The 57,671-nt window shown below is 57.7% G+C and carries 44 protein-coding genes (1 of these 44 running past the window's edge); 5 read left to right on the top strand and 39 right to left on the bottom strand.

Annotated features, from left to right (window positions below; all coding sequences use genetic code 11):
- Window positions 1–6 precede the first annotated feature (6 nt).
- From QD228_RS16235 to QD228_RS16270, 8 genes are all read right to left on the bottom strand, one after another.
- The gene (locus tag QD228_RS16235; protein WP_279876062.1) at window positions 7–345 is read right to left on the bottom strand and encodes a hypothetical protein; all 339 of its coding nucleotides are present in this window, start codon (window positions 343–345) and stop codon (window positions 7–9) included.
- A gap of 66 nt (window positions 346–411) precedes the next feature.
- Window positions 412–750, bottom strand: coding sequence for a hypothetical protein (locus QD228_RS16240; protein ID WP_279876063.1), 339 nt, complete (start codon window positions 748–750; stop codon window positions 412–414).
- A gap of 67 nt (window positions 751–817) precedes the next feature.
- Window positions 818–1,162, bottom strand: a complete 345-nt coding sequence (locus QD228_RS16245) for a hypothetical protein (RefSeq protein ID WP_084208860.1) — start codon at window positions 1,160–1,162, stop codon at window positions 818–820.
- An 836-nt stretch (window positions 1,163–1,998) separates the two neighbouring features.
- Complete coding sequence (locus QD228_RS16250; protein WP_279876064.1) at window positions 1,999–3,093, bottom strand: ADP-ribosylglycohydrolase family protein; 1,095 nt, start codon at window positions 3,091–3,093, stop codon at window positions 1,999–2,001.
- Window positions 3,094–3,406: 313 nt separating this feature from the next.
- The gene (locus tag QD228_RS16255) at window positions 3,407–4,447 is read right to left on the bottom strand and encodes an Ldh family oxidoreductase (protein ID WP_279876065.1); all 1,041 of its coding nucleotides are present in this window, start codon (window positions 4,445–4,447) and stop codon (window positions 3,407–3,409) included.
- Window positions 4,448–4,478: 31 nt separating this feature from the next.
- Window positions 4,479–5,807, bottom strand: a complete 1,329-nt coding sequence (locus QD228_RS16260; RefSeq protein WP_084208862.1) for a TRAP transporter large permease subunit — start codon at window positions 5,805–5,807, stop codon at window positions 4,479–4,481.
- Window positions 5,804–6,319: a TRAP transporter small permease subunit gene (locus tag QD228_RS16265; protein ID WP_084208863.1), complete on the bottom strand. Its 516-nt coding sequence runs from the start codon at window positions 6,317–6,319 to the stop codon at window positions 5,804–5,806. The genes QD228_RS16260 and QD228_RS16265 overlap by 4 nt, the downstream gene beginning before the upstream one ends.
- Window positions 6,320–6,398: 79 nt before the next feature.
- Window positions 6,399–7,427: a C4-dicarboxylate ABC transporter substrate-binding protein gene (locus tag QD228_RS16270; RefSeq protein ID WP_279876066.1), complete on the bottom strand. Its 1,029-nt coding sequence runs from the start codon at window positions 7,425–7,427 to the stop codon at window positions 6,399–6,401.
- A gap of 431 nt (window positions 7,428–7,858) precedes the next feature.
- On the opposite strand from QD228_RS16270, the gene QD228_RS16275 reads away from it, so the two are divergent.
- The gene (locus QD228_RS16275; RefSeq protein ID WP_164850339.1) at window positions 7,859–8,467 is read left to right on the top strand and encodes an XRE family transcriptional regulator; all 609 of its coding nucleotides are present in this window, start codon (window positions 7,859–7,861) and stop codon (window positions 8,465–8,467) included.
- Between the two features lie 94 nt (window positions 8,468–8,561).
- On the opposite strand, the gene QD228_RS16280 is transcribed toward QD228_RS16275, so the two are convergent.
- Complete coding sequence (locus QD228_RS16280; protein WP_176502570.1) at window positions 8,562–8,942, bottom strand: RcnB family protein; 381 nt, start codon at window positions 8,940–8,942, stop codon at window positions 8,562–8,564.
- Between the two features lie 755 nt (window positions 8,943–9,697).
- Between QD228_RS16280 and QD228_RS16285 the strand changes: the two genes are divergently transcribed.
- Both QD228_RS16285 and QD228_RS16290 read left to right on the top strand, forming a co-directional pair.
- Window positions 9,698–11,458 carry a hypothetical protein gene (locus tag QD228_RS16285; RefSeq protein WP_279876067.1) on the top strand — a complete coding sequence of 587 codons (1,761 nt, stop codon included), beginning with the start codon at window positions 9,698–9,700 and terminating at the stop codon, window positions 11,456–11,458.
- Window positions 11,459–11,605: 147 nt separating this feature from the next.
- Window positions 11,606–13,087, top strand: coding sequence for a mannitol dehydrogenase family protein (locus tag QD228_RS16290; protein WP_279876068.1), 1,482 nt, complete (start codon window positions 11,606–11,608; stop codon window positions 13,085–13,087).
- 132 nt (window positions 13,088–13,219) lie between these two features.
- On the opposite strand, the gene QD228_RS16295 is transcribed toward QD228_RS16290, so the two are convergent.
- A complete protein-coding gene (locus QD228_RS16295; protein ID WP_279876069.1) occupies window positions 13,220–14,116 on the bottom strand; it encodes a drug/metabolite transporter in 897 nt (298 codons plus the stop codon).
- A gap of 493 nt (window positions 14,117–14,609) precedes the next feature.
- Here QD228_RS16295 and QD228_RS16300 point away from each other — a divergent pair, with 493 nt between their 5' ends.
- On the top strand, window positions 14,610–15,374 hold the full coding sequence (locus QD228_RS16300) for an SDR family NAD(P)-dependent oxidoreductase (protein ID WP_279876070.1): 765 nt from the start codon (window positions 14,610–14,612) through the stop codon (window positions 15,372–15,374).
- Window positions 15,375–15,480: 106 nt separating this feature from the next.
- Here QD228_RS16300 and QD228_RS16305 read toward each other — a convergent pair whose 3' ends face one another.
- The 5 genes from QD228_RS16305 to QD228_RS16325 form a co-directional block, all read right to left on the bottom strand.
- Window positions 15,481–16,113: an antibiotic biosynthesis monooxygenase gene (locus tag QD228_RS16305; RefSeq protein ID WP_279876071.1), complete on the bottom strand. Its 633-nt coding sequence runs from the start codon at window positions 16,111–16,113 to the stop codon at window positions 15,481–15,483.
- A gap of 297 nt (window positions 16,114–16,410) precedes the next feature.
- The gene (locus QD228_RS16310) at window positions 16,411–16,689 is read right to left on the bottom strand and encodes a PAAR domain-containing protein (protein ID WP_077377206.1); all 279 of its coding nucleotides are present in this window, start codon (window positions 16,687–16,689) and stop codon (window positions 16,411–16,413) included.
- 66 nt (window positions 16,690–16,755) lie between these two features.
- On the bottom strand, window positions 16,756–17,637 hold the full coding sequence (locus tag QD228_RS16315) for a DUF6708 domain-containing protein (RefSeq protein WP_279876072.1): 882 nt from the start codon (window positions 17,635–17,637) through the stop codon (window positions 16,756–16,758).
- A gap of 147 nt (window positions 17,638–17,784) precedes the next feature.
- A complete protein-coding gene (locus QD228_RS16320) occupies window positions 17,785–18,738 on the bottom strand; it encodes a hypothetical protein (protein ID WP_279876073.1) in 954 nt (317 codons plus the stop codon).
- Between the two features lie 155 nt (window positions 18,739–18,893).
- On the bottom strand, window positions 18,894–19,172 hold the full coding sequence (locus QD228_RS16325; protein ID WP_279876074.1) for a PAAR domain-containing protein: 279 nt from the start codon (window positions 19,170–19,172) through the stop codon (window positions 18,894–18,896).
- Between the two features lie 209 nt (window positions 19,173–19,381).
- Here QD228_RS16325 and QD228_RS16330 point away from each other — a divergent pair, with 209 nt between their 5' ends.
- Entirely contained in the window at window positions 19,382–20,299 is a 918-nt protein-coding gene (locus QD228_RS16330) for an SUMF1/EgtB/PvdO family nonheme iron enzyme (protein ID WP_136937992.1), read from the top strand.
- 18 nt (window positions 20,300–20,317) lie between these two features.
- On the opposite strand, the gene QD228_RS16335 is transcribed toward QD228_RS16330, so the two are convergent.
- From QD228_RS16335 to QD228_RS16450, 24 genes are all read right to left on the bottom strand, one after another.
- A complete protein-coding gene (locus QD228_RS16335) occupies window positions 20,318–22,558 on the bottom strand; it encodes a PCRF domain-containing protein (protein WP_136937993.1) in 2,241 nt (746 codons plus the stop codon).
- A 34-nt stretch (window positions 22,559–22,592) separates the two neighbouring features.
- The gene (gene tssI / locus QD228_RS16340) at window positions 22,593–25,334 is read right to left on the bottom strand and encodes a type VI secretion system tip protein TssI/VgrG (RefSeq protein ID WP_279876075.1); all 2,742 of its coding nucleotides are present in this window, start codon (window positions 25,332–25,334) and stop codon (window positions 22,593–22,595) included.
- A 166-nt stretch (window positions 25,335–25,500) separates the two neighbouring features.
- Complete coding sequence (locus tag QD228_RS16345) at window positions 25,501–26,658, bottom strand: hypothetical protein (protein ID WP_279876076.1); 1,158 nt, start codon at window positions 26,656–26,658, stop codon at window positions 25,501–25,503.
- Window positions 26,658–27,770: a type VI secretion system protein TssA gene (gene tssA, locus QD228_RS16350; protein WP_279876077.1), complete on the bottom strand. Its 1,113-nt coding sequence runs from the start codon at window positions 27,768–27,770 to the stop codon at window positions 26,658–26,660. Before tssA ends, QD228_RS16345 begins: the two co-directional genes overlap by 1 nt.
- A gap of 374 nt (window positions 27,771–28,144) precedes the next feature.
- Window positions 28,145–28,690 (bottom strand): type VI secretion system tube protein Hcp, encoded by a 546-nt coding sequence (locus QD228_RS16355; RefSeq protein WP_084208878.1) that lies wholly within the window; start codon window positions 28,688–28,690, stop codon window positions 28,145–28,147.
- A gap of 275 nt (window positions 28,691–28,965) precedes the next feature.
- The gene (gene tssM, locus QD228_RS16360; RefSeq protein WP_279876078.1) at window positions 28,966–31,458 is read right to left on the bottom strand and encodes a type VI secretion system membrane subunit TssM; all 2,493 of its coding nucleotides are present in this window, start codon (window positions 31,456–31,458) and stop codon (window positions 28,966–28,968) included.
- Window positions 31,455–32,474, bottom strand: a complete 1,020-nt coding sequence (gene tagF, locus QD228_RS16365; RefSeq protein WP_279876079.1) for a type VI secretion system-associated protein TagF — start codon at window positions 32,472–32,474, stop codon at window positions 31,455–31,457. Before tagF ends, tssM begins: the two co-directional genes overlap by 4 nt.
- Window positions 32,475–32,478: 4 nt before the next feature.
- Window positions 32,479–36,507, bottom strand: a complete 4,029-nt coding sequence (locus QD228_RS16370) for a type VI secretion protein IcmF/TssM N-terminal domain-containing protein (protein WP_279876080.1) — start codon at window positions 36,505–36,507, stop codon at window positions 32,479–32,481.
- Window positions 36,508–36,518: 11 nt separating this feature from the next.
- Window positions 36,519–37,301 carry a type IVB secretion system protein IcmH/DotU gene (icmH, locus tag QD228_RS16375; protein WP_136938000.1) on the bottom strand — a complete coding sequence of 261 codons (783 nt, stop codon included), beginning with the start codon at window positions 37,299–37,301 and terminating at the stop codon, window positions 36,519–36,521.
- Entirely contained in the window at window positions 37,298–38,641 is a 1,344-nt protein-coding gene (gene tssK / locus QD228_RS16380) for a type VI secretion system baseplate subunit TssK (RefSeq protein WP_136938001.1), read from the bottom strand. Before tssK ends, icmH begins: the two co-directional genes overlap by 4 nt.
- Before the next feature lie 72 nt (window positions 38,642–38,713).
- Window positions 38,714–39,322, bottom strand: a complete 609-nt coding sequence (gene tssJ / locus QD228_RS16385; RefSeq protein WP_279876081.1) for a type VI secretion system lipoprotein TssJ — start codon at window positions 39,320–39,322, stop codon at window positions 38,714–38,716.
- Window positions 39,323–39,332: 10 nt separating this feature from the next.
- On the bottom strand, window positions 39,333–42,029 hold the full coding sequence (gene tssH / locus QD228_RS16390; protein WP_279876082.1) for a type VI secretion system ATPase TssH: 2,697 nt from the start codon (window positions 42,027–42,029) through the stop codon (window positions 39,333–39,335).
- The gene (gene tssG / locus QD228_RS16395; RefSeq protein ID WP_279876083.1) at window positions 42,026–43,153 is read right to left on the bottom strand and encodes a type VI secretion system baseplate subunit TssG; all 1,128 of its coding nucleotides are present in this window, start codon (window positions 43,151–43,153) and stop codon (window positions 42,026–42,028) included. Before tssG ends, tssH begins: the two co-directional genes overlap by 4 nt.
- A complete protein-coding gene (gene tssF / locus QD228_RS16400; RefSeq protein ID WP_084208887.1) occupies window positions 43,117–44,952 on the bottom strand; it encodes a type VI secretion system baseplate subunit TssF in 1,836 nt (611 codons plus the stop codon). The genes tssG and tssF overlap by 37 nt, the downstream gene beginning before the upstream one ends.
- Complete coding sequence (gene tssE / locus QD228_RS16405; protein WP_233593521.1) at window positions 44,952–45,440, bottom strand: type VI secretion system baseplate subunit TssE; 489 nt, start codon at window positions 45,438–45,440, stop codon at window positions 44,952–44,954. Before tssE ends, tssF begins: the two co-directional genes overlap by 1 nt.
- A gap of 116 nt (window positions 45,441–45,556) precedes the next feature.
- The gene (gene tssC / locus QD228_RS16410) at window positions 45,557–47,056 is read right to left on the bottom strand and encodes a type VI secretion system contractile sheath large subunit (protein ID WP_077377255.1); all 1,500 of its coding nucleotides are present in this window, start codon (window positions 47,054–47,056) and stop codon (window positions 45,557–45,559) included.
- A 15-nt stretch (window positions 47,057–47,071) separates the two neighbouring features.
- A complete protein-coding gene (tssB, locus tag QD228_RS16415; protein ID WP_077377258.1) occupies window positions 47,072–47,599 on the bottom strand; it encodes a type VI secretion system contractile sheath small subunit in 528 nt (175 codons plus the stop codon).
- Window positions 47,600–47,692: 93 nt separating this feature from the next.
- Window positions 47,693–48,442 carry a hypothetical protein gene (locus QD228_RS16420; protein ID WP_084208888.1) on the bottom strand — a complete coding sequence of 250 codons (750 nt, stop codon included), beginning with the start codon at window positions 48,440–48,442 and terminating at the stop codon, window positions 47,693–47,695.
- A 46-nt stretch (window positions 48,443–48,488) separates the two neighbouring features.
- Window positions 48,489–48,923 carry a copper resistance protein NlpE N-terminal domain-containing protein gene (locus QD228_RS16425; RefSeq protein WP_279876084.1) on the bottom strand — a complete coding sequence of 145 codons (435 nt, stop codon included), beginning with the start codon at window positions 48,921–48,923 and terminating at the stop codon, window positions 48,489–48,491.
- A gap of 978 nt (window positions 48,924–49,901) precedes the next feature.
- Complete coding sequence (locus QD228_RS16430) at window positions 49,902–50,780, bottom strand: tetratricopeptide repeat protein (protein WP_279876085.1); 879 nt, start codon at window positions 50,778–50,780, stop codon at window positions 49,902–49,904.
- 581 nt (window positions 50,781–51,361) lie between these two features.
- Window positions 51,362–52,240 carry a tetratricopeptide repeat protein gene (locus QD228_RS16435; protein WP_279876086.1) on the bottom strand — a complete coding sequence of 293 codons (879 nt, stop codon included), beginning with the start codon at window positions 52,238–52,240 and terminating at the stop codon, window positions 51,362–51,364.
- Between the two features lie 445 nt (window positions 52,241–52,685).
- Window positions 52,686–53,564, bottom strand: a complete 879-nt coding sequence (locus tag QD228_RS16440) for a tetratricopeptide repeat protein (protein WP_279876087.1) — start codon at window positions 53,562–53,564, stop codon at window positions 52,686–52,688.
- Window positions 53,565–56,891: a T6SS effector BTH_I2691 family protein gene (locus QD228_RS16445; protein WP_279876088.1), complete on the bottom strand. Its 3,327-nt coding sequence runs from the start codon at window positions 56,889–56,891 to the stop codon at window positions 53,565–53,567.
- A gap of 4 nt (window positions 56,892–56,895) precedes the next feature.
- On the bottom strand, window positions 56,896–57,671 hold the 3' portion of the coding sequence (locus QD228_RS16450; RefSeq protein WP_279876089.1) for a DUF4123 domain-containing protein. Its footprint extends 118 nt past the window's final position; only the last 776 of its 894 coding nucleotides appear in the window; its start codon lies off the right edge, out of view — the gene reads right to left on this strand; the stop codon is at window positions 56,896–56,898.

Genomic DNA, 57,671 nt, shown 5'->3' on the forward strand with positions numbered 1-57,671 from the left:
GGTCAATCAGACGTTGCTGTCGCTCAGGGCGTGCTGAACGCGGGTAGCGGCGACACTCTTGCCAGCGTCATTGTCGAAGGCCTGTTCACGGCTGGCGGTAGCGCTGCCTTGCCCTTCAATGGAGGACTGGGTCAGGGCGGTCTCGACACGACCTGCCGCGACGCTCTTGCCGGTTTCCGCGAAGGTGGCCTGAGCCGTCGGGGCCTGCTGGGCGATGCCGACGACGACGTCCTGGCTGACGGACTGCTGGACACGCTGGGCGGCCGGGCTGTCATCCGCCGCGTAGGTGGCGGTGCTGACGGTGGCGAGAGCGGCAGCGGCGATCAGGGTCTTGATAGTGTTCATGATGGTTTCCTCGATGAAGATGAAGTGATGATCAGACCTGGAATGCAGGTCAGGGATGATGGTCAATCAGACGTTGCTGTCGCTCAGGGCGTGCTGAACGCGGGTAGCGGCGACACTCTTGCCAGCGTCATTGTCGAAGGCCTGTTCACGGCTGGCGGTAGCGCTGCCTTGCCCTTCAATGGAGGACTGGGTCAGGGCGGTCTCGACACGACCTGCCGCGACGCTCTTGCCGGTTTCCGCGAAGGTGGCCTGAGCCGTCGGGGCCTGCTGGGCGGTGCCGACGACGAGGTCCTGGCTGACGGACTGCTGGACACGCTGGGCGGCCGGGCTGTCATCCGCCGCGAAGGTGGCGGTGCTGACGGTGGCGAGTGCGGCGGCGGCGATCAGGGTCTTGATGGTGTTCATGATGATTTCCTCAATGAAGATGAAGTGATGATCAGACCTGGAAATGCAGGTCAGGGATGATGGTCAATCAGACGTTGCTGTCGCTCAGGGCGTGCTGAACGCGGGTCGCGGCGACGCTCTTGCCAGCGTCATTGTCGAAGGCCTGTTCACGACTGGCGGTAGCGCTGCCTTGCCCTTCAATGGAGGACTGGGTCAGGGCGGTCTCGACACGACCTGCCGCGACGCTCTTGCCGGTTTCCGCGAAGGTGGCCTGTGCCGTCGGGGCCTGCTGGGCGGTGCCGACGACGACGTCCTGGCTGACGGACTGCTGGACACGCTGGGCGGCCGGGCTGTCATCCGCCGCGAAGGTGGCGGTGCTGACGGTGGCGAGAGCGGCGGCGGCGATCAGAGTCTTGAGATTCAGAGTTTTCATTGGGTTTTCCTTTCTATGTCCTGGGCAATATTGCCCTTGTGATGTCGTATGCAGTCTTGGCTGCATCCGTCTAGCTTGTTAACAGACTAATGATTATTGCGCTATCACACTAGCCGTGCTGCTGGCAGCTCACTGTTTCCATCAAAGAACCAGATTGCGTTGCCTGGGCATTGCCCTGCTCCTGAGGAGTGTTGGTGAACCTCAAAAGGTACAACCTTCAACCCTCTTCTGCATCACTTCTGTACAACCTTGAAGGTGCGGACATCCCATGATCGAGAGCGGATCAGATGCTTGGCACTGTCCAGGACACTGCCGTATGACGTTTAAACTTTGGTCGCAATCATCAGAAAGGCATTCATCAGCAACTTGTCCTCTTACCCTGCTGAAACCCTCACCGTTGTGCTTGATGAGTATTACGCTTGAGCAAACGGGTTGGATGCATGCCATCTTCAAAAAAGTCGCAGGCGTCTTGACAGGTGCCTGCCGTCGACCAGATCCAGACTGCCGTTTCGTGCAATGTGGAGTGAGCGCATTGTGGACGAATCCCGCATCGGCACATATCCCCCCACTGGAACAGCATTGATTCCACTAGCGAACCAATAAAAGCCTGTATTGAACGTCTGGTCAGGCAGCAGTCTACGATTTTGGTAATAACCGCAGCGTTATCAATCGCTTACGAAACCCTCTGATGTTGTCCTCGGATCGCCCACTTGAGGCATGCCCTCACCTTTGCGCTACCGACGTTTCGTGACAGCCGGCAAAAAGGCATCGTCAGACACGAAAACGCGGGGCAATCCAAGGATTGCCCCGCGTTCAGTCAGCTAGCGTTGCGCGTATCAATAGCCCGGGTATTTCTCCCAGACCCACCGCTCGTCCTTGCCACCCCCGTCGGTATAGAGCTCCCAGCGAGCGCAATCGTGCAGGTCCTGGGCCACCTCGCCGATGACCTCTCGCAGCTCAAGCGGCTCCAGCCAATCAGCGGGTATCGCCTCTTCTCCCCATTGCGCCCCGAGCAGGTTGCCCGTGATGGCCCCCGTGGAATCCGAATCCCCATCATGATTGACCGCGATCTGGATCGCGGAGCGGAAATCCCGCGCGGTGAGTGCGCAATACACGGACATCGCCAGGGCCTCTTCCGCGATCCAGCCCAACCCCAGCATCACGACAGCCACCTGCGGCGCAGTGTCGGACTCGGCAAGCTCGCAGGCTTGCTTCAGGGCCTGCATGGTCTCTTCGCAGCCTGATTTGCGCTCGAGAATGCGCATGGCGTGCGCAAGTGCCCGTGCCATCGAGTCACCCGCCACCAGGCATTGGGTCATCACCGCCAGCACGCCGCCCGTCAGCTGACCGGTCACGTGGCCATGGGTCAGCGCGCAGACCTCTTCCCCGAGCGCGAAGCACATCTCATGGGAGGCCCCCATCACATGCGCGAACAAGCCGACGGGTGCCACGCGCATCACACCCCCACAGCCCTTGCTGTCGTTCTGCGCGGTGTCACTGTAGGTGCGCACCTGCTTGAGCGCGGACAGACACGTCATGCCCGGGGCGCGGCGCGAATGCAGTGCCGGCTGCTTGATCAACCAGCCACTGTCCAGCCATTCCTGTTCCGTTGCCTTTTGCGTGCGTTCCCCTTGGGTGTACAGCCAACGTTCATAGGCACTGTTGACCAGGCTACCTTGCGTCGTGATGCCTCTCAGACAGCCGCGCACGTGGCTACGCAACAGACCCTCGGCGGTAAACAGTGTCATCTGCGTATCATCGGTAATCCGCCCCAGCCCGCCATAGGCCGGTGCGTAATCGCGTATTCCTTCACTTCCGAAGCGCGCCTGGATCTCCTCGTGCGACAGGAACTCCACTGCCGCCCCCAGCGCATCTCCCACCGCACCACCCAACAGGCAACCCCGAAACCGCGATGTCGTCTCAAGCGTCATGTCCCTTTCCCCTTCAATGGCCATCAAGATGGCATCAACGACCCTCAACACGGCTTACGCTAGCAGCAACGGCACCTTTGCGGAAAAACGCCCACATCCGGTGGTGCACATAATCAGGCAGAACTGGATGGGCGCCCAGTATCGGTGAGCACTGAGGATGACAGCGACGACGATGGCCACCTTATATAGAAGAACGGCCGCCCAGGGGCGGCCGTTCTTCTTGCTGCAGTCATGACCTCATGCCGTCATGCCCTCATGACGTCCTGCCGCGTGCCTGTCAGCGATGACTCGGCTGCTCGGCGCAGGCAAATTCTCAGGAGGCAAGCTCGAGAATGTCGTCATACAGCGCCCGGGAGAGTGTGACGCCCTCCTCCAGATGCTTCTGGCGAGCCTGATAGCGACGCTCGGAGGAAAGACGCGCGCCCTGCTGCTTGACCAGGTCGAACAGCCGTTCAGAGCGCAGCATGTGCTGCTGGGGGCTGCCCCCCGTGAGACGCGCCGGGTCCATCGCGATGATCATCTCCCCATGATACGGCAGGCTGCCCTTGCCTTGATCATGCTCGCTGGATTCGATACTGAGCATGTCACCGATCAGCGGCCCTGCGATCAACTCGATCATGATCGCCAGCGCAGAGCCCTTGTGCTCACCGAACGGCAGCATCGCGCCATGATCCAGCACTTCGGCCGGGTCCTGTGACGGCGCGCCCTTTCGATCGACTCCCCAGCCCAGCGGGATCTCGTCCCCCTGACGACGATGCAGCTCGATATCGCCACGTGCGATGGCACTGGTCGCAAAGTCGAACACGTAGGGATTGCCATCCCCGCGCGGCCAGCCGAAGGCAATGGGGTTGGTGCCCAGCAGGGGCTGGCTGCCGCCATGAGGCGCCATGTACGACTGGGTCGGGTTGCAGGCGATGGCTACCAGCCCTTCCCGCGTCAGCCGCTCGATCTCGACCCACAATGCCGTGCCATGCACGCAATGGTTGATGGCCAGAATGGCAATCCCATTGGCTCTCGCCTTGCTGAGCAACTCAGGCACGCCCTGCTGGAAGGCCAGCGACGAGAAGCCACCCTTGGCATCCACCTTGACGACGGAGGGCGCCGTATCCTCGACCACCGGCACGGCGTCCGGCACCACTCCTCCATTGTTCAGCGTGGCCACGAACCCCATCAGGCGATAGAGCCCATGGGAGCGACAGCCATCCATCTCGGCCTCGACCAGCGCATCACTCATGGCCTCGACATTCGATTCGCTGAAGCCATGGCGTGCCAGCACCTTGTGGCATAGCGAGGTGAGCGCCTCTCGATCGAGATTGATGTCCATTTCAGTATCTTCGTGCTTTGCATCACTCATGCGAACGCGCTCCTTTTCGATAAGGCGACCATCATTTCCAGGACGGCCCGCTGATGGCATCAGGCAACCACAGCGCAAGCCCCGGGAATGTGAGAATCAACGCCAGTACCACCAGCTGCAGGACGATGAAAGGCACGACCCCCTTGTACATGTGCTTGAGCGTCACTTCGGCAGGCGTGATGGCGCGTAGATAGAAGATGGAGGGGGCAAGCGGCGGGGTCAGATAGCTCGTCTGCATCACGATGAGGAAGGCCACGCAGAACCAGATCTCATCAAACCCGAGCAGACCGATGACCGGCATGGCCACGGGGATGACGATCAGCACCACCGAGATCATGTCGAGCACGAAACCGGCCAGGAAGGCGATCAGCAGGATGGCACCGAGAATGAACCATGGGCTCATGCCGGTATCCAGCAGCAGCGACTGAACGGTCGCCATGCCACCGGAGGCGAAGAAGACACCGGCGAACATGTTGCCACCCAGCACGATCAGCAGAATCATGGCGGTGATGTTGAGCGTGCGTATCGCGGCATTCCACAGGATGGACAGCGTGAGATTGCGATAGCCCAGTGCCAGCAAGACGGAGCCTAGCGCACCACAGGCTGCCGCTTCCGTCGGCGTGGCGATGCCCATCAGAATCGTGCCCAACACCACCATGATCAGACTCATGGTCGGCAGCAACGCACTCAGGGTGATGGTGAGCAGCTTGCCCCAGCCCGGATGTTGCTCATCTTCTTTCAGTCGCGGCGCAAGTGCAGGCTTCAGCGCACAGACCACGACGATGTAGACGAGGAACAACAGCGCCATCAGAAGCCCCGGAATCAGCAGACCACTGAACAGTGACCCGACGGAGACACCCGCGACAGGCCCGAGAATGACGACGGTGATGGAAGGCGGAATCGCCGTGCCCAATGAGCCACTGGCGCAGATGGTGCCGGAGATGAGTGACTTGTCATACTGATGCTTGAGCATGACCGGCACTGCCAGCATGCCGATCACTGCCTCGGTCGCACCCACCACGCCACTGGCAGCCGCGAAGATGGTCCCCATGATGACCGCGCCGACGCCCAGCCCACCCGGCAACCGGCGCGTCCACAGATGGATGGCACCGAACAGCCGCTCGGCGATGCCGGAATTCTCGAGCATCGCGCCCATGAAGATGAACAGCGGCACGGCCGCCAGAATGGAGTTGGACGCCGTGTCTTCGATCTTGGTCAACAACTGATAGGCAGCGGCATCACCGAACTGGGCGACGCCGAAGACCGTCGCGACGACGATCATCGAGAAGGCGATCGGGAAGCCGAGCACGATCAGCGCGATGAGGGCCGGGAACATGATCAGGGCAAGGAAATCGCTCATGAGGACACCTCCGCGCCATGATCATGACCCAGCAACGTGCTCCAGAGTTTGAACATCTCCGCGATCACCTGCAGCGTCAGATAGACAAAGCCCAGCCACCACACCCCGAAGACTGGCCAGATCACCGGATTCCAGGCCGAGCGACCAGAGCGCTCATTGCTGGAGAAGGCCTCGATCGCATAGAACGAAAGCTCCCAGACCAGCCAGCCCAGTACGGGGAGCAATACGCCATAACAGGCCAGATGCACCCCGGCTTTCAGACGTGGCGAAAAGTTCTGACTCAACACATCCACACTGACGTGCTGGCCCACGCGAAGTGCATTCGCCATGCCAAACATGAAGATGGCGCCCATCACCATGTAGCTGACCTCGAACGCCCACAGGGTGGGCCTTCCCAGCACATAGCGACTGAAGACCTCATAGACCAGCGCAAGCACCAGCGGCAGTATCAGGACAGCCCCCAGATACCCCGCCCAACGGGTTTGACGCTCAATGGCATCGACTATTTTCATGACAACCTACCGAATGACAGTCAGGGGGAAGCACAGGCAAGGGCCTTGCCTGTGCCGGAAACGTCAGTTCCTGCGGGGGTCAGCGCCCCATTTCCCCGATCGGCAGACGGTAATCCTGCCAGGTGGTCATGCTGTCCTTGAAGGCGCGTTGTGACTCGAGCACGCGCGCGAACCACTCGTTCTCACCCGCCTTCTCATCTTCCCAGGCACGTGTCTCTTCGTAGATGGCATCGATGAAGGATTGATCCAGCTGCACGATCTCATTGGGCCCCTCTTCCAGCTCCTTGAAGGCCTTGAGGTCGGCATAGGAGCTGTCGAGCCAGGATTCGAACACGCTCAACTTGCCGGCAAGACGCAACTGACTCTGCTGGGCTTCGCTCAGGCCATCCCAGGCATCGACATTCACTTCGCACTCGAGGATGCCACCGGACTGGTGGACGCCGGGCAGGATGACGTACTGCGCCACGTCCTGGAAGCCGGTCGGCTTGTTGAGCTCCGGGCTGCCCCACTCCGCGGCATCGATGACGCCACGATCCAGCGCCGTGTAGATGTCACTGCCCGCCATCACCACGGTAGAGGCCCCCAGGCGCGAGGCGATTTCCGCCCAGGCACCGGATGTTCTCAGTCTCAGTCCCTGGAAGTCTTCCAGCGTCTGTACCTTCTTGCTTGAGTGCAGGAATATCTCGGTGCCCAGGGTGGAGCACGGGAAGGCCACGACGCCGAAGACTTCACGACGGAACGCTTCATAGAGCTCGACACCGCCACCCTCGTACATCCACAGCATGAACTCTTCCGGCGTCAGGCCACTGGAGTGCCCAGCCAACAGCGCCGCCGTCGGGTCCGTCCCGTAGTCATAATTGATGTAGTTGTGGCTGACCTGCGCGACACCGGACTTCACGGTATTGGTCACGCGCAGCGCGCCACCCAGCGTACCGCCCGGGAACACCTGAATGCTCACGTCACCATTGGTCAGCTCATTGGCATAATCGGCAAACGTCTTGGCATCTCGCTCAAGCCAGGGGCCGCCCCCCCAGGGGGTTGCCATCTTCCACTCGATATCGGCGGCCTGGGTGGTCGCGGTGACCAGCAGACCGGCTGCGATGCCCATGCTGAGCACATTTTTCGTGAGGCTATGCATTCTTGTTTTCCTCGTATTGTTCCAGTCGAAGGTGATTCCGTCTCTGAGCGTCTTGCACCGCAGTACGGGCATTCCCCATCTCACGATGCCCGCGATCACGCATTCTCTCGCTGGAAGACCTCCACCGGGCGCGACATGACGTCCACGAAGGCGAGCAGATCCACCACCAGCAATTTCACTTCAGGAACCAGAGTTGCATATACGCAACATTGCGTCAAATGTGAATATTGGCTCGACATTTTGCACGAGGAAGCTCTAAATGAACCCTATCAAGACCTACGAGCACGCCGCTTCCCCATGACTCGGCACGCGGTGGCAAGCGCTTTTCAGCCGACAGGCGCTGCGCACTGACAACGCTCAGGGACCCGACAATTGCAGACGACACGATGGAGCACGCTGACATGACATCTCACCAGGAAACGCCGATCGCTCTGAAGCACAGAGAACGCAAGGCAGGCGCCATTGGTGACAACCTCAAGGCGCTACGCAAGGAGAAGGGACTGACCATCGCGGCCGTGGCCAGCGCGTCAGGAATCTCGGCGGCCAGCGTGTCGAGAATCGAGAATGGACGTATCTCACCGACCTTCGAGGCGATCGTGAATCTCGCCAAGGGCCTGAAGGTGGATGTCAGCGAGCTGTTCTATCACACGGAAGACACGTCATTTCGGGGGTGGCTTGCCCTGACGCGAGCGCAAGAGGGAGACGTCATCGAGACGCCCAACTACCGGTATCGGCCGCTTTGCAACAACGTGGCGTCCAAGGAGTACATGGTATTGGAAACCACCGTGCTCAATCGCAGTCTCGAGGAATTCGGCGGCCTGCAGAAACACTCCGGCCAGGAACAGATCATCGTGACCAGCGGCGAGGTGACCGTCTGGACCGAGCTTTACGACCCCATCCAGCTCAAGGTCGGCGATAGCCTGGCCTTCGACAGCACCCTCGGACACGCCATCACCTACAACGGCGACACCCCGGCGACAATGACCTGGGTATGCAGCGCCTACGCCTGAAGCCACTGCCGGCAAACGGCGCATGAAAAAGGGCCTCATTAGAGGCCCTTTTCTTGAAGCTGGCTTGAGCAGCCGAGAACAACGATCCGAGTGATCAGCGATTGAGAATGATGGCAGTGATCGCGCCACCCGCCACAGCTGCCAGCACATAACGCCCATCGATGTTCAACCACCGATGTCCGCGCGGCGGCTTGGACAGGTGACGGTGATGCCAGTCCTTTACCCAATAACGCTGATCGGAATAATAGTGACGCGGCAGGTGGTCGCCACGACGCCAATGATGATCACGGCGCGCCTCGTGGCGGCGTTCTTGATGCTTGTGGTGTTTCTTGTAGTGCTTCTTGTGATGATGCTTGTCGTGATGACCATGTCCATGTCCATGGCCATGACCACGATCATGCGGCCCGGCCTGCGCCAGGGGAGCGCCCATCAGGGAAACGATCATCATCAGAATGGTCAGTGTGCGTGTTCGCATGGCTGGCCTCCTCGCAGTGCCCCGCCGCCCTGTCGGCGCCGGGTGTCAATAAGGGCATTTCCTGATTAGGAAACAGTGTTGCATAACCTTATCGACATCCCGAGGAGGCCGCAAGATGTCTCAATTTTCACGATCTTTGTCGTTATTTCGTGCATATTCCGTCGCCTGGCGCCGAAGTTGATGTCGCTTCTACCCAACACCCTACTGCCTTGCACCATCTCTCTCGGTGAGCGGTCACGGTACCGCCATGCCTGTCTTGCGCACTTCGCTCGCTCCTCCATTGCCTCCCCCATTGCCTCCTCAGCGCCCGAGTACCTGCCAGGGAATCGATAGCAAGTCATGCACCACATTGGTTCACCCAAACCATGCTCGACCCGGTCTCTCATCACCTTCTCTATAGGCAGGTTTCGCCAGGACACCAGGTTTCCATCGCCGGACAGAGCGTGAGAACGGAAAAATCCACTTTGCTGAATCGTGTCATTGAACACCGACATTTCCCCGTAACCCCACGTTTCATGCGGCCTTCAGCCCCATCGAGACCAGAATCTCCGAGATCACCCGAGGACATAGCCCAAAGTTCAAGCACGCGGGCTTTGCGTTTTGATGACCATTCATCGATCATTTGCACCACACCTGAGTCATTTGATCGATAAAAGACGATCTACCCCTGTCATCGCCGATAGGAACGCCAAGGCGGCTGCGTGACACCTCGGGTAGGAGCAGCAAGACAAGCCGTAAAAAAACAGGAGCCAATCATGGCCAGTACTGCGCCAGATTTGGATCGGCAGATCGCCCATATGGACGACGAGCTACTGCCGGTACCACGTCACAAACTGCACCGGTGGCCGCACTTTGCCGGTCTCTATGCCGCCGAGCACGTTGCCGCGACCGAGTTCGTCATCGGTGCCACCTTCGTGGCACTCGGTGCCGGTATCTGGGATATCCTGCTGGGCCTGCTGATCGGTAATGGTCTGGCGGTACTCAGTTTCTGGTTGATCACCACACCGATCGCCATCGAGACTCGCCTCAGCCTCTTCACCTATCTCCACCGCATCGCCGGTGATTCGATGTCTCGGCTGTACAACTGGGCCAACGTGATCATATTCACCGCCATCTCGGCGGCCATGATCACCGTCTCCGCCACGGCGGTCAGGTTGTTGTTCGACATACCCGCCCAGACCCAGGCCTACCCCACCAGCTTCGAGTTCATCCTGCTGGCGCTGGCCGTTGCCGCCATCGTGGTACTGGTTGCCGTCTATGGCTTCAATGCCCTGACGGAATTTGCCAGCATCTGCGCTCCCTGGCTGATGCTGATGTTCACCGTCGGCGGCCTGGTGCTGCTGCCGGAACTGGCCGAGTCCGTCACCGGCACCACCAGCCTGGACAGTTTCTCGAGTTTCATTGATGTCGCAGGCAGTACCGTCTTCACCGGGATCAACTCCCAGGGCGAGGCAGGCATCGGTATCTGGGAAGTCATCGGTTTCTCCTGGGCGGCCAACACCTTCTCCCACTTCGGTCTGATCGACATGGCGCTGCTGCGTTATGCCAAGCGCATGCGCTCCGGCCTTGCGACCAGCACCGGCATGATGTTCGGTCACTACGTCGCCTGGATCTCCGCCGGTCTGATGGGCGCCGCTACCGCTGCCGTCGCGGGTATCAGCATCGATGTGCTGGAGCCGGGTGAAGTGGCACTGCACGCCCTTGGCGCCGCCGGCTTCGTGATCGTGGTCGTCGCAGGCTGGACCACCGCCAACGCCAACCTGTATCGCGCGGGCCTTGCCGCACAGTCGGCCATGCCGAACCTGTCGCGCAACAAGGCGACACTGGCCGTGGGTATCTGCGTTGCGGTACTCAGCTGCTTCCCGTTCGTCTATCGCAGCATGCTGCCGCTGCTGACCTACGCCGGTCTGGTACTGGTGCCGGTCGGCGGGATCATCTTCGCTGAGCATCACCTGTTCCCGAAACTCGGCTTCAGCCGTTACTGGGCGCGCTACAAGGGGGTGAAGCACAACACGCCGGCGCTGGCGACCTGGGCGCTGTCTCTGATCTTCGGCTTCGGTCTCGAGATGGTCGACGTGATCCCGTTCTATTATCTGTTCCTGCCGACCTGGTTCGTCTCCATCATTCTCTACACCCTGATGGCCAAGTCCGCCGGCGCCGCTGAGTCCTATCCGGAAGCGGAAGCCACCGAAAAGCACTTCCAGGAGCGAGTCGATGCCTTCCACGCCAAGCAGGCCGACACGACCAATCATGCCCCGGTCAAGGACACATCAGGTCTGACCAAGGTCATCCGAGCCATCTGGATGGTGATCGGTCTCGTCATTCCTCTGGTGCTGGCGCTGCGCGTGCTGTTCGGCAGCCCGGACCTGGCAAGCTACGAAGCGAACCGCGAGCTGTTCTATGACGTGACCATCTGGTCGACGATCATCTACTTCATCTTCGCGTACTGGGAACTGCAGCGCAGCAAGGCGCTGTTCAACAAGCAGTCCCCGAAGCAAGCGGCCACCGCTGGCTGAGTCGGCAGGGGACACGCAAGTCCCCTGCCTGGTCCGCGGCGAAGGTAGCCTGACTCACGAGGGCAACCTTCGCCGCTGGCCGTTACGACCTACCCTTTCTTTACCCATCTTGACCCGACCGCGATATGCGGCAGGAGACCTCCCCCCATGACTCGTCTCTCCAATGCCAGTCTGACTCAGCTGGACGCCAAGGTTGCCACCCCGAACTACGATCGTGCTGCGGTCAGCGCCGGCATCGTCCACTTCGGCGTGGGCGGCTTCCATCGTGCACACCAGGCCATGTACCTCGACGAGCTGATGAACCAGGGCAAGGCACTGGACTGGGGCATCGTCGGTGTCGGCGTGATGCCGGGCGATCGCCGCATGCAGGAAGCCCTGTCCTCTCAGGACCACCTCTACACCGTCGTGCTCAAGCACCCGGACGGCAACTACGAGCCGCGCGTGGTGGGCTCCATCATCGATTATCGCTTTGCACCGGACTCCCCGGATGCCGTGATCGAGCTGATGGCCGACCCGGCGATCCGCATCGTCTCGCTGACCGTCACCGAAGGTGGCTACAACTTCCACCCGGTCAGCGGCGAATTCAATCTCGAGAACGCCGACGTCCAGCACGACCTGGCCAACCCGGGTGAGGCCAAGACCAGCTTTGGCCTGATCACCGAAGCCCTGGCACGTCGTCGCGAGCGCGGCGTCGCCCCGTTCACCGTGATGTCCTGTGACAACATCGAAGGCAACGGCAACGTCGCTCACAAGATGTTCACCGCCTACGCGCGTGCACGCGATGCCGAACTGGCCGCCTGGATCGAAGCCGAAGTGCCCTTCCCCAACTCCATGGTCGACCGCATCACGCCGGTGACCACCCCGGATGACATCGAAGAGCTGTCCTCACGCTTCGGCGTGGAAGACGCCTGGCCGGTGGTCTGCGAGCCCTTCACCCAGTGGGTGCTGGAAGACCACTTCGCCAATGGCCGCCCGGCCTTTGAAGATGCCGGCGTGCAGCCGGTGGAAGACGTCGAGCCCTATGAGCTGATGAAGCTGCGTCTGCTCAACGCCGGTCACCAGACACTGTGCTACTTCGGCTATCTGGCCGGCTATCGCTACGCCCACGAAGCCTGCAACGACCCGCTGATCGTCGACTTCCTGCTCGGCTACATGAACGAGGAAGCTCGCCCGACGCTGGCCCAGCTGCCGGGTATCGATCTCGATGCCCACTGCCAGACGCTGATCGAGCGTTTCGCCAACCCGGAAGTGAAAGACACCCTCGCGCGCCTGTGCGCCGAGACCTCCGACCGCATTCCGAAGTTCCTGATCCCGGTGGCCCATGCACAGCTCAAGACCGACGGTGAACTGCGTCGTACCGCGGCTGTCGTGGCCAGCTGGGCACGTTATGCCGAAGGCGTCGACGAGCAAGGCGAGACCATCGACGTGGTCGACCCGCTGAAGGACGAGCTGATGGAACGCGCCAGCCGTCAGCGCGAAGAGCCGACCGCCTTCCTGGACAACCGTGAACTGTTCGGTGATCTGGTCGATCAGCCGCGCTTCCGCGATGCCTACCTCAAGGCCCTGAAGAGCCTGCACGACAACGGTGCCCGCGCCACGCTGGAAATGCTGGTGGCAGACGCCAAGTAAGCTTCACGCGAAGTGAACTGGCCTGTGGGGGATGACGAGACTGTCATCCCCCACAGGCGTCCGCAGAAAGACAAAAAGCGAGACAGGCAACCGCCTGTCTCGCTTTTTTTGTGCCTCATGCCACGCCTTTCCTCACACCAGCGCGACGGTCCACAACCCTGCCAGCATGACGCCGATGCCGACCCACTTGACCATGGCCGCACGCTCGCGCAACCAGACCACGCCGAGCACCACCCCAAGCGGGATCGACAACTGACGCATGGCGACCACAAGGCTGACCTCTTCCGTCAGCGTCATGGCGATCAATACCAGCCCATAGGTCGTCATCACCATCACGCCGGTCAGCAACATGCTGCCCCGCTCGCCCTGCCACAGCATCGGCAGGCGACGACGCTCAGTCGGTAAAAGCATCACCAGAGGTGCGCCCCAGGCGACCGTCATCATGGCCTGTAACACCAGAAAGACAGCGCCTGCAGACGTCGGCGAATATCCGACACTCAGCATGATGTCGAGCGCCTGCTTGTCGATCAGCGAATAGCCGGTGGTCCCCAGCGCTGCCAACAACGCGAACCCCAGCGCGGGGGTCAGATAGGTTCTCGCTCGCAAGCCCTGCGGACTGCTCAAGGGCAACATGAGCGCACCGAGCACGATCAGCCCCATGCCGGTGAAATCCGACACTGTCAGCGCCTGGCTATCCAGCAGGCTCAAGGAGAACAGCGGCACCAGCACCACGGGCAAGGCACGCGCGATGGGATATAGCACACTGACCTCGCCGCGCGCATACGCCCAGGCGAGCCCGCCCATGTAGAGCGCCTGACACAGCCCCGTGGCCACCAGCCAACCCCAGAATTCAGCGGGCAGCACGGCAAACGACGGCCCCAGCCCCAGCAACGGCGCAAAGATCAGCGCACCACTGGCCATGGCCAGCATGAAGAAGGCCAGCGACGGCGCTCGGCCCTTGCCCAGCAGGTTCCAGCCGGCATGCAGACAGACCGAGATCAGGATGAGTCCCAAAGCCAATGAGCTCATGAGACACGCATTGCGTTCAGGATTCCCCAGGCATGGGTCATCGCCTGAACACTGTGACGTGAGCGGCAAGCCAGGCGGCGATTATCATTACGCATGTCTTCTTCCTTGTACGAGAAAAACGCCATCAGCTCGCAGAGACTGGCTCCCACGTGACGGCAAGGATGAGGCGCTTTCTGACGGAATGCCGTCAGCACAGCTCGTCCCCAGGCAGTGGACAGGTGATCGCGGAAGACACCAGCGCGAGCCATCATCAGGCAAGGTCACCAGCCAGAGTGCGTTACCAGCCTTCAGCTGCGGCGTATTGGGGGCATCGGGCCGCCGAGGAGTTGGATTAGCCAAGACGCTATCACATTCGCAAGGTTCGCACTGATCGGGCATAGCTTGGCCTCACGGCTTTCTGGCTCGCCTAGCAAGCGCTCCCCCGCGGGCATTCGTGGTCGCCCTCTTTCTGCAGTAGGCTTGCGTGAGACTTTACTGATATGGGAGCCGCGACATGCATGACGTCAAACCCTTCGACCTCAGTCATCAGACCGCCGTGGTGACCGGTGCCAGTCGCGGTATCGGGGCCGCCATGGCGATCGCCCTCGCCGAGGCCGGCGCCGATATCATTGCCATCAGTGCCAGCATGACCGCCGATGGTAGTGATGTAGGTGAACGTATCCGCGCCCTGGGGCGCACCTTCCAGGGCATCGCATGCGACGTTTCCGACCGCAGCGCCATCCAGCAGCTGGCTGTGCAGTTGAGTTCGACTCAGGTGGATATCCTGATCAACAACGCCGGCACCATCGAGCGCGCCCCGGCCACCGAGCACACGGACGCGCAATGGGATCGCGTCATTGATACCAACCTCTCCGCCCCGTTCATCCTGACCCGCGAGATCGGCAAACAGATGGTCGCGCGCGGCAGCGGCAAGATCATCTTCACCGCCTCACTGCTCTCCTTCCAGGGCGGCATCACCGTGCCGGGCTACGCGGCCAGCAAAGGCGGCATCGCTCAGCTCACCAAGGCTTTCGCCAATGAGTGGGCCGCTCACGGCGTCAACGTCAACGCCATCGCACCGGGCTATATCGCTACCGACAATACCGAAGCCCTGCGACAGGATGCACAGCGCTCCCGCGATATCCTCGCACGCATCCCCGCCGGGCGCTGGGGATCACCAGACGACCTCAAGGGCCCGGTAGTATTCCTGGCATCATCTGCCTCGGACTATGTGCATGGCACCGTTCTGACGGTCGATGGCGGCTGGATGGCACGCTGACGCTCATGTCGACTGGAAACCACTGAAATAGACAAGGCGCAGCCCGAGGTGGCTGCGCCTTGTCTTCAAGATGGAGGTGTAGAGAGAGTATGTCCTGCCAGTCAGCTCAGAACTCGCTGACGATGTTCAGGTACTGCTGCATATCACCAACCATGGCCTGCTCCAACAGTTTGCCTGTCTCGATGGCATAGGGCTGCTGGAAATGAATGTCCCACAGGTCTGATTCCGTGCGCCAATGCTCGTATATCACCAGCGTGTCGACCTGCCCGTCGATGGTATACAGATCAAACACGAGATTGCCCGGCTCCTCGCTGCGCGTCTTCGCCACATGCGTGGTGAATTGCTGCAGCAACCGAGCGCGATATTCTTCCTTGATCTTGAAGATGAAGAAGATACTGAATACCTCATCTTCCGGCTGCACGTGCCTGGGGTTCGCCTCATGCAATGGCGCCGGGTCAGTATCGTTCAAGGGCATCACCTCGAATGGCGATGCCAACACCGTGTCAGCCAGTTTCAGCAGGGCTTGCGCGTAGGGCTGATTCACATGTGCCTGATGCGCTTCGGCGCTTGCCCAGCGCTCGTAGGCGAAGATGGTGGTGGGAGAATCCTTGGCCGCGAAGAAACGCATTTCCAGCATCCCCGGTTCATCCGCTGAGCCCAGCTTGTTGTCAGCCAAGGCCTGCTTGAAGGTATCGAGTTGTTCGGGCTTGACGTCAAATTTCACGATCAAGGTGAGCATGGAGATGCCCCTTATAGTCAATGGTTGTCATCGGCCCAACGGCAAGATCTGCTGCGTCACGTGGCAGCAGCTCTGTCTCGGGAAGTGACTGACACTATCTTTCGCTGCCTGGCTGAAAAACCCGCGGCACGGAGAAAGACTTTCAATGAAACCTTGAACGTGAATGCAGCCCCCGCCACAGCAATGCGCCGCTTGAAACATGAGACCGCGGCGCTCACGCAGATCCAGAACGAAAAATCCCGCAGCCAGGGCTACGGGATCATCGAATACAGATACCACATGGACAAGCTCACGCCCTCATCCCAGGCCGTGCTTGCCACTCGCCGCAGAGATCAGCGCCGCCCCACATGCCGTATGGCAGCCGTGAAACGCCACCGGCTTACCATTCAAGCTGATCGTCGGATGCCCCTCGATGATGCTGCAGGTGCTGTGGCCATCCTTGGGGCACGTTACCATGTCCCCCACCACTGCCACCGGCTTGCCCTCCAACAGATAGTTGGATTGGGCAGACACCACCTTGCCACCATGTGTCGTGCTATCACCGAGCACGATAACACCGTCGCCGGAACTGAACATTGATAATTTCTCCATCTAGTCTGAAAAGTGTGTTGTATTCCGTGATTGCATTCAGAAGATATATAGTTACTTCAAAACTATATCTTCACCGCACTCATCGATAATCTCCTGTGACCATTGTGGAACCTTTCCATATCGACAGATGAGATAATGTCCGAGTATTTGCCATGAGAAAAAGACACACATGGTGCGATAGAAGACAGTAGAAAGAAAATTTATAGCTGAGTTGTCTGTGATGAGCCTGGGTATCGTGTGTCTTGCGGATTCAGCTAACGATGGACGCCAAGACATGAGTTTAGGTGGTTGTTCAAACTCATTATCATACTCCATGAATGCTTGTATATAATAGAAAAGGTAAAAAACCTCATTCTTGGGGGCTTCTTTCATTTCAAGAACAGTATCACCAAAGGAAAAACTATCCTCGACACGATGTCCGTCCATTAAAAAACCACGCAACTCATATTGGCAGGCCGTAATAGACCTCCCCTTATAAGCAACAGCATACAAACAATCTGTCCAAGGCCTTTGTTTGGGCTGATGATCTTTATCGCTGAAAAAATATACTTTACCAGTTCTGCGATTGAAGACTACCGGAGACACAGGAACTCGTGTTATCTCAATCCATGCCCCCAATATATAAGGGTGTGACAAAAACAAAATAAATAATACAACAAAAGCAAAAGCAATATACGCTTTTACCGAAAACATATAATACCCAAAAAAAGAGCACATCGCAATTACTACTGGCATCAAGAGAATGCTTAGACCAAGTAGCATACCTCTCTCCCGAAACCCTGCGTCCCCTAGAAGAATATAATCATCATTTATATAAAATATTGTTTGTGGGGATATGCTGATACATTCCTCCTTTTTAGCAGGAATAATGATATCAGGATAATTTCCTGTTTTGGTTAATCCTGTTACACGAAGATATTTTTCAATATTCAAAGGGCAATTTCCAATGCTTCATAAAATTATTTAGAGGTGTGGCACATCTACATCTATACATTCTCTTTCATAGACTTAAGGATAACACCTAAATTTTCTAGTCATTACTCACAGAGCCTGCGGCCAATGTGAGTTAAATGATAGATATTACCGCTTTGGGAAAATATCTTTACCACACTCGTCAATCACACTTTGCGGCCACTCTGGTAGGCGACAATAGCGACAGAAAAAGTAGTGGCCCACGACTTGTACGCTAAAGGGAATCAGAAACACTGTGCGTACTATTGAATAGATCACATGGAACTTCTTACCTTCAGAGGCTTCGGACCTAGGCTGAAATCGGTGGGCCGCCTCGGAGAGGCTTGGCTTCAAATCCAATGTCTCTGTAACAGCCTCTACAGAATCAGGACCCTCTTGCATAAAACGGCGTACATATTCGAACCTGGCGGAAAGATCCTTGATCATCATTTGGCGAGTATTATCATTATTCGAGATCATATAATGATAATCATCAAACGAAAAGCTGTCTTTGGTGCTACCATCTTCCTTGAACAAGTAGCCCTTAAGCTCGTAATAATAACCATCTACACTGCCCGCAGAATAGGCGAGACAGAATGTGCACTCATCCCAGCGACAGGTTTTGGATTGAAAATCGACCTCGCTGACAAAATGAATATTTTTAGAGTTAGCGTTAAAGACGGTATATTGTAACCCTTGGAACTTAAGTTCACTTTTGGCAGCAAAAAAAAGAGGATAGGCACTCACCCACCCCATGCATAACGCAGCTAGTGCAGCTAATGTTGCTGGAATATTCAGAACACCTTCTTTTATAAAAATCATAGCAGCAAAAAAAATGCAGATAGAAACAAGAAATATACTGCCAATACTCCCCCATGACAAATACAAGCCTCTTTCTCGGAACCAAGATTCTGCTAATATTAGACAGTCATCTCGCTTAGCACACACAAACCCTGGTTTTTTTACTTCATCGAATTTTTTCTCTACATCCAATATATGTTTTTTGGAAAACGATGAACAATCAAGTCGATTATTGCTTAAAACTCCGACCGCTTCGAGTATCTTTCTCTGGGCTTTATTCATAATCAGTTCTCCAATACCTTTTGTAGCTCTTTATCACTTATCTTGATGCTGGGCCAATGATATTAGTAGGTAGTTCATAATCGGTATGGAGCTATAAATATCAAAAAACCCTCATGGAGTAGCCATGAGGGTTTTTGGGTAATGCGAACAGTTTATCAACCTAGTCCATGGGTACCATTCGCCGCCGAGATCAACGTCGCACCACATGCCGTATGGCAGCCGTGGAACGCTACCGGCTTGCCATTCAAGCTGATGGTGGGATGCCCCTCGATGATGCTGCAGGTGCTGTGGCCATCCTTGGGGCACGTCACCATATCCCCCACCACTGCCACCGGCTTGCCCTCCAACAGATAATTGGACTGGGCAGACACCACCTTGCCGCCATGTGTGGTGCTATCACCGAGTACGATAACGCCATCTCCGGAACTGAACATGCTTATCTCCTATCTAGTAATAAAACGCTTCAAAAGTTTTATCATTTAACCAAGAATAACTGCGATCATTAAAATTTTACCTTCAAAGATCAACTATATAAGAATAAATATTGATCACTATAGAATGACCATTCATCTATAGCTTCACATTTACTTATGAATAAAAAAATGATATTATATCGCAACATTTAACTATTTGAGTGAATATAGTGAGTAATTCATCTTCCACTGTTATCTTAGCAATGTCACTTTTGCTACTGTCAGGCTGCAATGAATCTGAGTCCAATAGCAAGGAACTTACTACCTCCGATCAGAAAAAAATCGCGGCTCTTATCAAAAAAACTGAAGACAATATGATTTTTGTCAAAGGCGGTACTTTCCAAATGGGCGATTTTGGGCCTATTGATGAGGGGACCAATGGCTTGCCTTACTCCGTTGACAAAGACAACAAGCCATTACATACAGTGACTCTTGATAGTTATTCTATTTCTGCGACTCAAGTATCCTATGATGATTTTGATACCTATACGCTAGCCACTGGAAAACAAACTATAAACAACAGTGGCATTGAGAAAAAATATAGAGCTCCTAATGTTCCAGCGGGAGTCACGTGGCACCAAGCCAATGACTATTGCTCTTGGCTTTCTGCTAATACTGACAGCACCTATAAATTACCGACTGAAGCGCAATGGGAGTTTGCTGCTCGTTCAAGAGGGAAATTCTATTTATTTGGGACTAATGATGGCTCCTATCGAAGGGGAGTCAATATTCTTACAAGAGATGAGATCAAGAAAAGCACGCCAGCGAATTCTACTCTGGCACCAAGTAAAATTAAATCTATACCGCCAAACCCTATGGGAATATACCAAATGGGGATCAATGGCTATGAATGGACTAATGATTGGTATAGTGAAAACTACTATGAAAACTCACCACAACACAACCCCCAAGGTCCTAAGTCAGGGACTGAAAAAGTCGAACGAGGGGGAAGCTTTGGTGAGGGAACTACTGCTAAATTTACGATCAGGCGAGCAAGCTCTTTCCCAGATGCTAGTTTTAGGACACCAAGTGGTGCGGTAAAAAAGGGTAGTTTACGCACTCATACTTTCAGATGTGTCTCTAATTAGTAAAAGTGTACGCAAAAATCATACATAACCAAACTCATCAACATCAACAACACACTGAGTTTGGTTATAGCAGGGTATATTCAAATAACTACTATACTCTGGCTGTTCAAAATACTCTACACTATCATTTTTAGCCACAACTGTTCCTTTTGAAGTAGTTGCTTTTAGTCGACTTTTTATTTCTTCCAGCTCACTTGGATAGTTACTAGATATAGGGTAAGAGTAACTCTCCTCTCCTGTAGCAAGAAATTCTAATATTAATCGCTCGCCCTCAACCCAAGATCCTTTATCTCCATCCATGCTTTTAATACGCTGCATTATGTTTTTATACTCTGTCAACGATTGTACATACTTCAGCAACTTTATAATAGCTTCTTTTCTGTCTGACATACTACCAAAAACTGTAAACTCAGAGACTAGCAGAGAGTAATCTCTATTAACCGGCACGTATTTATCATAACTATCTGTTTTTATTAACAATATTAATATTTTACTCTTAGCCTCAGGAACTAATATAGATAACTTATCACTATCAGAATCTATAATAGACTTCATTACACTTGCACGTTGAGAGGCCGCTTTGTAGTCTTTAACGTAACTTATATCATTAACATCATCAACGATATCCTTTACCAACAAGTCTAGCTCATCCTTTATCAGTTCAGGAGTCTCATACATAAACTCCGTTATATCTTTCCCATATGCGATCGCGAGTGTAAAAATATTAGCAAGGGCATTAAATGCGTCTGAATCAATAAACTCTAGATAAACAAAGTCGGCATTTTTTAGCTGATAATAAGTCCATGCTGCGAATTCACGCAAAAGCTTTGTATCTACTTCATAAGAAACTTCCCCAGAAGCACCTAGACCTAAACAAATACCAGCCTTTGCTCTAATTCTGAATCTACCATTTTGATAAGAAACACTAAAGTTACCAGCGAAATTCATGCCAGCATACGCAGCCACCCCTGCGCCAGTAATGGCAAATGGCTTGAATTCATGATCTGCTTCGGGGCTTTTCCATTCCAACTGCATTCTGGCGAATGCTTCGGCTTTACCACCTATAAATGCCTCAAGTGTAGCCTCAGCCTTTTGTTCATTTTTATCTTCCTCCATCAAGATAATGGATTGCTGGCTTCCAGGAGGCCCCATAGGTACCAACTCACCTCTGGTGCCTCGCGCTTTTATCCCGCCCTGAGCCACTTCAAGATCAACATTTATCTCAGCTGCGATACTTGCGCCGATGGCGCCAGACATACTGATGAATGCATGTACACGTAACATCCCAAGTTGTAATACCTGCTTATCATCCAGTTCGTACATCAACTTCAGGCCACCTGATGGCCGATAATAATCTATAGACCCTTTAGCTTCAAACAAGGATAACTTGGCAGCAGCATTAGCTTTTAGCCTGGTCTTGCCTTCAAGTGGCGTGAGCTCACCAGTCAAGCCACTAGCTCCATATGTCCAGCGCGCTAATTGTGCCTCCCCCGATAACTCTACTTTTCCGTCACGACTCTGCTGCTTACTATCCGCCTCACTATTATACTTTAAGTTAAGCTGTTTATTTAGCTCTTTAGTCCATTTACAGAGGTCGATCGTATCTTCATCTTTTTTCAACCATTCATCAAACCATGTGAAATCTGTTTTCAAGGTTTTTGAAATAGCCTGCTCTTTCAATTGACTGTATATAGATGCCCATACTATCTCCCCCTTCTCAAGCACATCGTCTGCCAAAGAGGTAGCACCATCTTGAGCTATAGGTTTCAACTCAATTTTTGATGTTAAACTATCTACTACCTGAGAGCGCATATAGCACATTCGGAAACTCTGCGCATTTCCATCATTACGTCTAATAGGTATCAATTCCACGATAACATTACTTTCATCATCTAGGCTAGATAGTGATACCAAAATCTCTCTTAATGCTTGATTTGCCTTATCAACTTTCTTTTGGCCGCTAGCAATATTTTTTTCAAACTCAGCCTTATACCTAACACATTCTGGATCTTCTTCATCATAAGACATCATCATGGCTTCGTAATTACTTAAATCGCCTTGAAGCCTTTCAATCTCCGCGTGATAATTTTCGACAACCGCTTCCAATAATCGTATTTCTTCCATACATGCCACTACATTTTCAGCAGGCACTTTGATTAATTTATTTCGCCCAACTGCATAGAAAAGTAATGGCGATTTACCTATTGGAGCATCCTTTCCAACGGCTACAAGCCGAGTCTGCGCCTTACCCTCAGACATATCACTTCCCAGTTAAATTTTTAACAAGAATTTATTATGCAAAGTCATCTAACCGATCAAGTACATCGACTTTCATCTGCTGCGAGGAAGATGTATGTACGCGTTGTGTACGACCTTCACCGTCACTACGCCCTTCAAACACCTGTCCTTCGGCCGTTGTTATACGATATCTCGCATACTTGAGAGGAACTTGTGTCTGTTCATCCTTCAAAGTAAAGAATTCGGAATAAATACCTTGAGGATCAGGCAAGGGGGTCAGTGATTTACTTAAACGCGTCGGCCCGCCAAAACTATGTTGCGCGCCTTTGACATCCACCTTGCCCGGCCCGTGCACTTCGATGTTGCCGCCACTCAGGCGGATATAGCCGCCGCCGCTGGTGAGCAGAATCTCGTTCTTGGCCTGGATGGTGACGGTGCCTTCGGTGGAGGTGATGGTCATGTCCTTCTCGGAGGTCAGTTCCATCGCATCACTCTGCGCCTGCATTTCCACCTTGCCACGTGCAGCAAACAGCTTGATGCCGGCACGTTGCACGAACAGCGAGAACTTTTCGGAGAGCGAGGCGATCAGGCTGCGGCCGGTGGCCAGATTGATGTCTTCGCCGCTGGTGATGCTGAGTGACTTGCCCTGCGCCAGATGGGTGGATTCCGGCGTACTCAGCGCGATGCCTGCCGGTGAGCTGACATGCAGCCAGGGGGCGTCGAGCCGTGCGGCTTCACCACGCCCGCCAGCGCTGGCGCTTGAGGCAGAGCTGCCATCGAAACTGGTGCCACTGTCTTCAGCGCCGTAGCGCCCCTGGGCATCTTCACTGGCCAGCTTGAGGTTATCGAGGGTCGCGAGTGCTTCCGCCTCATGGCTGGTAGCACTCTCGCTGAGCGTATTGGAGAGCTGATAGGCGCTGGCCAACTGCTGCTGAGCGGGGGTGAGATCGAGCTGTTCGCCACTGGCGGCGATCTGCCCCCAGCTGGTCAGCAGCAGGCCCTGATGCGCGCGGATGGCGCCATAGGCGTCCGAGCGCAGCTCGAAGCCGGTACCGCGGAAGCTGCCGCGTGTGTTGCCTTGCTGGTGGATCAAGTAGCCGAGATTGAGCTGGGACTTCTCGTGCTCCGAGTTCAGGCGCACGCGCTCCTGATCGGTCGCATCATCGAACACCAGCTCGTTGTACTTGTTGCCGCGATAGGTCTTGCTCTTGAGGCCCGAGAGCAGGCCATTGGAGTGCCATTGCGGGGTCTGGTCGCCGTTGTAGACCCGCCCGGTGATCAACGGGCGATCGGCATCGCCTTCGAGGAAATCGACGATGACCTCCTGACCGATACGCGGCACGAACACGCTACCCCAGCCGGCACCGGCGTTGGGTTGCGCGACACGCAGCCAGCAGCTGGCATCAGCGGCACCCTTCTCGCTGCGGTCCCAGTGGAACTGCACGCGCACGCGGTTGAGCGAGTCGGTGTGAATCTCTTCGTTCTCGGGGCCGACGACAATCGCAGTCTGCGGGCCACCAAGATTGGGGCGCGGATGATCGAGAGACGGACGATACGGCTGACTGAGACGCTGGGATTCGAAGTCGATCAGATACTGACCGGTGCCGACATCGGCGTAGTCGTCCTGCGCATCACTCTCAAGACCATGTGCCTGGCGCGCCTCGGCCATGCGCGCCTGCAGGCTGCCCGGTAGCGCCTTGAGGTGCGCGGAGACCGGCAGAGCATTCTCGGCACAAACGGTCAGGCCCAGCACCAGAAATTCGCGCTCACTCGAGTCGCCGTCTTCATGGCGGGCGTGCTGGCTGAGTTCGAACCAGCGGCCGACCTTCAACTGGCGGGTGCCCCCGGCGCCATAGAAACGCTTGGCGCGGGATTCATGGGCCTCGAGGCGATTGACGGTCAGGCGTTCGCCGCGCGAGTGATCATCAAAGTAGTACTCGCCGGGGTAGTCGTAGACTTCCTGCTCGCTGAGGTTGCCTTGATCGCTGCGCGTGTCCTGGCCGGAGCGCTTTTCGAGGCCCGGCTGCTTGTAATCGAAGGTGCCGAGGCTGACGCGAGTCGGTTGCTGCTGACGGCGGCCGCTCCACTGGGTGATGGAGTCTTCCAGTTCAGTGGCATCCTGACGGTGGAAGCGAATCACCTGCGGCTCGACCGGCGCACAGGTCGCGACATCGTCGGTGATGACGAGGCGATGACCATTGAAATCGCTGTCGTCAGAGGCGTGTTCGAAGTAGTAGAACAGCCCCTCCTGCTCCATCAGGCGATTGACGAACTGGAAGTCGCTCTCACGATACTGCACACAGTAGCTGCGCGTCGGATACTCGCGGCGCAGGTCCAGCCGCCAGCCGCCCTGGGCTTCGCCTTGCGCGATGGCGTGATTCGAGAATACCGACTCGATCACCTCGACGGCGGTGAGGTCCTGGAAGATGCGGCTGTCGCGGCCGAGCTTGAGCATCGTCATCCACGGCACCAGCGTCAGCTGGTAATAGAAGACGCCGCCGTCCTCACCCAGCAGTGCGGCCGACTCGACCAGCCCAGAGAGCTTGCGGTAGCTGCCATCGGCCTGACGCACCGAGAGCGCCGCCGGCTGTGCCATCAGGGTCTTGAGTTCGATATCACCGTTCTGGGAGATGCAGTCGAGGGTATAGGCGAAGGGACGCGACATGCGCTCTTCCCCCACCAGGCGATGCGGGATGAAGTCCGCGCCGCTCATCTCAAGCGTGAGCAGGCGCTCGTTCTGATTCAGTGAAATCTCGAACGACTCCAGCAGGCTATCCAGCCAGGAATTCTCTGCCATCCTTAACATCCTCACGGTGCGCGCGCTTGTTCGCTCGGCAAGCGAGTGCACCGGCTTATTCAGTTCGGGTCATGCGTCTCAAGACGCAGCGATGTTCAACATAGGACGAGCACAGTCAACACAGGACGAGCACAGTCAGCACAGGGCAAATGCAGCGCCGTCAGCGCTAACCGGCACAGGGCATGAGTGCCAGCATCCGGGTCCGGGTATCGTCCCGCAGCGACACGACCAGGGCGCTGTCGTTGTCTTCCAGTTCCGCGATCGCCAGCACCAGCGCCAACGCCAGCCAGGCATCGCCCGGCCAGCCGCAGAAGCTGTCGAGCGTGGTGCCATCCTCGATCATGTCCAGCCCCGGCCAGCGATTCATCAGGCTGGTGCCGGCTTCCACCGCGCGCCCGGGCAGCCCGAGGCTATCCATCACCAGACGCATGGGCTCGAACGGCTCGCGGGTAGAGGCATGCTCGTCATTTTCCGCCTGCACGGGCCACTGGCGCTCGATCAGCTGCATCAGCGGTGCCGGCGAGCGGCGCAGCTCGCGGCTGCCTCGCTCGGGATGAGACAGCGTTGCCGCCAGCGGCACCTGCCAGCCCTGCAAGGGAGCCGGTGAGTCAGGCGCGAGACGCTCGAAGAGCAGCGCCGCGACAGCCTCACCGGGAAACAGACCGCTGGGGCGGGAGGCATACGCCAGCTGTCCGCGCCGCGACAGCTCCGAGACGCTGCTGTCGAACAACAGGGAGTCGACGCTGAGCCAGATGACATGCGGCATGCCACCCGATTCCTCGGCGGCCAGCAGTTCATGCAGGCCCTGATCGGCCGCCGCGCGATGCGTGACGCTGCCCAGCGCGTCGGCGAAGGGCGTGGCCGCCACCGTCTCACGCAGACGTGCGATGAACCCCTCCACCAGGCTGGCATGACGGATCGGCGCACTCAGCACGATATCGAAGGGCGCGCCCTCCGGCAGCGCTTCCAGCATCAGCAGCGCGTCGATGATCAGGGCCTGGATCAAGGTCTCGAGCCGCTGATGGCGGCGATCGAGACGTGCCACCTGCTCGCCGGAGGCAGGCGATGCGCCCGCCTGGCCCAGCGCGATTTCATGTACCAGCAGGCCATAGCCATCCGGGCCACGCAGGGTCGCGGAGATCTCGGCCGCCGCCGATGACGGCAGCTGCCCCTTGGCCACCGCCCCTGCCGAGGTCAGCGCCACGCCATCCAGCAGACACAGGGTGTCGGTGCGGTAGTCGCTGCGCACCTTGACGACCGGCGCCTCGGGCTCTGCCGGGCGCACCTGCTGCAGGCGGTCATAGATCGAGCTCTTGAACATCATCAGTGATCATCACGCCGCTGAGTGCCCAGGGTTTCACGGATGCCGTCCACGACATGTTCCTCGCGGATGACATCACGCAGCCATTCCTCCAGCGGCATGCGGCCCCAGCGCACGGCGCGTTCGACCAGATACGGCACCGGGCTGTGCGGCTCGCTGCCCTTGAAGTACTGGGCGACGCCATTGAGCATGTCGAAGGCTTCCTCACGGGTCTGCGGCGTGGTGCGCAGTGCCGCCGGCGCCATGCCCGCCTGAGCGGTTGGCGTGACACTCGCGTCCCCTGTGGAGGCATCGCCACTTGCGGCGTCCGTCACTTCTGCATCGCTCTCGGCAGATGCCTGGGCCTCATCGTCCAGGCTGACCCCGCGCTCGCCCAGCAGTCGCTCGATCAACTGGGTGCAATCCGCCAGACCACGCTGCAGCTGGCTGAAGGTCGGCGCGCTCACCCCCAGCTGCGCATTGAGCTGCGCCACCAGACCGGCCAGCGCCTGCTGGCACTTGACGATCTTCTGGTGACGCTCGCGGAAGGTCGCCGTCTCGGTCAGCACCACGGAGCGCTGGAAGATATCGGCGTTGATCTTGCCATCCGCCAGCGCGCTTTCCATGGCATCCACGTCGGTACGTGCCAGGTTCTCGACCTGACGCGACTCCTCATAGCGGTCGAGCCCGTAGAGCTGCCCTTCCACCAGCGGCAAGGTGCCGATCATGCCGGCGAGGGTGTCATCCAGCCAGGTCAGACGGGCGACACGCTCTTCATCACCTTCCTCGAGCGTCGGGTAAAGCGTCTCCCAGTACTGCTCACACAGCGCCGTCATCAGCTCCAGCCCCCAGGCCAGACCCATGAAATGATCCCGGTGCGCCAGGCCTTCGCAAAGCCAGCCCGCCAGCGACAGGTCCTTGCTCTGCTCGGCCAGACCGTCGGCAGTCAACGAGATGACGGCATTCCAGTCGGACTTCTTGAGATCGGCCTGCCATTCGCCCTGACTGAGGTAGGCCGGGTCTGCGCGACGCGCTTCCTTGATCTCGTCAAAGAGCAGCGAAAAGCCCAGGTCCTCTCCTGTCCCATGAGCGCCGATTGGCGCGAGCAGTTCGTCGCGGTCCCATTCGTCGGCCATTTTGTCTCTCCTGAATCACGTGTTGATCGCGTTGCGAGGCAACGCCTGCGAAATCACTGTGGCGCAGTGCTGTTGTTTCAGAGCCAGTTAGCACAGCGCTATTGGTATAGAGCTATTAGCACAGACCCTGTTGGCAAAGAGCTGTTGGCACAGAACTGACAGCACAATGATTTCGCAGGCGCTCATCGAGGCAAACGGGGATGCGCAAGGGGAAAACAGACATGCCGGGAGAGCCTTTCGCTCCCCCGGCATGCCTTCTACCCGGACGTGATATCCCCTGAAGACGAGCTCACGCCAGCACGCTGGCCAAGCCCCGGGATGCCACTCTCCTGTTCATGGACGGCGACTCACGCCGCCGCGCCATGAGCCGATACTCAGGAGTAGACGCGGTTGCGCGTGCGATCCCAACCACCGGTGATGTTGCCGCCACCCTGGCCATCGCTGCGCTTCTGCTGGGTGTAGGTGACCTTGATACGTGCGAAGTTCAGCTTGATCTCTTCAGACGGCAGATCGTGACGCGCATCGTGCACGGAATCGGTCGCACCGCCACCGCCGGCCTGGGAGAAGGACGCCATGCCTTCCAGGTCCACGGAGGACACGATGACTTCCTCAAGCTTCACTTCCATGTAACGCACCTGCTCGCCACCGGCACGGTGAACCTGCAGGGTGATTTCCTTGATGTGCTGACCGCGGCAGCAAGCTTCGAACAGCTTCGGAGAAGCCTTGTCGATGAACTTCTTGATCGCGAACTCACTCAGGTTGACGCGCTCGGCAGACGCACCACCGGCGGAGCTGGCAGTCGCGGAAGTCGCCTGGCTGGCGCCGAATTCGAAGCTCAGCAGCTCGATCCAGTCCTTGTGGTTGGTATCCAGACTCTCGCCCGGGATGCCGTCGATCTTGAGGTAGGCGTCAAAAGCCATGGTAAAACTCCATTTCCGTCATGTGATGGGTGGGCATCACGGGTAGCAGCCCTCCCTGGCTGCCACCTGCAACGCGTGTTCGGACACGCTACCGCCAGGAGATGCCATCCAGGCACCCCCACTGCGTATGTCCATGCTTCTCCGCTCTCTTGCGCCGGGCCTGCCTTCAGGCCTGTCATCCAAGAGCTCGACTCCTCCGTGAGTCGGCAAAATGAAACCGGTTGGGCGCTGCCCGTCAGTTCTGTTGTGTTCTGTTCAGGTCAGGTCTGGACTGATCAGTTCAGTGCACGCACTTCAATCTCGACACGACGATTGGGGGCCAGACAGGCGATTCTCTCCGCTCGTGACATCTGGCCATCGCACTTGACCAGCGGACGATCACTGCCGGCCCCTTCCGCGCCGATCAGCTCACCCGGCAGCCCCTTGCCCACCAGATAGGTGCGCACGGTCTCGGCGCGTTGCAGCGAGATCCGACGATTGGCAGTGGCCGAGCCGATCGGGTCGGCGTGGCCGGTGATGGTGATGCGCCCCAGGTTCGGCGTATTGGAAAGTCGTTCGGCGATGGCATTCAGCTGACGCTGCCCCTCGCCCTGCAGGCCCGAGTAATCCGCACGCCCGAAGGCGAACAGGGTGTCGGATTCCAGCGTGATGGTCTCGACGGTGCTCAGGGAGCGGTCCAGCAGACCATCGATGTAGTTGCGACTGGATGACACCAGGAAGGTGTTGTCCTCCAGACGCGGCACGTCCGGGCGCACCACCTGCTCGGCATAGAAGTTGACCTGACGGCTGGCATATTCCAGATCACGGCTATCGCGCGGCACATCCTCTCCCTGGGTGATGGCCGGGTACCAGTAGACCGGCATCTCGCTGCGCAGCCAGTCCGCCTCGATGTCCTCGCGCGGCGTGCGCGACAGGGACAGATAGGTCTTCAGGGTGTTGTTGCCGAAGTCCGCCAGCGCCTGGGCCGAGTTGTCACGCGGCTGGGCGTGGTCCTCGACTCCCGGGACATGGATATCCGTCTCGCGCGGCCCGTCCTCGCGGTCATGCACGCTGATGGTCGGCAGCATGAACAGCGACTGGTTGAGGTTGCTGGCGATCGGCACCAGCATCGTCTGACGCAGCGCGCCGAAATAGACGTCCCGCAGCTCAGGTTCCAGCGTCTCGCCTTCATAGAGCCCGAAACCGAGCGACCAGGGCACGCCATGCTCGTGATGGCGAGCATCGTAGCGGGCCGCGCTGTCACGCAGGGCATCCAGCGTCGCCCACTGGGCATAGGCATCGGGCTCGCCGGCGTCTTCCTCGTAGGCGGCATCCAGGGCCTGATCCAGCGCGCCGAGCTCGCGGGTGTTGGCGGTGAAGGACACCGCCCACGCCAGGCACATGGCCGCGGCGAGCGCCAGCGCCAGCCACACCCAACGCAGTTGACGCCGACGTTGCAGGTTGGCACCGCCATAAAGGCCGACCAGATGCTGATCCGGCAGCAATACCCGCGAGAACAGCCCCGAGACGAACAGCGGCTTGCCATCCTGATGGCCCGGCGCATGACGCTCGGTGACGGCAAAGCGTGACGCCACGTTACGCCCATGGGCTGCCGTGCTGGCCTGCCCCTCGGAGAGCGCACTGGTGAAGTAGAACCCGCGCAGCAGCGGCGCTGCCTGATAGGGATTGACCTTGAGCAGCTCGGTGACGAAATCGGTCAGATGCGGTGCCAGCGCTTCAAGCTCACGCGGGAATTCCACCGCCGCCGGGGCCTCGCGGGTGCGCACGATGTCCCCCTCGACCAGACAGCGCTCCCCGGTACCCGCGCAACGTGCCACCAGGCGTGTCATCGCCTCACTGAACCGTGTACGCCAATCCGCCTCGGCATAGCCCTGGTGCGGGAAGCTCATGCCCAGCACTTCATCGCGCTGCGCCGGTGCCAGCTGAGCATGGAACTCGCGAAAGCCGGGGATGTGGTCGCTCTTGGTGAACACCAGATAGATGGGCAGAGCCGCACCGAGACGCTCGTAGCTTTCCTGGATACGCTCGCGCAGCTGATGTGCCAGTGCCTCGACGTCATGGCGGTTCTGGAGCACTTCATCGATGCTGACCGCGACGATCAACCCGTTGAGCGGCTGACGCGGACGATAGCGACGCAGCATGTCGAGGAAGGCACGCCACTTGCCGACTTCCTCCTCGGAGCTGACGTAACGCCCTGCGGTATCCAGCAACACGGCCTCACTGCTGAAGAACCAGTCACAGTGACGGGTGCCGCCGATGCCCGCGACACGTGCGCTTTCGCGCTCCGCGAAGGGGAAATCCAGCCCTGAGCGCGACACCAGCGTGCTCTTGCCCACGGCCGGCTGACCGATCACCAGATACCAGGGCAGCGTATAGAGCAGATCACCCTGACGGGTGAACCAGCCACCGCGTTTCTCGCTGGCACTCTTGCGCATGCGATCCAGCGCCGCCAGCAGGCGCTCGCGCAGCAGGCTGACTTCCTCGCGGTCCTGGGGCGCGGCGCTGAGCACGGCGTCATCGGCGTTCTGGATCAACAGCGACTCGACATCCTTGCGCTCTCCCACCCCGCGATAGAGCAGCAGCAGATACAGGGCAGAGGCCACCAGAAACGCCAGAATGCCGACCAGCAGACTGTCCAGTGACGAGAAGCCGAGTCCGACACCGGCGCCCCAGATCAGGAAGATGCCCAGGAAGAACAGCACGCCCAACCAATACGGGCGGTATTTGAGGAGGTAGTACTTGAGAACGTGGAGCTTTAGCTTGTTCATGTCGGTGCCGATTCATCCTTGGATATGTCGCCGAATACCGTGTCGTCACTGCCCGCCCTTGTCCCCTGCGGCCCCGGGTCATCTTTCCGGTCATCTGACAGAGCGGCGATGTAGGCTCCCATGCCCAGTGTCGAGGCGTGAGACGCCTCCAGCGGGCCAGCGTGAGGCTCCCCGCTGCCAAGCAGGCGCCAGGGCCCGAGCACCTCGAAGGCGGAGCCCGCCAGAATGCGCAGTGCGTCATGATCGTCACGCGTGAAGCGCATCAATGTCGGGCGCATGAAGTCATCGACGATCACGCTGATCTGCCCCGGCGCGCCATTGTCATGCTCCAGCCAGTGCAGCCACAGGTCCGCCGCGGGACGCTTCAGCGCGCGCTCCGGGGGCAGTGGCAATGCCGCCTGCCCCCGGGTGTCATCACGCGCGCCCCCTGTCGCCAGCTGCCGGCGCGATGCCTGCATGTCCTGCGTCAGTCGCTGGGCGCTCACGTCGGGGAAGCCACTGGCCAGCGCCCGCGTGAGGTCCCCATAGCGCACGTCTTCCAGAAAGCGCGCGAACAGACGCCGATGCAGCTTGAGATCGGAATCATCCAGCGGGCGTAGCGCCTCGATTCCCGTGAGCAGACGCTCCTGTGCCTGCTGGGGATCTGCGCAATGCATCACATCGCGCAGCAACTCCCGCACCTGCCCGGCGAAGGTCTCGCCGAGGGTATGCACCCCGACACTGCCTTCCACCACCGGCGAGACGGCCAGCCGCTGGAAGACCAGCAGCGGGTAGCGTCGCCCGGAGGCGTCCTGCGAGGGCGACATGACCCCCATCAACCAGGCTCCGCTGCTGGCGCGGTAGTGAAAGAAGCACAGCGGCAAGGCATCGAAACGTGCCTGCCAGTCTTCGTCGCGCTCGGCCATGCGATTCAGCGCCCGCTGCCACCAGCCATCCAGTTCCCGGATGTCCTTGTGGCCCGCGTGATGGGCGATGAAGTCCGCGCTGCCGGGCAGCTTGCCGAAGAAGCCGATCATGCGGTCATCTCCCGGCGACCGAAGGCATGGACAGGTTGCGCACCTGCTTGAGGTCCGTCAGTTTCACGCCACCGAAGTTGCGCGCCTCGAAGCTCACCGGGCCCACCGGGGTGTACCAGGTGAAGCGCTGACGGGCGGTATCCAGGTCTGTCACGTCCGCGGATTCGATCAGCTTCAACAGGCTCCAGCGATTGGGGAAGTTGAAGACGGTGATGCGGCGGCCGTCACGTGTCACCACCTCCAGTCGGGCACCGGAGACTTCCGGATCACCCGGCCAGACGAAGCGCTGCCAGTGCTGACGACCATTGCGATAGGTCTGCTGCTGACCGTCCAGCGTCAGCTCGATCGAGATCAGCCGGGAGGAAGGCCGGATCATGATCTCGAAGCCGTTCTCCACATCCGCCAGACTCTCCAGCACCCGGCCCACTGCCGTGCCCTTGGTGATGGTGGCGGTGATCTTGGGGTCCACCAGCGGCGTACCGTCCTGCTCACCCTCTTCCAGGTTGCCGACTTCTTCATTGTCGAAGCGGGTCAGCAGACCGCTATCGGGGTCGATGAACTGACGCAGGTCACGCACCGAGGTCTCGTTGGCGGAATCGCTGACCGGATAGCGGCCACTGACCATGCGATGCCAGGGTGAGACGACCTGCTCGCCCCAGGCGGCGGCCAGCTGTGACGCCACCGGCCCCTGCAGGCTGGCCACCGAGTAGTCGATGGGCGCACGGAACAGACGTTGCAGTGACTGCACCAGCGGCTCCTGCGAGGTATCGACATTGGCGGCCACATAATCACGCGCCGCCGAGATCTCATTGGGCTTGCCGCCGATCATCTCCGCCAGCAGCTGCTTGGTACGCTTGCCGACATCGCCACGCTCCAGTCCGTCGAGGCGCACCTTGAGCTGACGCAGGCGCAGCTGGTAGCGGTTCATGACCGAGGCATCGCCATCCTGCCCCTCATCCTGGGCAAACAGGCTGGCGACCGGCGCGAAGTGGTCCGCCAGCTTCCCGTCGTGCACGTGCGGCAGGCCCTGCAATGCGCCGGTACGCTGTGCCAGCTGACTGCCATCCTCCTCGACCCACGCCAGCGCCTGATCCCACAGGCCCGCCGACTCGGCCGCCGGGGCCGGTGCGTCACCCTCGGCTTCGCGTGGCTGGGGCGTCTTGCGGGCCTCGGCATCGCGGCTGTCCCAGCGGGTGTTGTCATCCACCACGGCCAGCAGTGTCTTGAGCGGTGAGCGCTGATAGTCGCTGAAGCGCGCCAGACGTTGACGCGAGAGCGCCAGACCTTCGAAGCGACGCACGCCGACATCGGCCAGGAAGCGCTCCCAGGCCTCGGCATAGTCACGCTTGTAATGCGCCAGAATCGCCTCGGCGAATTCGGTCTTGCCCTGCTCGGCATCCGGGTTCTCGTCTTCCAGCACCCAGTCATGCTCCACCGGCAGGTCAGAACTCAGCGTCTTGAGCAACTCGGGACGCACGAACTCGTCCCACACGCGACGCGTGAAGAAGGCCGGCACGGATTCGCCGGCGTACAGCAAGCCACGTGCGCCCTCTTCGGGCAGCATCACCGAGAGCGTCATCGATGGGAAACGGGCTTCGGCCGCCAGACGCAGACGCAGGTATTCCCGCTCCGCCGGCGAGTTGTCGAGCAGGAAGGCCTTGAGGTCACGGCGGGAACGCGCGACGCGATCCTCATCCCGCACCAGGGCAGGTGCCTTGCCCTGCGCCAGATATTCGCTGTAGAGCGCGACATTGTCGGCGATGCGTTGATCTCCCCCCGGCACACGGCGGTGACTGTCCGCCAGCTGATGCCAGGCGCGCGGCAGGGCTTCGCGCACGAAGGCGACGTCCGGATGTTCCGCAGGCTCGCTCAGGATCAGATACAGCTTGAGCGCATCGTAGGCATCGATCAGCCCGGCGACCTGCTCCGGCGTCAGCTGGTTGAGCACTTCACTGGAGAAGGCCGGACCGCCCGGCATGCCGCCGTCCGGGATGCCCCCCTCACCCGCCACGGTGCCATCACCGCCCAGTCCCGCGGACGAGCCACGGAAATTCTCGGCCTTGTCACGCAGCGCATCACGCCCCTGCTGTCGGGTGCTCCAGTAGGCGTCATTGACGCCGCCGCGCAAGCGGTAATCCGCCTCGCCCTTGAGCTGACTGGCCAGTTCGCCCGGTGAGCGCGGCACGCTGCCCAGCGTCGGGCGCTCGGTGAGACGCTGACGCAGGCGCTCGCCACTCGAGGTCAGCAGTGACTTGCCATCGGCGACCAATGTCCGCGAGGCATCGCCCCCGGATCCAGCGCCCCCACCGACATCCTCGCCACGGGTGCGCCGCGAAGCGGACTCGGAGACGATGCCCAGCGAGACCGCCAGACGCCCGACCGCCCGCAGGCGAGCGTCGAGATCTTCCGCCAGCGGTGCCAGAATCTGCTGCTTGAGGGTCGCGAAGTACTGTGCTTCAAGCGTCGCGCTCAGACGCTCTCCGCCATCCAGTCCCATGTGCTGATACCAGGGCAGACCGCCCTCTTCGCGGGCCTGACGCACACGCGACAGCTCAGCGTGGAGCAGGTCGAGCTGCACGCTGGGGGTCACGGCGCCATCAAGCGATGTCAGCTGCGCATCGACGGCCTCGAGACTGGTGCGACTCTGGTAATAGGCGTTGCCGAGCAGGCCCAGCGTCACCGCACCTGCCACCCCGCCCACGCCGATCAACAGCGGGTTCAGGGAACGCCGCTGACCATCGCGCGCGTAGTGACGCACCAGGTTGCGGTCCGGAATCATCACGTCACGGAAGACACCGCCGACGAAATAGGGGCGATCACTGACCGTCGCCGTCGCTGAGGCTGGCGTCGCCGCCTGGGTGCCCGCCGGTTCCTTGAGCGCAAAGCCCTGACGGACCTGCTCATCGAGAATCGCCGGCATCGCACTGCCGTCCTGCAGCGCACTGGTGAAATAGACGCCACGCGTCAGCGGCCCGCGGGCACTGTTGCGACGCAGATCGAAGGGCTCCAGGAAGTCGGCCAGCAGGCCTTCCATCTCGGCGATGTATTCCGGGAAGTGCAAAAGCTCGCTGTCCGCCTGCTGGCCACGCTCACGCAGGGCGGCTTCCACATGACCACGCAGCCCCGCCACCATCTTGGGGAAATGCCGGGAGAAGGCTGCCACGACACCCTCGCGACGCGCCTCGGCCACCGAGAACGTCATGCCCCACGGCGCATGGCGGGCATCGCTGTCCAGCGTATTGAACGCGGCGGTGAAGCCCGGCAGCTGGTCGGCCTTGGTGAACATCAGATAGACCGGCGGCGAGGCATCCAGCGCATCACGGAAGTCATTGATGCGCTCGATCAGCTGGCGTGCCAGCGCATGATTCTCGTCACGTGGCGCATGCAGCAGTGCCGGCAGATCCACCACCACCACCAGACCATTGATGGGCGCACTCCGCCGACGGCGTGCCAGCAGACGCAGGAAGTCGGCGAAGGCACGCGCCGGCTGCTCTTCGGCCACATAACGCCCGGCGGTGTCGATCATCAGGGCGTCGTTGCCGAAGTACCAGTCGCAGTACTGGGTGCCGGAATCCCCGCCCAGCCCCGCCACGCTGGAGCTCAGGCCGGAGCGCGTCAGCAGCGAGGTCTTGCCGGAGGACGACAGACCCAGCACCAGATACCAGGGCAGATCGCTGAGCGAGGCACTGCCACCCTTGTGCAGACCACGCTGGGCACGCAGCATGCGCAGCGCCGACTTGAGACGCTCACGCAGCACTTCGTAGTCGCCGGCTTCGGTGGCGGCATCCGCGGCTTCGCGGTCCACTTCCAGCTGGACGAGGTCTTCCAGATCCCGCTCGGCGCGCACCTTGCGATACTTGCGCAGCACGATGGCCAGCAGCCACACCGCGGTCAGCAGCGCCACGGCGATGGCCAGGCGTTCCAGCGAGCCACCCAGACGTGGCACCCACCAGACGCACAGCACGACACCGGCCAGCCACAGCAGTGACGACGCCAACCAGAAACTCTTGAGGAACCCCAGCACCCGTTTCATTCCGTCACGCCTCATGTCGTTGCGAACAGGGACGACAGTCGCTCGATGAGCGCCGTGACCTGAGTATCCAGCAGGTTGTCGAGCACCAGATAGACCGCCCCGCAGCACAGTGCGATCACCAGCAGATAGACCCAGACCGGAATTTCATAACGCAGCAGCTGACCGACCTGGTCCGGCAATTGCCAGCCCGGTGCCAGCACGTCGGATGTCTGACGGTAGCGCGCGATGTCCTGGCCCAGCGTGCTGGCCACGTAGCGCAGCTGATCACGGTGTTCGAGGCGGAACTTGCCCTCGAAGCCCAGCGCCAGACACAGGTGATAGACCTCCAGCACATCCAGGTTGGCCTTGACGTCGGTGCGCAGTGCCTCGAGACGCTCGAAGAAGCCCTCACCCGCCAGATGCACGCCGAAGTAGGTGTACTGCAGCGGATGCAGCTCCAGATGCTGGCGAATGTTGCTGGCACCGGCCCCCAGCACGCTTTCATCGAGGAAGGCGCACAGCGCGTACTGGGCGTCACGCACCTGATCCATGCTGTAACCGACCGCCAGTGCCTGGGCTTCCAGCTCGCGGAAGTAGTCGGCGACCCGGGTCAGGAACTCATCGACGTTGCGCGCTTCACTGCCGCGACGAATCATCAGGATCAGCGAGAAGAAATCCTGGGACAGCGTGCGCAGACGCGTGTCCGCCGGGACCGATGCGCCGGATCTCCCCGCGCCGCCACTTCCCTGGGAAGCCGCCCGGGAAGGATGATGTGCCGCCGTGTCGCTCGGCTGGGTTGCCGTGGTCTGGGTCATTTCAGCACCGCCATCAATTCAATCTTGAGGTTGTGGAAACCGCCGGGCACGTAGAAGGCGATGGCCTGCGCGGCCATCATGCGTTCATACATGCGACCCTGGGGTTCCAGCGCGAAATAGTGGTTATCGAGGCGCGAGGGAATCGCGGTGGGCAGACGCGAGGCGTGTACCAGCGAGCCGCCGGGCATGGCGCTGTTGACCACCACCTCGATGTCATCCGGCGAGCCGACCTTGAAGGCACGCGGCACCAGCTCCAGCAACTTGGCGCCGGGCATGTCGGCATGCACGCTGATGTAGAAGTCGGCGTCCACCAGACGCGCATCGTGCAGGTGAGCGATGTAGTAGGACGGCTTGGTCTGTTCCAGCGCGATGGGGATGTACTGGTTGGGCACCACGGTGTCCAGCAGCTCGCGCGCCATGGTTTCCAGCGTCGTCAATGACTGGACCGGGTCTTCATGGCGGTACGGCGGCAGGTCACTCAGGCGGTAATCCATCGAGAAGGTCATCAGGCTCGCGACCAGATCCGACAGGAAGGTGTAGAGCTTCTCGGGATGCTGCTGCGGGTGTTGCAGCAGATGCGCCAGCGCCGGGTAGGCACGATTGACCGTATGCAGCAGCCAGAACAGCGCCACGTCGCTTGAGCCGAATTCCGCGACCTGATCGGCGCGCTCGCGGCGACGTCCGGACAGCGTCTCGTGCTTGGCCTGCAGCATGCCGGCCAGGCGCTGGCCCATGGCCATCAGCGTCTCGCTGCTCGAGAGGTGAAGCGCAGGCGGCACGAAGCGCGGCGAGACCGAGAAGCCACCGGCGGCATTGCGCGTCAGCACGGCCAGCGGACAATGCGTGCTGCCTTCCAGGTCATCGCCTTCCAGCAACAGACGCACATTGAGTTCCAGCAGGCTCAGCTCGTTCTCGCCATCGCCGTCCAGCAGGTCCGGCAGGGAATCGAAGCGCTGACGGAAGCGACGACGGGCGCCCCGCTGCTGCTCATCTTCCTGCACATTGCCGGCGTAGGGTTGTACCAGGCTCAGCGCAGCATGCACCTTGATCTCGCTGTGACCGGCCAGCTCTCCCAGGTCACGCGCCCGCGGCAGACTATCGTGCTGGGGGGCATCGAACAGCGTGCCATCCGGGAAGACCAGTTTGAGACGACTCAGTTGCAGGCGGCCCTGGGCCAGCGCGCTTTCATCGATCTCAAGCTGCTGCACGCCGAAGGCGAAGGGCCCGCTGCGCGTGCTGGCCTCGCCGAGCTGCCACTGGTGATATTCGTCCTGATACTGGAAGTGCTGGGGCAGCAGGAACATGCCCTCGGACCACCTCACGCGATTATGCTTGCTCACGAATCCATCCTTTATAAAGTCCGTCCGGTGTCGCCAGTGACGTGCCGCCCGTCAGGCGGAATGGCTCACGCCTCATGGCGGTGTCGTCGTTGCCAGCAGGTCTTCGCTGTCGGGCGCCACCGTGATGTAGTGATCGGCCAGCGTCAGTTCGACGCCGTCCGGTGAGGTGAACAGGCCGTCCTTGCGCATCGCATCGGCATCGAACAGCACGCGCCAGCGCGCGTCCGGGGTCTGGCGGAAATAGGCCGCGACCGCCACGTAACGCGCGCCCGGCTTCAGCGGCGCCTCATCGACGACATGCCCGCCCGGCACCATCACCACTTCGCGGGTATCCAGCAGGGAGTCGCCCAGTACCTTGTCGGCGTGATCCCAGAGGCCATCGGGCGAGGCGCTGGTGAAGGCCTCACTCGCATCCAGTTGATAGATGCGCACCACCACCGACAGTGACGCCTCATCGACATCCGGATTGAGCGAGTCATCGGCATCGAGGGTGAAGGCGACCGTCTCGTCCTGACGGAACAGGATGTCCCCCACCGTGCCATCCATCTGCTGGCCAAGACGGCTGCCGACCCCGCAGCCGCCGAGCAGCAGGCTGACGCACAGCATGACGGGCAGCCAATGGCGCGGACGCAGAGACGTGGTGCGCCGCTCAGCCTTCACGTGATATCCCCGGAATGACATGTGGGCTTCCTCACTGCATCTCGTAGGTGAACTGGCCGGCGTCATCCAGCGCGATGCTGACATTGCCCACCGGCTGCTGATCGGCCATGCGTTCCAGCACCCACTCCACCAGCGGCGGCATCAGCGAGCCACTCAGCAGGTGATCGATGCTGCGCGCACCGCTGTCGGTCTGGGTACAGCGCTCGGCGATATGCGTCGCCAGCGACGGGGCGAAGCTCAGGTGGGCGCCGTGGTTGCGCGTGAAGCGTTCCGCCAGACGCGACAGCTTGAGGTCGACGATGCGCGCCAGGATGTCGCTGTGGACCGGGTAGTACGGCACGACCTTGAGGCGGCCGAGGAAGGCCGGCTTGAAGACGCCATTCAAGGTATCGCGCAGCTCCTCGACCAGCGCTTCCGGTGCCGGCGGCGTCGCCACGCCCAGGCAGCGGTTCATGATCTCGTCGGTGCCGACGTTGGACGTCAGCAGGATGACGCAGTTGCGGAAGTCGATCTCGCGCCCTTCGCCGTCCTCCATCACGCCCTTGTCGAACACCTGGAAGAAGACTTCCAGCACGTCCGGGTGGGCCTTCTCGACTTCATCGAGCAGCACCACGCTGTACGGCTTGCGACGCACGGCTTCGGTCAGCACGCCGCCTTCGCCATAGCCGACATAGCCGGGCGGCGAGCCTTTCAGCGAGGAGACGGTGTGGGCTTCCTGGTACTCGGACATGTTGATGGTGATGAGATTGCGCTCGCCGCCGTACAGGCTGTCGGCGAGGGCCAGCGCGGTTTCGGTCTTGCCGACCCCGCTCGGGCCGAGCAGCATGAAGACACCGATCGGCTTGTCGGGGTCTTCGAGCCTGGCGCGCGACAGGCTGATGCGCTGGCCGATCTCTTCCAGGGCGTGGTCCTGCCCGAGCACGCGCTCGCCCAACAGCGCCGGCAGACGACGCACGGTGTCAATCTCGTCACGCTGCATCTTGCCCAGCGGAATGCCGGTCCAGGCGGCGACGACCTCGCCGATGGCGTTGCCATCAACACAGGCGTGCACCAGCGGCGCCTCGCCCCCGGCGGCTTCCAGCACCTCACGCGCGGCACGCAGCTCGGCCAAGGCAGCGTCACGCCCGGTGGCATCATCGGATTCGTTGGCCGCGTTCAGGGCGGCATCAGCCTTGAGCACCGCCTCGACGGCCTCACGCTGACGTGTCCAGTCGGCTTCCAGCGCCGTCACCTGCGCGGTGATCGCCAGCACTTCGCTGTCAATCTCGTCCAGACGCGGGGCATGGCGGTCATCGCCGCGCTCGTGCTCGCGAGCCAGTGCCGCACGTTCAGCCTCGAGATCGCGCAGGCGCTGACGGGCATCTTCCAGCGGTGCCGGCGTGGTCTGCTGGCCCAGCGCAACACGCGCACAGGCGGTATCCAGCACGCTGACCGCCTTGTCCGGAAGCTGACGGCCGGTGATGTAGCGGCTGGAGAGACGCACCGCCTGCACGATGGCGTCATCGAGAATCTCGACCTTGTGGTGATCGCGCATGCGCGTCGCCAGCCCGCGCAGCATGTCGATGGCCTGCGGCTCGGCCGGCTCCTCGACCTTGATCACCTGGAAGCGACGCGCCAGGGCGGCGTCCTTCTCGAAGTACTTCTTGTACTCGGCCCAGGTGGTGGCGGCGATGGTGCGCAGCTCGCCACGCGCCAGCGCGGGCTTGAGCAGGTTGGCGGCATCGTTCTGGCCCGCCTGACCGCCACTGCCGATCAGGGTGTGGGCTTCATCGATGAACAGGATGATCGGGTGCAGGCTGCGCTTCACTTCCTCAATCACGTCCTTGAGGCGCTGCTCGAATTCGCCCTTCACGCTGGCGCCGGCCTGCAGCAGGCCGAGATCCAGGGTGCGCAGCTCGACTCGTGCCAGCGGCGCAGGCACTTCCCCGGCGACGATCTTCTGCGCCAGCCCTTCGACCACGGCGGTCTTGCCGACCCCCGCCTCACCGGTGAGGATCGGGTTGTTCTGACGACGACGCGTCAGGATGTCGATCATCTGGCGCACTTCGTCATCGCGCCCCAGAATCGGGTCGATGTTGCCGGCGCGCGCACTGGCGGTCAGGTCGATGGTGTATTGATCCAGCGCCGGGGTCTTGTGACTGCCCGGGCGTGCAGCGCCACCGCCCTCGCCTGCCGTCTGCTCGCCGCTGCTCGCGGCGGATGGCGTCGGCTGCGAGCGCTCGGCCTCGGGGCTTGCGGCCAAGAGGCTGGTGAAATGCAGGCGCAGGTCTGCGGCATCGATACGCGCCAGCGGAGTGTCGTGACGTGGCTCGAACGAACGCTCCAGCGCGGAAGCTCCCAGGCCTGCGCGCTGGGCCAGTTCCGGGTCTTCCAGCAGGGCCAGCAGCAGGTGCCCGCTGCGGATATGCGCGACTTCGTGGTCGATGGAGGCGATCAACCAGGCCTTCTCGATCAGCCGCGTGATATGCGGTGAGAGTGCCGGCGTCGCGGTGCTGCCCGTCTTCAGACGCTCCAGCGAGCGGTCCAGCTGATCGGCGAGTTGATCCAGCCCCAGCGAGTAGTGACGCACGATGCGCAGCAGGTCGTTGTCGTCACCGTCCAGCAGCTTGATCAGCAGATGCTCGACATCGACTTCATACTGGCGCTTGGCCAGGCACAGGCCAGCGGCCTCTTCCATGGCACCGCGGCTGACATCATTGAGCTTGGCGAATAGCGTCTTGAGACTCACGGGGTCACTCCATCGAAGGGGATTCGTAGCAGCACATTGCCTGTGGTACTGCGGGGTGTCTGGCCCAGCCAGCCGAGGCGGCCCAGCGAGATGCCACCGGCACCTCCCAGGCGGGCCGGCGGCACTTCACTGGGCTCGAGCTGCAGATCCAGCTCGAAATCGAGCTCCGGCCCGACATAGAAACGGATCAATTCCGTCATGCGCAGATGGTCCTCACCGCCGGGCAGAAAGCGGCGGAAGTCCGCCAGGCGCAAGGGGCCGACCGCGATACGCACGCAGGACTGGTAATCCCAGGCGCGCTTGCCGGCCACGGCGCTCTGTCCCAGCCGGGCATTGGCCTGCCCCAGGCGCGTCAGCTCCGGCTCGCTGATCTCGAGCCAACGCCCCTGGAAGGGCTTCACCTCACACGGCACGCCGAAGAAGCTGCCCAGCAAGGTGGTCAGGTTCTGCTGATTGCGGGGCCGCTGACCGAGCAGCCCGGCGAAGAAGGAGAACAGCTCGCGCGGCAGTTCTCGGCCGTCCTGATTGCCGAGCCCCCGGCTGGGTGCCGCGTTGTCGCGATTCTCGTCGACAAGGGCATCGTCCCCCGCGAACAGCAGCTGCGCGGAGCGCCCGGAGACACCGCTGAGCGCGAGCAGCTGGCGCTCGAAGTCCGTCTCGCCGCGACGCTCATACTCGATGTGGAAGCGATACTTCTGCCACGCCTGATAGAACAGCGCCGTCATGCGGTGCGAGAACAGATCGAAGAAGGCATGAGCCCCGTCATCGCGCAGCTGCACGTGGCGGTCGATCAGCGTCTCGGTGTACGGACGCGGCAGGACACCGGACGGGCCCACCAGCCCCATGAAGGTGACCTGCACCTGGGTCAGCGGCTGGTCGGTCGGCGAGCGCGATGTTTCGCTCTCGAACACGAGGTCACTCACTTCACTGGCCGGGAAGTTCAGCGACAGCTGGCTGCGAAAGCGCAGCGGGTCCTCGTGGGGACGCAGCTCGGGTTCGAGGCGTCCGGCACGGCTGTAGTGCAGCCGGAGCAATCGCACCAGCTGGAAGAAGCTGAACCGGTAAGGCTCAGCGCGCGCCTGGTCGATCAGACCAGGGGCTGAGTGCCGGTTCTGGCGGGCCATGTCACGACGTCCTTTTCGCGCTGGCGGCTGCGCAATGTCAGCCGAGTGAAACTGTTGAGCGAGCAGTACTGCCCGAAGAAGTGATCCAGCACCATGCCGAACACGAAGATGCCGCTGCCGATGAACTCCTGTTCATCCAGCTCCAGCGTGATGCCGGTACCGCGCACGAAGGCCGGGCGAGGATGCCCGATCCGGGTCATCGCCGGTGCGCTCTGGATGCTGGCGATGCCGTTGATCTGGCGACGCGTGGCCTCGAGATCGCGATAGTTGTAGAGCGAGAGCATTTCCAGCAGCACATCGCGGCCACGCTCCACCAATGAGAGATGGTTGAGCGAGAGATGCGAGATCAGGCGCCAGATGACGCCCTTGCCCATCGGCGGCCGCGCCGAGGGCGTGGGCTTGCGCAGGCAGCGAATGGCCTTGACCACCTGCTCGCGCGGCAGCGTGAAGTCACCGCGCGGATGGCCGAAGCTCAGTCGCTGCGGCAGGTCACGATTGCTGCAGGTCAGCTTGAGGCTAAGCACGTCACTGGTGGCGTCGATGGCATTGAGCTCACGATCCGCCAGGCGCAGCAGCAGCTCGGTGCCGGCATCCCGCTCACGGGCGGACGGCACCCGCCGCGACAGCCAGTAGCTGGTCTCGCGTGACGGCGCACTGCCCTGCGGCTCGAAGAACGGCGGGCAATAGCGCACGTGATCGCGTTCGGCGGTCTTCTGTACGCGCGTGACGCGGTCGATCGAGATCACCTCGGCGCCGTGCGGATTGCGCACATCGGCCACCACCGGATATTCCGCCTGGGTATGGGTGAGCAGGATCGGCTCGGCCTGACGCTCGAACAGGTTGATCACCGGCGTGCAGCCGAGGCGGAAATGATTGCGCCCCAGACTCTGGGACAGCCGCGACAGACGCTCGTCCAGTGCATAGTCCGCGAAGTGGAAGTGCAGCTCGAAACGCGTGCCGCTGGCGCGTGCCAGCAGACGTGTCAGCCCTTCGACATCGAAGAACATGAACTTGTCGGGGAAGGTGAAGTACTCGTGCAGCAGGCGATAGCCGAGGAAGGAGCGCTCGGGGTAATCGATCAATCCTTCCTCGGGCGCGAACCCGACCGGCGTGAGCGAATCCGTCGGCAGCGCGACTTCTCGGCGCTGGCCGCCCTCATCGAAGCTGACGCTCAGGCGAGTCAGATTGTTGAACAGCAGTTCGTACATCGGGTGCATCAAGGCACCCTCGCCGTCCAGGAACAGGCGCAGGCGGTCGATCCCGAAGCTGCCCACCGACTGGTCATTCAAGGCCTCGAAGGCCAGATCCAGTCGCGCGACGCTGTCCTTGTCGCGACCATTGAAGGCCGAGCGTTCCAGCAGCGAGAAGCCGGCGCTTTCCACGCGCAGCGGCCACACATCCACCGGATAGCAGGTACGGAACCGGCAGGCCACGCCTTCCACCGGACGCGAGAACATCTCGGTGTGTCGCGCGACCTGATAGCGCCCGGTCAGCGAGGTCTGCTCACCGGGGTCGAGCTGGGCGATCGACAGCGATGGCGTCGGTCGCAGGTAATGGGGGTAGAGCACATCGAGGAAGGCCTCGACGATTTCCGGCAGATCATCATCCAGCTTCTTGTGAACCCGTGCCGACAGGAACGCGAAGGACTCGACCAGGCGCTCGGTGTGCGGGTCTTCGCAGTGGTCGCCTTCCAATTGCAGCCGTGCGGCAATCTTGGGGTACTCACGTGCGAACTCCCGGCCCAGAAAGCGCAGGTGCGAGATCTCTTGTTCGTAATAAGGCAGCAGTTCATCAAGCATCAGGAAAGGTTCTGCACTTTGTATTGCTGAGTGTCGGCATGCAGCACGGCATCGAAGGCCACTTGCCGCGTTGCATCCTTGAGGACGAGGAGCGTCTCGACGCGAAAGCGCAAGAGGCGGTCCTGACCGTCCTGGTCCAGCAGCTTGACCTGCACGTTGCGAAAGCGACGGTCATTGCTTTCGATGGCGTACTCCAGCTGACGCTGGATCAAGCGGCGGTCTTCACTGCTGTGCAGGCCTCGGCCGAGAAAGTCCGGCAGACCGAAGCCCAGCACCGTGCCGCGCAACCCGGGAAAGTCATTCAAGCGCCCTCCCAGCAATTCGCTGCGCGTGTTCACCAGAATCTCGAGGTCACGCACGATGGTGCGCTTGTACTCGTCGAGACTGACGAAGCGTTGCTCCTCCGCGGCTTCTCCCTGATGCGGTGCATCGTCCTGCAACCGATCCCACAGGGTGGGAATGAGGCGGCGGGTGCCATTCATGCGCATGTCGCCTCCTTCATGGCGATAAGCCGCACCGTCAGGCCGGCGTTGGCCAGTCTGACGATGCGGGCGTGCAGGACACGCAGGGAAAAGAGCGAGGGGGCTTCAGTGACGAGACGTCATCAGCTGCGAGTAGACTGCGGCAGCTCTGCGACCAGGCGCAGCGAGGCGGTCAGTTCATCCAGCTGGTAGTGCGGACGCAGGAAGGTCACGGCCTTGAAGACACCCGGCTTGCCCGGGACTTCCGCGACTTCGACACGTGCTTCACGCAGCGGGAACTGCGCCTTGGCTTCCTGGCTGGCGTTGTCGTCCAGCAGCACGTACTGGGACAGCCAGTCGTTCAGGTAGCGCTCGACACTGGTGCGCGAGGCGAAGCTGCCGACCTTGTCACGCATGATCGCCTTCATGTAATGCGCGATGCGTGAGGTGGCGAAGATGTACTGCATCTGCGAGGACAGGCGCGCGTTGGCGTTGGCCACGTCGGTGTTGTACGTCTTCTGCTTCTGGGCGGACTGGGTGCCGAAGAAGGCGGCGTAGTCCGTACCCTTGCAATGCACCAGCGGGATGAAGCCCAGGTCTGCCAGCTCCTTCTCGCGGCGGTCGGTCACGGCGATCTCGGTCGGGCACTTCAGCGCCACTTCGCCATCGTCGGTCTGGAAGGTGTGGGTCGGCAGGTTCTCGACCAGGCCGCCGCCCTCGACACCGCGAATGGCGACACACCAGCCATAGTTGGCGAAGGCGTCAGTCACGCGGGAGCCCATGGCGTACGCCGCGTTCATCCACAGGTACTTGTTGTGCTCACGGCCATCGACGTTCTCGACGAAGTTGAATTCCTCGACCGGCGTGGTGTCCGGGCCATACGGCAGACGTCCCAGCACGTGCGGCAACGTCAGGCCGACATAGCGCGCATCTTCGGAGTTGCGGAAGGACTTCCACTTGGCGTATTCGACGGTGTCGAAGATCTTGGACAGATCACGCGGACCGCTCATCTCTGTGAAGGAGTCCCAGCCGAACAGCTCCGGAGACGCCGCGGAGATGAAGGGTGCGTGCGCCGAGGCGGCTACGTGGGAGATCTGCTCCAGCAGATAGATGTCTTCCGGACTGCGCGAGAATTCGTAATCGCCGACCAGCATGCCGAACGGCGCGCCACCGAAGGTGCCGTACTCTTCTTCGTAGACCTTCTTGAACAGCGCGCTCTGATCGAATTCCGGCGCCGATTTCAGGTCACGCACCAATTCCTTCTTGGTGGCGTTGAGCATCTGGATCTTCATGTTGCTGCCGGTCTCGGTCTGATCGACCAGATAGCGCAGACCGCGCCAGGAGGATTCCAGCTTCTGGAACTCACTGGCGTGCATGACTTCGTTCATCTGCTCGGAGAGCATCGCGTCGATCTCGGCGATACGCGCATCCAGCACGGCGATGAGGTCCTTGCTGGGCATGACTTCGCCATCCAGCACCTGGGCGACCAGCTCTTCGATCAGGTCGCGCGCACGGGTGCGCTCGGTCTCGGAGCGCGCCACGCGGCTCTCGGAGATGATGCTGTCGAGCAAGGAAGACTGCGGCGCGAAGACGGTATCCTGTGCCTGCGGTGCCACTGCTGATTCACTACGATTGTCACTCATGGTCTGACTCCGCAATCAGTTGTCGTCTTTGCGCACGGCTTGCTCGCGACCGAACTCGTCGCCCAGCGTCTTGAGCTTCTCGCTGTTCTGGAGCACGTCCATCAGCAGCTCTTCCAGCTTGTCGTTGCCGCCCATCTTGTTGCGCAGATCGGCGAGCTTGTTGCGCACGTCCAGAAGCTTGCGCAGCGGCTCGACCTGCTTGACGACATTCTGCGGCTCGAAGTCTTCCAGCGAATTGAAGTTCAGCTCGACCGGCAGCTGGGTACCATCCTTGCTCAGCGTGTTGTCGACGCGATAGGCAAGGCGCGGCTTCAAGCCCTTGAGGACGCCATTGAAGTTGTCGCGGTCGATGGCGACGAACTTGCGGTCCTTGAGCTTGGGCGGCGGGCTGAGCGGGTTGCCGGTGTAATCACCGACGGCACCGACCACAAACGGCAGTTCCTTCTGCTCCTGGCTGTCACCGATCTCGACGTCATAGGTGATCTGGACACGGGGTGCGCGAATGCGTCCCAGCTTGTGTTGTGTGCTATCCCTCTCCGCCATGGGGCATTTCCTTATGTGCAGTTGTGAAGTGGTTGCGCGAAGCAAAAATGGGGTCCCGCTGAATCAGCCGGAACATCGCCGCTGATACGCCACTCAGACAGCGGCGATCGCCCTGAGCAGCCGCTGCTTGACGGCGTCATCCATTGACTCGATGTCCGCGACATCGATCAGTTCTTCAAAGGTGTCATTGCCGGCGATTTCGGTACTGCGCAGGATGGTGTCCTGCTCCGGCAGGTGCGAGGTGATGGGCGACCCCACCACGCAGAACGGCATGCTGCCGAACTCGCCGAGCTTCTCGAAACTGACCGGGAAGCGCAGCCCCAGCAACAGTCGCCCGAGGCCCGGGGCACGATTGACGCAATAGAACAGCATCAGATAGTGCACCACGTAGCGCAGCAGCTCGGCGGTGCTGCGATTGGGGTCCTTGATGATGTGACGGAAGCGTTGCAGCGAGAAGCCATCGAAACCCACCACCCAGCGGGTCGGGCTGGTGACGCGAATCACCTTGCCAGTGGACTCGAGACGTACGTCATATTCATGCGGATAGAGGCGCGGGGCCGTGCTCAGAAGCTCCAGCGGCACATCCAGCTCCTGCAGCAAGCGGAAAGGCTCGGCATTGGCCGTGGAGTCATAGAGGGCGGTAAATTCCTTGAAGGCATGCTGCGCCTCACGACCGCTACCGCGCGGCGCCCCTTGCAGGTATTCGCCAAAGATCATCTGCGGGCGAATCAAGGCCCCCAGGGTCGTCAGATAATCCGAGGCGTTCTCATACAACAGGTCACTGACCACACGCGTCTGCTTGCGCTGTCGAATGAAGGCTTCAATGTCAAAGGACGAATCCATGTCAGATACTCTCCGTGCGCAGGTCCTGCGCAACGCGTGGTGAACCTCAGCCAAGCGGCTCGGCACGGGTGAACTCGTAATCGCTGTCAGCGCCCTTCTGTCCCATCAACTCCAGGGTATCGCCGCCCTCCTGCATCTTCAGGTTCAAGGGCGTATCCCGCTCGAGATGCAGATAGGTGGTGCTGTCGGATGTCTCGGCCTCGAAGTCGCCCCACTGGGTGGTCACGAAGTCTCCACCCACGGCATCCACATGCGCTTCCTGCAGGAAGAACGCCGTGGGCTCGCCACTTTCGGGATCACGGTGCAGGGTCAGGTCCGCGCGGATGAGGCGACAATCCTGGCAGGGAAGCGTGCCGACGAAACGCTCGATCGGCGGCGGCGTGTAGTCGGCAGGGCCTGTGTCCGGCGCAGAGCTGCAACCGCTCAACAGCAGGAGCCCCACCACCAATGACCCGACAATGGCAATAAAAGAAGTCTTCAAGGTTTCACCGCCGGGTAAGGACATGCCGCCATTTCTTGACATCAATCTGCTTCCCTATCAGATAAATCAAGACAACGTCTTGCCACCACCACCCTCTGATTGACGTGCTCGATATCGTAAATAGGTGACATCTTGCGGCGGGCATACAGAGGGAAAAGCGTTGACGATACATAGAAGGTAAATCTGTATATTTGTTCTAGCGCAGACGCGAATATGGAAACATATTGCAGGTAGAGATTCCAGCAAGAAAAGCAACACAAGTATCGTTTAAATAACGATTAACACCATGTTTGCCACGCCACTGAGCGAACGGCGCCATCTTCCATGGTGTCGCAATCATATGACGGTGAGGCCTGCCGTACCTACCCTGGAGCGATAGTAAGGACTCAATACTGCCCCGCCACTCCCGACTCGCCACCACCTGGCACGCAGGTGGGGAAAACACCATCAGAACAATGACATGCTGCCATATACCATACTAGAACAAAAGTGTTACAAAAATACCGAGATTGGGTAACACAAATATGACAAGACAGTTGCCCATTACGCGACGCCATTTCTTCTGACACTTTCAATCAGTTTAAACTAATATTATAAACGACCCCTTCACTGAGTGAAATGACAGAGTCATCACGTTGATGAAAACCCTCATTATTGACCAGCGATGTCTCCTTTTTCGCATGCCGCACTTCCTGACCTCTCAGTCATGCAGGCGACCATTGCGCACCCATGCAGCCTTTTCACGCTCACTCATGGCGACCAGCGCCAGCAGAACCGCAACCAGCCTCTCTCACCCATGCGCTAGCAAGTCACAGGCTATCTCGATCGCCTTGCCCTGCTACAGACTCATGGCTCCCCCTGTCTATCGCCGAAACAGACTCACCATCATCAGCCGGCATTGAAATCCCCAAGCACGAAAAAGCCGGAGCCCTGGAAGGGCTCGGGCTGCCTGCACAACACTGGGGTCAAGAGAGACGACTAGCGGTAGCTGCCGTCGGATTGATGCTCAAGCCCGTAATAACTAGGCACGAAAGTATTGTGCTCCTCTTGCCACGCACGCGACTGCTTGATGGCTTCTTGAATTTCAACTTCAGTCATATCTTTGGATATTCTACTTTTTCCCTCTAAACCAGCAGTTCCTGAAAGGTCATAAAAGAAATACGATTTAACTAAATCTTTATTGGTACCATAACCATTTTCATAGTAATCAGCCAATCTTAAACTATATGCTCCAGGGCCTCCACCATACTCTGCGCTGAAGGCTTTATCTATCCAATAGTATGATAACTGTGGATCTTCTTCGAAACTAATCCCTCTCCTGTAAAAAGAAGCGATCATAGCTGCTGATTCTCCATCGCCTCCTTCAGCTGATTTTTTCAGCCAATGGGCAGCTTGATCTAAATCCTGATCAAATATTTTATTCTGTATTTCTTGACGCCAATAAGACTTTCCAAGCAGTTTTTGTGCGGGAACATATCCATTCTCAGCTGTTTTGAACAAAAGGTCTTCTGATCTTGATAAATTTACTTCCCCACACACACCTTCATAATACATTCTGGACAAGTTGTAGCCAGCATCGTTCAGCCCTGCTTCCCACATTTTCTTTAAACTATTGACTGAGTCATTACAACTCTCCTTTATATTTAATCTTTCATTACCACCCGAAAGACTCAATACTGCTCTTATATATTTCTTCTCATAATTATCTTCATTGCAGTCAGGTAAACACGAAATATCTTCTGTTTTGTAAGAACTTATCTTATCATAAAAATCCTCACCAGTGGGATCTTGAAATAATGATTCTGCATTTGCTATCGTTGGTAAAACACATAAAGTCAATAAAACCAAAATAAACATTCAGTTACCTTCGTTGCTATCGGGGCCAGCCTGAATGACTACAGCCTGAATAAATATTTCCAATCACTCGGCATACGATTCCTTCATTACTACTATAGCAGTCTTGTGTTCTAACGTCTTCTAAATAATAAGGTGGGTGTATGGCTAGCAATAACTCACAAAATTCTGAGATCTGCCTAGCTTAAACTATCTATGCTCGAAGCCATGCCATTCACATTCCAATTTAAAATGTCCCGGGTTGATAATTCCTCGGTTATTAGCCCGCGAGGTCCCTTCCTTTCACGAACGCCACTTCCTGACCTCTCAGTCATGCAGGCGACCATTGCGCAACCATGCAGTCTCTTCACGCTCACTCATGACGACCAGCGCCAGCAGAACTGCAGCCAGCCTCTCTCGCCCATGCGCTAGCGTGTCACAGGTCATCCTGATCACATTGCCCTGCTACAGACTCATAACACCCCCTCCCCTTGGTCGAAACTGACTCACGATAATCAGCCAGCATTGAAAGCCCCAACCACGAAAAAGCCCGAGACCTGGAAGCACTCGGGCTGTCTGCACAACACTGGGGTGGACTTAGTCTACTAGCGGTAGCTGCCGTCGGATTGATGCTCAAGCCCGTAATAGCTCGGAACGAAGGTATTGTGCTCTTCTTGCCACGCACGAGATTGGTTGATGGCTTGTTGAATCTCATCGTCAGTCATATTCTTCGATACCCTTTCTTTACCATCCATACCTGCAGTACCAGTTAGATCGTAAAACTTATAAGACTGAACAAGATCCTTATCTACCCCGTATCCATTTTCGTAATAGCCTGCCAACCGATAACTATAGGGTCCAGGTCCTCCGCCATATTTTGCTTCAAATGCTTTATGTGCCCAATAAAACGACTTTTGCGCATCCTTTTCAAAAGCAAGGCCTTTCTTATAAAGAACTGATATAATAGATGCAGACTCGGCATCGCCTGCCGCAGCAGACTTCGACAACCAAAACGCAGATTTATCTAAATCCTTCCTATACAACTTAGACTGTATTTCATCTCTAAAATAAGATTTACCCAATAATTTTTGAGAAGGAATATAACCATCATTCGCTGTTTTAAGCAAATATGCCTTTGATTTTGCTAAATCAACCTCTGTACATACTCCATGATAGTACATTCTTGACAGCTCATAGCCTGCATCATTAACCCCATACCTCCACAATTCGGTTAATGTATCATAAGCAAATTTACAATTTCTAGGCACTTCTAAGCTATTATACGAATCAGATAAACTTAACACTGAAACTATATATTTTTTCTTTTTGTTATCAACTTTGCAATCTGGAATACAAGCGATATCCGCCTTACTGTAAGATGCAAGAATTTGATTGAACCCGTCTCTATCCGGACTTTGAAATAGAGATTGGGCTTGTGCTATTGGTGCAATAACAGACAACAGTGTGGCTATAAGCAGCTTCATATTATACGACCTTTATTGCCACAACATCACTTTAAGGACAGAAAAACTGACATACATATAAATACTAATCACGCCACCTATCCTGATTATCTACTACCTAACGGAATAACTTCTTCCATTTTCCTGCCATGTTTTTCCGTCGCAACTAATTCCTTTATACATCCCACTTCCTAATCACTTAGCCAAGCGAGTGACCATTGCGCAACCATGCAGCCACTCTACACTCATCCATGGAAGGCAACGGCAACAGAAATTCTACATGCAGCCCCTCCCGTCCACGCTCTAGCGAGTCACAGGCTTCTCTGAACACCCTTCATAGCACTCCCCCGCTCCGGAGGGAGTTGCCCCTGGATCATCAGTCAGCATTGAAAGCCCCAAGCACGAAAAAGCCCGAGACCTGGAGAGGCTCGAGCTATCTGCACAACACTAGGGTCAGCTACGTCGACTAACGATAGCTACCATCGGATTGATGCTCAAGCCCATAATAACTCGGCACGAAGGTATTGTGCTCTTCTTGCCAAGCGTGTGACTGCTTGATGGCTTCTTGGATCTCACCTTCAGTCATATCTTTAGATATTCTATTTTTCCCCTCTATACCAGCAGTTCCTGAAAGATCGTAAAATTTATAGGATAATATTAAATCTTTCTCGGTGCCGTAGCCATTCTCGTAAAAATCTGCAAGGTCTAAAGTATAAGCTCCTAAGCCGCTACCATATTTAGAATCGAATGCTTTGTTAATCCAGTAAAATGATTTAACTGGATCTTTTTCAAAATAAATACCTTTGCGATAAAAGGCAGATATCATAGCAGCAGACTCAGCGTCTCCCGATGCTGCCGATTTTGAAAGCCAAAAAGCTGCTTTCTCATTATCTTTACTATATAACTTCCCCAAAGTTTCTTCTCTCCAATACGATTTACCCAACAACTTTTGCGCAGGGACATAACCATTATTGGCAGAAGTGAGGAGCAGCTGTTTTGTTTTTGTTAAATCTACATCTACGCAAACACCATAATAATACATTCTAGCGAGATCGTAACCAGCGTCATTGATACCATCACTCCACATTTTTTTGAGATTACGTACCGACTTACCACAGTCTTTACTTATACCAAAATTATTTTTTTTATCCGACAAGGATAGAATAGAAACAATATAATTTTTCCTATCACTATCAATGCTGCAACTAGGAGTACATGCTAGATCATTTTCCCCATATGTGTTAAGTAATGCATTTAAATCTTCTCGGCTTGGATCCTGAAAAAGTGACTTAGCAGAAGCCAAAGACGGAATAAGTATTAATAAAACCACGACTATTTTATACATCTATAAAACCTCAATTTTAAGTATATCATTTTTTATATTGTCAGAATCTCCCCCTGAATAAGAGATATTCAAGACAAAAAGGTTTCCATAATCATCCTTTGTAATAGCTCTGCTCCATTTCAAATGGTATTCAGAATTATTCTTTTGCAACGTAGGCTGCTCATTTATACCACTTAAAAACATATTTTCTTGGCCGACACCATTTACTACGGATTTATTAACCCGCTTTTGATAAGTCCAATCAAAAATACGCTCATTAATATCTTTAGCATCCAAGCTAACTTTTAAGTCAAACCTTTCTTCTTGTGGAACTATAATATTTAAAATAATATTGTATTCTAACTTACCGCTTGGTGTCATAGAATAGACCTGAGCGGTTGCTGGCCCCATACTAATATACTCTGGAGATAGCCACTGCAACTCGACCACTACCCCTTTAAAGACCAACTCTAATGAGCTTTGCTCAGTTAAAAGATCACTAAACTCTTGTACTTGACTAGAATGTTTACCTAAAATACTACGGTTAACCCATGTTTGAACAGCAGGCCCTACCAATGTAGTATGTGCATATCCTATCAATAGAGTAGCCAATCCAACCAACAAAGTAATTGTCAAGGTTACTGCTAGTGTTGCTCCTATAATTGCGATTGATATGACTCCACTGCTTATTGAGACAGAAGACATCATCTCAAGATTACTAGCTGAAATGCTATGTCCGAGCCTGACAGCTTCATCTCTTTGGCCGCGCAATTCTAAGCCTTCCCATATCGCTAATGCACCCGCAGCGATGCCAAGCGAATTTCCCATGATTTTCCAGCGAGTTCCATAATTTGTAACTCCCATGAGTTGCGCTTTACCTTCAACAACGCTCATTGTTACCTGAAGCATGGATACACCAACGCCTAGAATTTTACTCCAATCTGCAGCACCCTCTTCATTCTCGATACCATCCTCAACAATATTATACATAAGCGAGCAAAGGCTAATTAATGCTACTGCTGACTTAGAATAACGCCCAAATATTTTTTCAGCAACGGGCTGAGATACACTGAAGCCCGTTTTTATTACTTGTGATAAAGCAGAGGCTTCTCTTTTCTCGGCATAACTATTGGCCTGAGAAGCATCTTTGTTATCTGAGTTATCAAATATTACAAAACTTGGCAGCCGAACAATTATTTCTCTATCATTTTCAATAGTGTCAGATTGGATATTACCGACATTGCCATGGCTAGATTTAAATACACCAGTCTTATCATATCCTTTAGTTTCTTGGCGCAAGTAATCTGAAGTTGATTTTATTAACTTAAGATACTCAGAAATTTTCATAGTATAGCTTTTGATGATAAGGGCCGGTATTTCGTCTGAAGACGGCCCTATCATGCTAACCATTTGTTGATAGCACAAAAAACTCTTCATTGCCTTCGATTGTTCCTTGGAGAAACTCTTATCAGAGCTTCCTCCGATGCTACTATAATTAGCCAATGCAATTAGGCTAGACCCTATTACTGCAGAGGAAAAATTGTTGTTCTCCCGGATTCTATGAACCAACTCTTCTGCTATCAAGTTGTTTTGCGATGTAACAGCGGAAGCAATCTCACTCCATGACTGCTCTTTCCAAGACACGAGATCGAGGACTGAAAGCTGCTCACTGATTTTCAATGAATTTATTTTTTCACATGCGTAACTGATGAAGCTAACATTATTAAAAAACAATACTCGAAGTATCAAGCCTTCTATATTAACAATATTCTTAGCTAACATTCTCCATAAACTACCACTCGCTGGCGATAACACACCCCCTTTGAGAGATAATGAAGCTACATTACTTGCATAAACCCCATGCGACACATCTGTTGTGCTATAGCGAGACATAACCTTCAGTAAACTTTCTTCAACCCATAACGCATAATCGCTATCATGCAAAGACAAGATAGCATGACAATGCGCAGTATACTTTTTATATTCATCATTAAAATCTTCAAGATCATCTGTTCGATACATATCACGAAGTTGATCAAGATGATCTTTTACCACTTTATCAGCCGCTATCTTTTTATTGTGCTTTACGGCCTGCCAGACTCTAAGCTGTCCATCAAAATATGAGTCCTGAGATTTGAGCGACTTATAATATTCTCTCCTATCTTCATCAGCTTCAGCCTCTATCTTCATATCCAAGGCGCTATCACGCTCGCTAATTTCCTTTTTAAGCTTAGATATATTGCTATTAGCTTCTTTCAACTTAGCGATAGGATAGAGAAGCTCAAAGTTTTTGTGAAACTTATCAATAGCCTGCTTACATAACATCTTACGCTTACGTTCTTCTCCCATTTTTTTTGAAGCCAAATCTTCACCGGGATGGAAGAAGTCATCCACAGCAGCAAGCGCCTGGTGACGATAAGCGTTGAGCTCCTGGATAATGCCTATTTCGTCATTGACCGCGAGGATCAAGCCTCTGCCCTCGTAATCCGTCGAGGCATATCTGAGACGCTCGCTCATCGTCTGCTTCATTTCTTCTGGGCTATAGAGATCACGCTTTGGTCCACTGGACCAGAATTGCTCATCCAGCCCTGCTGCGCCGGGACTATATTCAGCGACCTGATCCAGCTCTTCCAAGCTGAAAGCATGATCTTGTGTCACCCCTGCTTTCCAGTCAGGAACATTGAACTTTTGCAGATACTTGTCACACCAGGGATCACCACTGAGAATCTTGGATTTCACTTCATCCAGAAACCCTTCAGGCCATGCATGTTCCGTATAGGCATAATACACATCACCGCTCTTGTCAGGAGTCGTGATAGTGACCAGAGAGGCTTGTAACGATTCATTCTTTACGCGTGTGACTTTTTCTTCATCACTCTCGCCATCCCTATTGCCTGACTCGAGCGTACACGGCATCGCCATCTTGTCCAAAGACGGGGGCTGCTTGACGGGGAACTGGTAATATTTTCCATCAGCGGTAATCGCAAACGCAGACCAATACATGCCATCGGGGTTGTCTTTATCGAACAAGTAAAGATAACCGCTGCGCAATTGGCGGAGGATATATTTATTGACCTGACTGGAGGTGCTATGAGCTATCTCTTCCTTGACCTTAGAGGGGACCACGCGCGTGGTACGCTTACCGTTTTCAAGTGTCTGATCCAGCTTTATGTCAGTGAAAGCCTTCACCCTGTCTTCTGACAGTTCAGGGATTTGCTGATTGGCATCATTACGTTGGCAGACAGCATATCGAACAGGCAGGATCGGAAAGCCAGTACGCTTGCAGAAACGACATTCGCCATTCACGACACTCAAAGCGACATGCTGATTTACTATTTGACCTGACATGAGGTTATACCTTTTCCCTGCTTTCCATGATCTTGTCCCAATCGGCGCTCTCAAGCTTGCTGGTCAAGCTGATATAGCTGTGAGTGCTGCGTGAATCAGGTGTCGCTCTGGCGCTCAGTAACTGGCGCATGATCGGATGCTGATAGAACATCGGGGTTGTGACCAGCCCGTGGAGCACGAAGACCGAGATATCCTGTCGCTCTTCCAGACCACACTCCTTTGCGGCGACCAGTAACGCATCGACGATTGCGGCATCCGCATAACCGGCCTTGCTCTCTTCCGGGAGCGTGCGATATAGCTCCAGGCAATGATTCAGCATCCCTATCCGTCTAATGGCAGACCACTGCGGCAATGTCAGGTTCAATCTCCCGAGGTGACGCTGCTCACTGTGTGGTGCGATGCTCTGCAGGGCGTGAGCGTTATTCAGGTAGATCCACTGATCGACAGGTCCCAGCAAGGCCGATAGCTGCTCACGGTCAAGAATGGCCTCGAGGCGCTCCAACACCCTGGGGTCAGGAAAGCGCAGCAGCGCCTTCTTGCCTTCCGGGGTCGTCTGCTCAAGTTGGCGCTGGAAATATGACACCACGCTGGAGAGCGGCTGGGCTGTGATGACCCAGCCACCGAACGCGACCGGAGTGGTGAGGCTTGCAGAGCGTTGCTGCCTCTCCTTTTCTAGCTCTTTGCCCAGGTGCGTTTCTGGCGGCACCGGTTGTAGATAGAGTTTCTGCGATGGCGTCTGGGCATAGAATCCGTTGCGTACCAGGCCCGCGGATTTCTGGT

Origin of the sequence: Cobetia sp. 3AK, assembly GCF_029846335.1 — a bacterium.
GTDB lineage: Bacteria > Pseudomonadota > Gammaproteobacteria > Pseudomonadales > Halomonadaceae > Cobetia > Cobetia marina.

What these genes read in the sequence shown, in the direction of transcription:
- QD228_RS16320 (WP_279876073.1), bottom strand. Translation starts at nt 18,738, where the DNA reads ATGAATAAAGCCCAGAGAAAGATACTCGAAGCGGTCGGAGTTTTAAGC.
- QD228_RS16335 (WP_136937993.1), bottom strand. Translation starts at nt 22,558, where the DNA reads ATGTCTGAGGGTAAGGCGCAGACTCGGCTTGTAGCCGTTGGAAAGGAT.
- tssC (WP_077377255.1), bottom strand. Translation starts at nt 47,056, where the DNA reads ATGAGTGACAATCGTAGTGAATCAGCAGTGGCACCGCAGGCACAGGAT.
- QD228_RS16285 (WP_279876067.1), top strand. Translation starts at nt 9,698, where the DNA reads ATGGCCAGTACTGCGCCAGATTTGGATCGGCAGATCGCCCATATGGAC.
- QD228_RS16255 (WP_279876065.1), bottom strand. Translation starts at nt 4,447, where the DNA reads ATGAGTGATGCAAAGCACGAAGATACTGAAATGGACATCAATCTCGAT.
- QD228_RS16275 (WP_164850339.1), top strand. Translation starts at nt 7,859, where the DNA reads ATGACATCTCACCAGGAAACGCCGATCGCTCTGAAGCACAGAGAACGC.
- QD228_RS16420 (WP_084208888.1), bottom strand. Translation starts at nt 48,442, where the DNA reads ATGGATTCGTCCTTTGACATTGAAGCCTTCATTCGACAGCGCAAGCAG.
- QD228_RS16430 (WP_279876085.1), bottom strand. Translation starts at nt 50,780, where the DNA reads ATGTTTATTTTGGTTTTATTGACTTTATGTGTTTTACCAACGATAGCA.
- QD228_RS16260 (WP_084208862.1), bottom strand. Translation starts at nt 5,807, where the DNA reads ATGAGCGATTTCCTTGCCCTGATCATGTTCCCGGCCCTCATCGCGCTG.
- QD228_RS16445 (WP_279876088.1), bottom strand. Translation starts at nt 56,891, where the DNA reads ATGTCAGGTCAAATAGTAAATCAGCATGTCGCTTTGAGTGTCGTGAAT.
- QD228_RS16435 (WP_279876086.1), bottom strand. Translation starts at nt 52,240, where the DNA reads ATGAAGCTGCTTATAGCCACACTGTTGTCTGTTATTGCACCAATAGCA.
- QD228_RS16370 (WP_279876080.1), bottom strand. Translation starts at nt 36,507, where the DNA reads ATGAAACGGGTGCTGGGGTTCCTCAAGAGTTTCTGGTTGGCGTCGTCA.
- tssI (WP_279876075.1), bottom strand. Translation starts at nt 25,334, where the DNA reads ATGGCAGAGAATTCCTGGCTGGATAGCCTGCTGGAGTCGTTCGAGATT.
- tssA (WP_279876077.1), bottom strand. Translation starts at nt 27,770, where the DNA reads ATGGCCGACGAATGGGACCGCGACGAACTGCTCGCGCCAATCGGCGCT.
- tssM (WP_279876078.1), bottom strand. Translation starts at nt 31,458, where the DNA reads ATGAACAAGCTAAAGCTCCACGTTCTCAAGTACTACCTCCTCAAATAC.
- tssE (WP_233593521.1), bottom strand. Translation starts at nt 45,440, where the DNA reads ATGCGCATGAATGGCACCCGCCGCCTCATTCCCACCCTGTGGGATCGG.
- tagF (WP_279876079.1), bottom strand. Translation starts at nt 32,474, where the DNA reads ATGATCGGCTTCTTCGGCAAGCTGCCCGGCAGCGCGGACTTCATCGCC.
- QD228_RS16325 (WP_279876074.1), bottom strand. Translation starts at nt 19,172, where the DNA reads ATGTTCAGTTCCGGAGATGGCGTTATCGTACTCGGTGATAGCACCACA.
- QD228_RS16345 (WP_279876076.1), bottom strand. Translation starts at nt 26,658, where the DNA reads ATGATGTTCAAGAGCTCGATCTATGACCGCCTGCAGCAGGTGCGCCCG.
- tssB (WP_077377258.1), bottom strand. Translation starts at nt 47,599, where the DNA reads ATGGCGGAGAGGGATAGCACACAACACAAGCTGGGACGCATTCGCGCA.
- tssJ (WP_279876081.1), bottom strand. Translation starts at nt 39,322, where the DNA reads ATGTCATTCCGGGGATATCACGTGAAGGCTGAGCGGCGCACCACGTCT.
- QD228_RS16290 (WP_279876068.1), top strand. Translation starts at nt 11,606, where the DNA reads ATGACTCGTCTCTCCAATGCCAGTCTGACTCAGCTGGACGCCAAGGTT.
- QD228_RS16355 (WP_084208878.1), bottom strand. Translation starts at nt 28,690, where the DNA reads ATGGCTTTTGACGCCTACCTCAAGATCGACGGCATCCCGGGCGAGAGT.
- QD228_RS16270 (WP_279876066.1), bottom strand. Translation starts at nt 7,427, where the DNA reads ATGGGCATCGCAGCCGGTCTGCTGGTCACCGCGACCACCCAGGCCGCC.
- icmH (WP_136938000.1), bottom strand. Translation starts at nt 37,301, where the DNA reads ATGACCCAGACCACGGCAACCCAGCCGAGCGACACGGCGGCACATCAT.
- QD228_RS16250 (WP_279876064.1), bottom strand. Translation starts at nt 3,093, where the DNA reads ATGACGCTTGAGACGACATCGCGGTTTCGGGGTTGCCTGTTGGGTGGT.
- QD228_RS16295 (WP_279876069.1), bottom strand. Translation starts at nt 14,116, where the DNA reads ATGAGCTCATTGGCTTTGGGACTCATCCTGATCTCGGTCTGTCTGCAT.
- tssG (WP_279876083.1), bottom strand. Translation starts at nt 43,153, where the DNA reads ATGGCCCGCCAGAACCGGCACTCAGCCCCTGGTCTGATCGACCAGGCG.
- QD228_RS16235 (WP_279876062.1), bottom strand. Translation starts at nt 345, where the DNA reads ATGAACACTATCAAGACCCTGATCGCCGCTGCCGCTCTCGCCACCGTC.
- QD228_RS16440 (WP_279876087.1), bottom strand. Translation starts at nt 53,564, where the DNA reads ATGTATAAAATAGTCGTGGTTTTATTAATACTTATTCCGTCTTTGGCT.
- QD228_RS16240 (WP_279876063.1), bottom strand. Translation starts at nt 750, where the DNA reads ATGAACACCATCAAGACCCTGATCGCCGCCGCCGCACTCGCCACCGTC.
- tssF (WP_084208887.1), bottom strand. Translation starts at nt 44,952, where the DNA reads ATGCTTGATGAACTGCTGCCTTATTACGAACAAGAGATCTCGCACCTG.
- QD228_RS16305 (WP_279876071.1), bottom strand. Translation starts at nt 16,113, where the DNA reads ATGCTCACCTTGATCGTGAAATTTGACGTCAAGCCCGAACAACTCGAT.
- QD228_RS16265 (WP_084208863.1), bottom strand. Translation starts at nt 6,319, where the DNA reads ATGAAAATAGTCGATGCCATTGAGCGTCAAACCCGTTGGGCGGGGTAT.
- QD228_RS16300 (WP_279876070.1), top strand. Translation starts at nt 14,610, where the DNA reads ATGCATGACGTCAAACCCTTCGACCTCAGTCATCAGACCGCCGTGGTG.
- QD228_RS16245 (WP_084208860.1), bottom strand. Translation starts at nt 1,162, where the DNA reads ATGAAAACTCTGAATCTCAAGACTCTGATCGCCGCCGCCGCTCTCGCC.
- QD228_RS16310 (WP_077377206.1), bottom strand. Translation starts at nt 16,689, where the DNA reads ATGTTCAGTTCCGGCGACGGTGTTATCGTGCTCGGTGATAGCACGACA.
- QD228_RS16280 (WP_176502570.1), bottom strand. Translation starts at nt 8,942, where the DNA reads ATGCGAACACGCACACTGACCATTCTGATGATGATCGTTTCCCTGATG.